The sequence below is a fragment of the Paenibacillus sp. GXUN7292 genome (genome assembly GCF_050864975.1).
Classification (GTDB): Bacteria; Bacillota; Bacilli; order Paenibacillales; family Paenibacillaceae; genus Pristimantibacillus.
This window is the reverse complement of record NZ_JBOZWO010000023.1, coordinates 1-57671: the sequence shown is the minus strand read 5'-3', so window position 1 is coordinate 57671 and position 57671 is coordinate 1. Positions and strand designations below refer to the sequence as shown.

49 protein-coding genes and 1 pseudogene (1 of these 50 running past the window's edge) are annotated in these 57671 nt (G+C 46.0%); 19 read left to right on the top strand and 31 right to left on the bottom strand.

The window, feature by feature from the left end; genetic code table 11:
• Nucleotides 1-1157 carry the 3' portion of an MATE family efflux transporter gene (locus ACRRU2_RS18225; RefSeq protein WP_432503833.1) on the top strand. 283 nt of this gene lie to the left of the window's left edge, so the window shows 1157 of its 1440 coding nt (coding positions 284-1440); the start codon falls outside the window, past its left edge; its stop codon occupies nucleotides 1155-1157.
• A 688-nt stretch (nucleotides 1158-1845) separates the two neighbouring features.
• On the opposite strand, the gene ACRRU2_RS18220 is transcribed toward ACRRU2_RS18225, so the two are convergent.
• Complete coding sequence (locus tag ACRRU2_RS18220; RefSeq protein WP_432503831.1) at nucleotides 1846-3606, bottom strand: extracellular solute-binding protein; 1761 nt, start codon at nucleotides 3604-3606, stop codon at nucleotides 1846-1848.
• Between the two features lie 282 nt (nucleotides 3607-3888).
• Here ACRRU2_RS18220 and ACRRU2_RS18215 point away from each other — a divergent pair, with 282 nt between their 5' ends.
• On the top strand, nucleotides 3889-4323 hold the full coding sequence (locus ACRRU2_RS18215; protein ID WP_331702188.1) for a Dps family protein: 435 nt from the start codon (nucleotides 3889-3891) through the stop codon (nucleotides 4321-4323).
• A 569-nt stretch (nucleotides 4324-4892) separates the two neighbouring features.
• Here the strand turns inward: ACRRU2_RS18215 and ACRRU2_RS18210 are convergent.
• Together ACRRU2_RS18210 and ACRRU2_RS18205 are read right to left on the bottom strand one after the other, a co-directional pair.
• On the bottom strand, nucleotides 4893-5531 hold the full coding sequence (locus ACRRU2_RS18210; RefSeq protein WP_432503829.1) for a fumarylacetoacetate hydrolase family protein: 639 nt from the start codon (nucleotides 5529-5531) through the stop codon (nucleotides 4893-4895).
• A gap of 191 nt (nucleotides 5532-5722) precedes the next feature.
• Nucleotides 5723-7711, bottom strand: coding sequence for an ABC-F family ATP-binding cassette domain-containing protein (locus ACRRU2_RS18205; protein WP_432503888.1), 1989 nt, complete (start codon nucleotides 7709-7711; stop codon nucleotides 5723-5725).
• 226 nt (nucleotides 7712-7937) lie between these two features.
• Between ACRRU2_RS18205 and ACRRU2_RS18200 the strand changes: the two genes are divergently transcribed.
• From ACRRU2_RS18200 to ACRRU2_RS18180, 5 genes are all read left to right on the top strand, one after another.
• Nucleotides 7938-9350, top strand: a complete 1413-nt coding sequence (locus tag ACRRU2_RS18200) for a right-handed parallel beta-helix repeat-containing protein (protein ID WP_432503827.1) — start codon at nucleotides 7938-7940, stop codon at nucleotides 9348-9350.
• Nucleotides 9347-10009: a nitrous oxide reductase accessory protein NosL gene (locus tag ACRRU2_RS18195; RefSeq protein ID WP_432503825.1), complete on the top strand. Its 663-nt coding sequence runs from the start codon at nucleotides 9347-9349 to the stop codon at nucleotides 10007-10009. The genes ACRRU2_RS18200 and ACRRU2_RS18195 overlap by 4 nt, the downstream gene beginning before the upstream one ends.
• A 148-nt stretch (nucleotides 10010-10157) precedes the next feature.
• Entirely contained in the window at nucleotides 10158-10976 is an 819-nt protein-coding gene (locus tag ACRRU2_RS18190) for an ABC transporter permease (protein WP_432503823.1), read from the top strand.
• Nucleotides 10969-11700 carry an ABC transporter ATP-binding protein gene (locus ACRRU2_RS18185; RefSeq protein WP_331702194.1) on the top strand — a complete coding sequence of 244 codons (732 nt, stop codon included), beginning with the start codon at nucleotides 10969-10971 and terminating at the stop codon, nucleotides 11698-11700. Before ACRRU2_RS18190 ends, ACRRU2_RS18185 begins: the two co-directional genes overlap by 8 nt.
• A 26-nt stretch (nucleotides 11701-11726) precedes the next feature.
• Nucleotides 11727-12134 (top strand): hypothetical protein, encoded by a 408-nt coding sequence (locus ACRRU2_RS18180; RefSeq protein ID WP_432503820.1) that lies wholly within the window; start codon nucleotides 11727-11729, stop codon nucleotides 12132-12134.
• Nucleotides 12135-12153: 19 nt separating this feature from the next.
• Here ACRRU2_RS18180 and cydC read toward each other — a convergent pair whose 3' ends face one another.
• From cydC to ACRRU2_RS18150, 6 genes are all read right to left on the bottom strand, one after another.
• Nucleotides 12154-13923 carry a thiol reductant ABC exporter subunit CydC gene (cydC, locus tag ACRRU2_RS18175; RefSeq protein ID WP_432503818.1) on the bottom strand — a complete coding sequence of 590 codons (1770 nt, stop codon included), beginning with the start codon at nucleotides 13921-13923 and terminating at the stop codon, nucleotides 12154-12156.
• Nucleotides 13923-15731: a thiol reductant ABC exporter subunit CydD gene (gene cydD, locus ACRRU2_RS18170; protein WP_432503816.1), complete on the bottom strand. Its 1809-nt coding sequence runs from the start codon at nucleotides 15729-15731 to the stop codon at nucleotides 13923-13925. Before cydD ends, cydC begins: the two co-directional genes overlap by 1 nt.
• Nucleotides 15732-15739: 8 nt before the next feature.
• Nucleotides 15740-16753, bottom strand: a complete 1014-nt coding sequence (cydB, locus tag ACRRU2_RS18165; RefSeq protein ID WP_331702198.1) for a cytochrome d ubiquinol oxidase subunit II — start codon at nucleotides 16751-16753, stop codon at nucleotides 15740-15742.
• On the bottom strand, nucleotides 16740-18152 hold the full coding sequence (locus tag ACRRU2_RS18160) for a cytochrome ubiquinol oxidase subunit I (protein WP_331702199.1): 1413 nt from the start codon (nucleotides 18150-18152) through the stop codon (nucleotides 16740-16742). The genes cydB and ACRRU2_RS18160 overlap by 14 nt, the downstream gene beginning before the upstream one ends.
• A gap of 1138 nt (nucleotides 18153-19290) precedes the next feature.
• On the bottom strand, nucleotides 19291-20676 hold the full coding sequence (gene fumC / locus ACRRU2_RS18155) for a class II fumarate hydratase (RefSeq protein ID WP_432503813.1): 1386 nt from the start codon (nucleotides 20674-20676) through the stop codon (nucleotides 19291-19293).
• Between the two features lie 298 nt (nucleotides 20677-20974).
• On the bottom strand, nucleotides 20975-21643 hold the full coding sequence (locus ACRRU2_RS18150; RefSeq protein ID WP_331702201.1) for a bifunctional 2-keto-4-hydroxyglutarate aldolase/2-keto-3-deoxy-6-phosphogluconate aldolase: 669 nt from the start codon (nucleotides 21641-21643) through the stop codon (nucleotides 20975-20977).
• Nucleotides 21644-22255: 612 nt separating this feature from the next.
• On the opposite strand from ACRRU2_RS18150, the gene ACRRU2_RS18145 reads away from it, so the two are divergent.
• Nucleotides 22256-22930 carry a class I SAM-dependent methyltransferase gene (locus ACRRU2_RS18145; protein WP_331702203.1) on the top strand — a complete coding sequence of 225 codons (675 nt, stop codon included), beginning with the start codon at nucleotides 22256-22258 and terminating at the stop codon, nucleotides 22928-22930.
• Nucleotide 22931: 1 nt separating this feature from the next.
• On the opposite strand, the gene ACRRU2_RS18140 is transcribed toward ACRRU2_RS18145, so the two are convergent.
• Both ACRRU2_RS18140 and ACRRU2_RS18135 read right to left on the bottom strand, forming a co-directional pair.
• Complete coding sequence (locus ACRRU2_RS18140) at nucleotides 22932-24158, bottom strand: multidrug effflux MFS transporter (protein WP_432503810.1); 1227 nt, start codon at nucleotides 24156-24158, stop codon at nucleotides 22932-22934.
• 140 nt (nucleotides 24159-24298) lie between these two features.
• Nucleotides 24299-25111 (bottom strand): undecaprenyl-diphosphate phosphatase, encoded by an 813-nt coding sequence (locus tag ACRRU2_RS18135; protein WP_331702205.1) that lies wholly within the window; start codon nucleotides 25109-25111, stop codon nucleotides 24299-24301.
• Between the two features lie 249 nt (nucleotides 25112-25360).
• On the opposite strand from ACRRU2_RS18135, the gene ACRRU2_RS18130 reads away from it, so the two are divergent.
• The gene (locus ACRRU2_RS18130; protein ID WP_432503808.1) at nucleotides 25361-26203 is read left to right on the top strand and encodes an exonuclease domain-containing protein; all 843 of its coding nucleotides are present in this window, start codon (nucleotides 25361-25363) and stop codon (nucleotides 26201-26203) included.
• Nucleotides 26190-27089, top strand: a complete 900-nt coding sequence (locus ACRRU2_RS18125; RefSeq protein ID WP_432503805.1) for a DMT family transporter — start codon at nucleotides 26190-26192, stop codon at nucleotides 27087-27089. The genes ACRRU2_RS18130 and ACRRU2_RS18125 overlap by 14 nt, the downstream gene beginning before the upstream one ends.
• On the opposite strand, the gene ACRRU2_RS18120 is transcribed toward ACRRU2_RS18125, so the two are convergent.
• Both ACRRU2_RS18120 and ACRRU2_RS18115 read right to left on the bottom strand, forming a co-directional pair.
• Nucleotides 27086-28111 carry an NADH:flavin oxidoreductase/NADH oxidase gene (locus ACRRU2_RS18120; protein WP_432503803.1) on the bottom strand — a complete coding sequence of 342 codons (1026 nt, stop codon included), beginning with the start codon at nucleotides 28109-28111 and terminating at the stop codon, nucleotides 27086-27088. The genes ACRRU2_RS18125 and ACRRU2_RS18120 overlap by 4 nt on opposite strands.
• 432 nt (nucleotides 28112-28543) lie before the next feature.
• Nucleotides 28544-30400 carry an LTA synthase family protein gene (locus ACRRU2_RS18115; RefSeq protein ID WP_432503801.1) on the bottom strand — a complete coding sequence of 619 codons (1857 nt, stop codon included), beginning with the start codon at nucleotides 30398-30400 and terminating at the stop codon, nucleotides 28544-28546.
• A gap of 203 nt (nucleotides 30401-30603) precedes the next feature.
• On the opposite strand from ACRRU2_RS18115, the gene ACRRU2_RS18110 reads away from it, so the two are divergent.
• The 4 genes from ACRRU2_RS18110 to ACRRU2_RS18095 all read left to right on the top strand — a co-directional run bounded on the left by ACRRU2_RS18110 (nucleotide 30604) and on the right by ACRRU2_RS18095 (nucleotide 35689).
• On the top strand, nucleotides 30604-31284 hold the full coding sequence (locus ACRRU2_RS18110) for a response regulator transcription factor (RefSeq protein WP_432503799.1): 681 nt from the start codon (nucleotides 30604-30606) through the stop codon (nucleotides 31282-31284).
• The gene (locus tag ACRRU2_RS18105) at nucleotides 31281-32657 is read left to right on the top strand and encodes a sensor histidine kinase (protein WP_432503797.1); all 1377 of its coding nucleotides are present in this window, start codon (nucleotides 31281-31283) and stop codon (nucleotides 32655-32657) included. Before ACRRU2_RS18110 ends, ACRRU2_RS18105 begins: the two co-directional genes overlap by 4 nt.
• Nucleotides 32658-32868: 211 nt before the next feature.
• Nucleotides 32869-35046, top strand: coding sequence for an MMPL family transporter (locus ACRRU2_RS18100; RefSeq protein ID WP_432503795.1), 2178 nt, complete (start codon nucleotides 32869-32871; stop codon nucleotides 35044-35046).
• A gap of 232 nt (nucleotides 35047-35278) precedes the next feature.
• Nucleotides 35279-35689 carry a DUF4190 domain-containing protein gene (locus tag ACRRU2_RS18095; protein WP_331702214.1) on the top strand — a complete coding sequence of 137 codons (411 nt, stop codon included), beginning with the start codon at nucleotides 35279-35281 and terminating at the stop codon, nucleotides 35687-35689.
• Nucleotides 35690-35746: 57 nt separating this feature from the next.
• Here ACRRU2_RS18095 and ACRRU2_RS18090 read toward each other — a convergent pair whose 3' ends face one another.
• The 6 genes from ACRRU2_RS18090 to ACRRU2_RS18065 form a co-directional block, all read right to left on the bottom strand.
• A complete protein-coding gene (locus ACRRU2_RS18090) occupies nucleotides 35747-36703 on the bottom strand; it encodes an acetylxylan esterase (protein ID WP_432503793.1) in 957 nt (318 codons plus the stop codon).
• Between the two features lie 390 nt (nucleotides 36704-37093).
• Complete coding sequence (locus ACRRU2_RS18085; protein WP_432503791.1) at nucleotides 37094-37978, bottom strand: hypothetical protein; 885 nt, start codon at nucleotides 37976-37978, stop codon at nucleotides 37094-37096.
• 52 nt (nucleotides 37979-38030) lie between these two features.
• Nucleotides 38031-38645 (bottom strand): hypothetical protein, encoded by a 615-nt coding sequence (locus ACRRU2_RS18080; RefSeq protein WP_432503788.1) that lies wholly within the window; start codon nucleotides 38643-38645, stop codon nucleotides 38031-38033.
• A gap of 119 nt (nucleotides 38646-38764) precedes the next feature.
• A complete protein-coding gene (locus ACRRU2_RS18075; RefSeq protein ID WP_432503885.1) occupies nucleotides 38765-39178 on the bottom strand; it encodes an NUDIX hydrolase in 414 nt (137 codons plus the stop codon).
• A 250-nt stretch (nucleotides 39179-39428) separates the two neighbouring features.
• A complete protein-coding gene (locus ACRRU2_RS18070) occupies nucleotides 39429-40166 on the bottom strand; it encodes an SIS domain-containing protein (protein WP_432503786.1) in 738 nt (245 codons plus the stop codon).
• A gap of 244 nt (nucleotides 40167-40410) precedes the next feature.
• Nucleotides 40411-41142: a sugar isomerase domain-containing protein gene (locus tag ACRRU2_RS18065; protein WP_432503784.1), complete on the bottom strand. Its 732-nt coding sequence runs from the start codon at nucleotides 41140-41142 to the stop codon at nucleotides 40411-40413.
• Nucleotides 41143-41337: 195 nt separating this feature from the next.
• Between ACRRU2_RS18065 and ACRRU2_RS18060 the strand changes: the two genes are divergently transcribed.
• Entirely contained in the window at nucleotides 41338-42114 is a 777-nt protein-coding gene (locus ACRRU2_RS18060; RefSeq protein ID WP_432503782.1) for a DeoR/GlpR family DNA-binding transcription regulator, read from the top strand.
• Nucleotides 42115-42156: 42 nt separating this feature from the next.
• Nucleotides 42157-43134: an N-acetylglucosamine kinase gene (locus ACRRU2_RS18055; RefSeq protein ID WP_432503780.1), complete on the top strand. Its 978-nt coding sequence runs from the start codon at nucleotides 42157-42159 to the stop codon at nucleotides 43132-43134.
• On the opposite strand, the gene ACRRU2_RS18050 is transcribed toward ACRRU2_RS18055, so the two are convergent.
• The 3 genes from ACRRU2_RS18050 to ACRRU2_RS18040 all read right to left on the bottom strand — a co-directional run bounded on the left by ACRRU2_RS18050 (nucleotide 43091) and on the right by ACRRU2_RS18040 (nucleotide 44481).
• Nucleotides 43091-43624 carry an NUDIX hydrolase gene (locus ACRRU2_RS18050; protein WP_432503778.1) on the bottom strand — a complete coding sequence of 178 codons (534 nt, stop codon included), beginning with the start codon at nucleotides 43622-43624 and terminating at the stop codon, nucleotides 43091-43093. The two genes, ACRRU2_RS18055 and ACRRU2_RS18050, sit on opposite strands and share 44 nt — an antisense overlap.
• Before the next feature lie 229 nt (nucleotides 43625-43853).
• Complete coding sequence (locus ACRRU2_RS18045; protein ID WP_432503776.1) at nucleotides 43854-44240, bottom strand: DUF6220 domain-containing protein; 387 nt, start codon at nucleotides 44238-44240, stop codon at nucleotides 43854-43856.
• A gap of 40 nt (nucleotides 44241-44280) precedes the next feature.
• On the bottom strand, nucleotides 44281-44481 hold the full coding sequence (locus ACRRU2_RS18040) for a DUF5957 family protein (RefSeq protein ID WP_432503774.1): 201 nt from the start codon (nucleotides 44479-44481) through the stop codon (nucleotides 44281-44283).
• A gap of 167 nt (nucleotides 44482-44648) precedes the next feature.
• On the opposite strand from ACRRU2_RS18040, the gene ACRRU2_RS18035 reads away from it, so the two are divergent.
• Together ACRRU2_RS18035 and ACRRU2_RS18030 are read left to right on the top strand one after the other, a co-directional pair.
• Nucleotides 44649-45335 carry a response regulator gene (locus ACRRU2_RS18035; RefSeq protein ID WP_432503772.1) on the top strand — a complete coding sequence of 229 codons (687 nt, stop codon included), beginning with the start codon at nucleotides 44649-44651 and terminating at the stop codon, nucleotides 45333-45335.
• On the top strand, nucleotides 45332-46690 hold the full coding sequence (locus ACRRU2_RS18030; protein ID WP_432503769.1) for an ATP-binding protein: 1359 nt from the start codon (nucleotides 45332-45334) through the stop codon (nucleotides 46688-46690). Before ACRRU2_RS18035 ends, ACRRU2_RS18030 begins: the two co-directional genes overlap by 4 nt.
• A 95-nt stretch (nucleotides 46691-46785) precedes the next feature.
• Here the strand turns inward: ACRRU2_RS18030 and ACRRU2_RS18025 are convergent, their stop codons facing one another.
• From ACRRU2_RS18025 to ACRRU2_RS18005, 5 genes are all read right to left on the bottom strand, one after another.
• Nucleotides 46786-48360 (bottom strand): response regulator transcription factor, encoded by a 1575-nt coding sequence (locus ACRRU2_RS18025; RefSeq protein WP_432503767.1) that lies wholly within the window; start codon nucleotides 48358-48360, stop codon nucleotides 46786-46788.
• Nucleotides 48338-50059: a sensor histidine kinase gene (locus ACRRU2_RS18020; RefSeq protein ID WP_432503765.1), complete on the bottom strand. Its 1722-nt coding sequence runs from the start codon at nucleotides 50057-50059 to the stop codon at nucleotides 48338-48340. The genes ACRRU2_RS18025 and ACRRU2_RS18020 overlap by 23 nt, the downstream gene beginning before the upstream one ends.
• Before the next feature lie 510 nt (nucleotides 50060-50569).
• Entirely contained in the window at nucleotides 50570-51457 is an 888-nt protein-coding gene (locus tag ACRRU2_RS18015; protein ID WP_331701230.1) for a carbohydrate ABC transporter permease, read from the bottom strand.
• A gap of 18 nt (nucleotides 51458-51475) precedes the next feature.
• Nucleotides 51476-52417 (bottom strand): ABC transporter permease, encoded by a 942-nt coding sequence (locus tag ACRRU2_RS18010; protein ID WP_432503762.1) that lies wholly within the window; start codon nucleotides 52415-52417, stop codon nucleotides 51476-51478.
• Between the two features lie 145 nt (nucleotides 52418-52562).
• A complete protein-coding gene (locus ACRRU2_RS18005) occupies nucleotides 52563-54092 on the bottom strand; it encodes an ABC transporter substrate-binding protein (protein ID WP_432503759.1) in 1530 nt (509 codons plus the stop codon).
• Between the two features lie 187 nt (nucleotides 54093-54279).
• Between ACRRU2_RS18005 and ACRRU2_RS18000 the strand changes: the two genes are divergently transcribed.
• Nucleotides 54280-55026: a sugar phosphate isomerase/epimerase family protein gene (locus ACRRU2_RS18000; protein ID WP_432503757.1), complete on the top strand. Its 747-nt coding sequence runs from the start codon at nucleotides 54280-54282 to the stop codon at nucleotides 55024-55026.
• A gap of 557 nt (nucleotides 55027-55583) precedes the next feature.
• On the opposite strand, the gene ACRRU2_RS17995 is transcribed toward ACRRU2_RS18000, so the two are convergent.
• The 4 genes and pseudogenes from ACRRU2_RS17995 to ACRRU2_RS17980 form a co-directional block, all read right to left on the bottom strand.
• Nucleotides 55584-55913 carry a hypothetical protein gene (locus ACRRU2_RS17995; RefSeq protein ID WP_432503754.1) on the bottom strand — a complete coding sequence of 110 codons (330 nt, stop codon included), beginning with the start codon at nucleotides 55911-55913 and terminating at the stop codon, nucleotides 55584-55586.
• Nucleotides 55873-56136 (bottom strand): hypothetical protein, encoded by a 264-nt coding sequence (locus ACRRU2_RS17990; protein WP_432503752.1) that lies wholly within the window; start codon nucleotides 56134-56136, stop codon nucleotides 55873-55875. The genes ACRRU2_RS17995 and ACRRU2_RS17990 overlap by 41 nt, the downstream gene beginning before the upstream one ends.
• Nucleotides 56137-56156: 20 nt before the next feature.
• Nucleotides 56157-56558, bottom strand: a complete 402-nt coding sequence (locus ACRRU2_RS17985) for a hypothetical protein (RefSeq protein ID WP_432503750.1) — start codon at nucleotides 56556-56558, stop codon at nucleotides 56157-56159.
• 623 nt (nucleotides 56559-57181) lie between these two features.
• Nucleotides 57182-57671, bottom strand: a pseudogene (locus ACRRU2_RS17980) (hypothetical protein); the annotation flags it as partial.

The window sequence follows — 57671 nt, the reverse complement described above, 5'->3', positions numbered from 1 at the left end:
CTTCCAAAATTGCCGCGCTTGCGATCACACTCAATTTATTAGTCGGATTACTGATTAGCTTGTTATTTTTCCTTTGTAACGGAATTTTACTGCAGGCAATTAACCTGCAAGGTGAAGTGCTCATACATGCGAAAAGCTATTTGACAATAGTAGGCAGCTTTATATTTTTGCAGGCGATCATTAATTCGATTTCAGCAATTATTCGCGTTTATGGCTATACGAAGCAAGCGATGTTTGTGTCGCTGGGCATGAACATTATTCATATTATCGGAAACTACCTGCTTATTTTTGGCAAGCTCGGATTTCCGCAGCTTGGCGTTGAAGGGGCAGCCATCTCCTCAGCCGCAAGCCGGCTGCTTGCTCTGATTGTGTTCATCTGGCTGCTGTACAAAGTGCTGCCTGTACGTATCCATCTGCACTATTACTGGACGCTGTCCAAGGAGTATGTAGGCAAAATATTAAAGATAGGCATTCCGGCCGCGCTTGAGCAGGTTCTCTATCATACCTGCCAGCTCGTGTTCTTGTTCTACATTACGTATCTTGGCGAGACAGCGCTGGCTGCCAAAAACTATGTCAGCAATATCGCTATGATTACAATCAATGCGTCGCTCGCGATCGGTATGGGCACATCCATCATTATAGGCAGACTTATCGGCGCAGGCGAACAGACGAAGGCGTATTATCGCGTTTGGAAAAGCACCATTTGGGCGGTCGCCGTCTCGCTTGTCTTAATTAGCGGCATTGTCTTGTTCAGATATCCGTTAATGAATGTTTTTACCGAGAATAGAGAAATTATCGAGCTGGGGGCTCAAATTCTGCTCTTGTGCTTCATTCTGGACACGGGACGTTCAGTTAATATCGTTTTAGTCAATTCCTTGCGCGCTGCCGGAGATGCTAAATTTCCGCTGTATATGGGATTGATATCGATGGCTTGCATGAGCCTGCCTCTTGGCTGGCTGCTTGCTTTCCATTACAATCTCGGACTTGCCGGCATATGGCTGGCAATTGCTGCAGATGAGTGGCTGCGGGCTGTCATTATGTTTTTCCGCTGGCGCAGCCGCGCTTGGGAAAAGCATCGCTTAGTCGATCAAGCGCCATTAAAACAGAAGGAAAAACGGGTTCGCCGGCAAAACGTCCCCTATAATCAGCTGCCATAATTGCCTAATGGTTGCCATAGAGGCTATTTCGATTAATTTAGCTCATTTGAGCTTTTAACGGTTGTCACGAGCGTTATTGTACCCTTTCTCGTGCAAAATCAGTGCTTTTTGGGAAATTAAGCGCAACAGCAACCGTCAAGGATAAACGGCTCCGCCGTCCTTTAGATCGGCGCGTTTACCGATGAAATATAGGAACAAGTATAAGGTGAAAACATATACTTTCCTATATTTTAGAAAATTTAAACCATCAATTTTGCACGAATAGCGTTTGTGGCAACCCTTAGAAAATTTAAACCATCAATTTTGCACGAATAGCGTTTGTGGCAACCCTTAGAAAATTTAAACCATCATTTTTTCACCAATAGCGTCTGTGGCACCCTTAGAAAATTCAAACCATCATTTTTGCACCAATAGCGTCTGTGGCAACCCTTAGAAAATTTAAACCATCATTTTTGCACCAATAGCATCTGTGGCAACCCTTAGAAAATTCAAACCATCATTTTTGCACCAATAGCGTCTGTGGCACCCTTAGAAAATTTAAACCATCATTTTTTCACCAATAGCGTCTGTGGCACCCTTAGAAGTTCATCATTGCTTAGTAATTTTTAAAAAAAGCAGCGATACCGCTTTAAAAGCGGCTCACTGCTTTTTCGTATTTGCTATTTTCACCATTCCGTTTAGTCTTGCTTTATTTTTTAGAAAAAGCGTCCATAATGGAAACATAATCGTTATTCTTTTGCAAATTGCTGATGTACTGGTCCCACTGATCTATCGTTGCTGCCCCCATAATAACCTTTACCTTCAACTGCAGCATTTCTTCGTCCAGCTGATACTTAAGGGAACGCTGTTGATTATCGAGCTTAGCATACAATTGCGTTTCAAGCAGCGGCTTAGCTGCAATCAACTCTCTCGCTTCAGCTATTTGATTGTAGCGTTCTTTTATAGCTTTCGACGCGTTATCTAGCTTCACTTCAGATGTGCCCGTAATCTCCTTGGCGAAATGGCGAAGCTGGTCATCTTGCTTCTGATCATTTGCAATCGTGTGGAGAGCATTCATCATTTCTAAAGCGCCGTCCAGCTTCTCTTTTTTTGACAGGCTGCTGACAATGTAAGCCCCTTGATAAGCAGATTGCGCGCCTGTTACGGCTTGCGCGGAATCGGAGCTTTTAAGCGATATTAACGGCTTGAATTGCTGCTTGCTGTCCATCTCTGCCTCTGCAGCTTCAGCAAGCTTCATGGCAAGGAAGCCTGCTTTGCCATCCTTAAAGCCTTTAGTGGCAGCTGCTTTTGTCAAAACAAAAACTTCCGGATCAATTAAGCCTTCTGCGTAAGCTTTAGTTAACCATTGCAAAGCTTTTCTTGTTCCTTCCGATGCGGCAAGATCAACCAGCTTGCCGTCCTTCAGCTCATAACGCGAAGCATTTTCATTAAAGACGTGCTCTACCCATGCCAGTGTACCGAGACTATTCTTATCAATATAGCCCGTCAGCCCATACGTGTCTTTTTTGCCATTGGCATCAGGATCATATGAAGCAAACATTTCCATGACTGTATATAATTCGTCCATCGTCTTCGGAGCAACCAGTCCTAGCCGATCCAGCCAATGTTCATTTGCAACCGGAAAGCTAGCATCAATTGAAGAAGCTATTTTAGGAATAGCATACAGGTCATTATAAACAGCTCTAACTTCCTCGACAGCTTGTTCTGAAAGCTTATTTAAAGCTGAATACTTTGTTATATGGCTATCAAGCTTCCATGTTATAGAAGACAGCAGATCAAGCGGAAAAATGGTAATGTCAGGGGTATAGGATAAATCGGCCATATCTCCCGCTGCGATCATGAGATTCAACTTCTCCTGATAATAATCAGCAGGAATATGCTCCCATTGTACAGAAATCTTATTATTTTCCTCCAAATGCTTGCTAAGCTGCTTTACTAATTCCATGGTATCAGTCTCTGACTGCGCCTCAGACATCCGCAGGGCAATCCTGATATTTTTCATTTCTTTAGTGGTGATTTCTACAGTTTCCTCACTGGCTTGCCAGCTTACTGAACGACCATCAGCTTCAGCCGTAAATCTAAGCGGTATATACACTTCACCATCAAGCATATGTACTGGCTTTGGCAATTGATAGGCAGCATTATTGATCGTGGCAATCTTTTGGTCTAACGAAAATCGCAGCTCCGTACCATACTTGAAGCCTGCAAGCTGCTTCGTTTCTTCATTCCAGCCCACATTAAAACCAAGGCTTTCAAGCAGTGTCCTGGCAGGTGCCATCGTAATGCCATCCTTCACATATGGCTCTTGATTAAAAGCTATTGCTTCGCCATTCAACAGCACCTTCGGCCGCTTGCTATTCGCTATGTCCTCAGTCGTATCAGCAAATACAGCCGCCGGGAACATCGCCAGCATACATAAAGTAATAATAATTCCAAACGCCTTCCTCATCTTATCCCGCCTTTCCTAAGACATGAAATGATAGTTACCCTTTTAACCTTACCAAATGTTAACAATATTGCCAATGTGTTTTCCATATCTTGTTCTAAAAGAGTTTTAAACGAATAGCACGAAGCTTAAACAACTGTCATTCTGATAAAGAGAATAGGTCTTGACTTCTTCACTCTTATTTGTAATAATTATAAATAAGGAATTAATATAAATAATATTTCTGTTTCAGAATAAATTTATTGGTTTAGATAAATTCTATAGGAAAAGGAAGGATGAGAAATAATGACTTTACACAATGAACTAAACAAACAAATTGCCAACTGGAGCACGCTATACATTAAACTGCACAATTACCACTGGTATGTGAAGGGCTCGCAGTTCTTTACACTACATGAGAAATTTCAAGAATTGTATGAGGAAGCTGCCCTGCATGTCGATGAAATTGCTGAACGTTTGCTTGCCGTCAAAGGTAAGCCTATTGCAACGATGAGCGATTATTTGAAAACTTCCAGCATAAAAGAAGCAAATAATATCGAAACTGCGGAGCAGATGGTCGATCAGCTTATCGCTGACTTTACGACAATTATTCAAGAGCTGAAAACGGCCATGAATATCGCGCAGCAAGAAAATGATGAAACGACTGCGGATATGCTGCTTGCTATTCATACTTCACTTGAAAAGCATGTTTGGATGCTTAGCGCGTTCAACGGCAGATAATCGATTTTCCTTAACCTAATGAGACATACTGCGAAAAGCTGTTCTCCAGCAGGCAAGCCTGCCAGGGAACAGCTTTCTTCTTTTCGCCCAAAATCCGTATTCACCTCATTATTTTTTGGAAAAGTATACAATGAAGAATAGACAGGTGCTCGTGGAAACTAAGTACATTTTGTGTACCAACCTATAATGTAGTTTTTCAGAGGCAGCACTGCATCAAGTTTGGGCTTACGACCGCTGTTGTAGTCCAATTTTTGACTCCTATAAAATCTGTAATGGTTAAAACGCGAGAAGCTGATTGGATTGGAGCACTTACTTTGCAAAATTGTAACGGTCACAAATGACCGTAGGAGCCTTGTTTTCCGCCATTTGAATTGTAAACGGACAAAAATGTCCTTTAGATAGCTTTTTCCCTTTAAAATAGCTGATTTGGTCGTATAAAGGTCACCAGTGTCCGTTACAATTATTTTTACGCCATTTTTGCCAGCTAAGGGTCACTTATGTCCGTTAGAGTTCCTCATAAATAAAAAAGTCATCCTGAACCCGTCAAGATGACTTTTCATTATGACCAATTAGCCACCAAGCTTTATAACGCAGCCGCCCAGCTTTTGCCCGCCCCAGTATGCTTCGAACTTATCCTTATCACACAGGGCTCCAACTCCTGCAGGAGTTCCTGTAAAAATAATATCGCCAGGACCAAGGCCATACTGCTCCTCTATATATTGAACGAGTTGTCCGATGCTTAGCAGCATATCCTTCGTGCAGCCGCGCTGCACCTCCTGCCCGTTGCGCAACAATGTAAATTCCTGCTCGGCAAGCGCAGCTTCGCCCGGATATTCTATCCATCTGCCAAGCGGTGCAGATTGCTTGAAGCCTTTGGCAGGCAACCACGGCAAACCTTTCGCTTTCAGTCCGCTTTGAATATCGCGCAGCGTCAAATCCAATCCCAGCGTCATCGCCTCGATATACCTGTCAGGCTGCAAACCCGGCGCATACCGGTCACCGACTCTAATCACGATTTCCAGCTCGTAATGAATCTCGCCCTTATCATCCGGCAGCTGCAGCTCGCTATCGTCTAGCAGGGCCGCAGCGTGAGATGGCTTCATGAAAATTAGCGGCTCGCTTGGCACCTCGTTGCCAAGCTCCAGCGCATGCAAGCGGAAGTTACGGCCTACGCAATAAATATTCCCAATCTTCAGGCTGTCGGTCATCGATTACTTTCCTCTCTATATCCAAATTCACCGCGGCACACAGCTTCCACTAGCTCTGCTTCTGTGCTGTTGATTGCTATGCAAAGCTTCCGCGAACCCAATGTTGTTTTCTAAGCAAGCTTATTTAAGCCGATGCTGTTTGCTAAGCTTAGTCCTGCTTGTGCACCGCTTTTCTCAGTTAACAGTTTCTACTAGCCCTGCTTCTGTGCTGCTATTTGCTCAGCCAGCTCATTCAGCTCCGTCCAGCGATCCATTAGCTGCTCCAGCTTCTCTTCCAGCTGCTGCTGCTCCAGCATAAGCTCCTGCAATCGGCCTGCATCGCTGCTCGCTCCATCCATTTGCTCTCCTACTGCTGCCAGCTGCTGCTCGGCCTCTGCAATCCAGTCATCAATCTGCTCAAAGTCCCTTTGCTCCTTGTAGGACATCTTAAGCGCCCGACCTTTTGCTGCGCTGCTGGTTGCTTCATTCGCATCCAGGGAAGCAGCACCCTCAGCAGAGACTGAAGCTGCTTTGCTGCTATTATCTGCCCGATTGCCCTTTGCGGCTGCGGAGTCGGAACCAGCTTGTCCCGAAAGCGCCTCTTTTTTCTGCACAGCCTCAAAGTATTCCGAGTAGTTGCCTTCATGCTCTTCAACTATGCCATCGCCTTCAAACGAAAAGATCGTATCTACTGTCCGGTCCAGGAAATAGCGATCATGGGAGACGATAAATACAACGCCCGGAAATTCATCCAAATATTGCTCCAATACCGTTAAAGTTGCAATATCCAAATCATTGGTAGGCTCGTCCAGCAGCAGCACATTCGGCGCATTCATCAATACGCGCAGCAGCTGCAGACGGCGCTTCTCGCCGCCGGACAGCTTGCTGATCGGCGTCCACTGCATCGTTGGGGAGAATAAAAAGCGCTCTAGCATTTGAGCGGCTGATATCGTCGTACCATCAGCTGTCCGCACCTGCTCCGCATCCTGCCGTATATATTCAATTACACGCATGTTGTCATCCATCTCGTCATGCTCTTGCGCGAATACGCCCAGCTTGACCGTCATGCCCAGCTCTATCGTGCCTTCGTCCGGCTCCAGCTGGCCTGCAATCAGCTTAAGCAGCGTAGATTTGCCCATTCCGTTGCGTCCTACAATGCCGACCCGATCCTCAGGAACGGCGATAAAGCTAAAATCGCGTATAAGCTCTTGTCCGCCCAGCGATTTGCTGACATGCTCAAGCTCCACAATTTTGCGGCCGAGACGAGCCGAGGCAACGGATACGTCGAGCTTTCCGCCGCTCGCCTTTGGCGCATCTGCCTTCAAAGCCTCAAAGCGGTCGATCCTCGCTTTCTGCTTCGTCGTACGCGCCTTCGCACCGCGCCTTATCCAGGCAAGCTCTCGGCGAAGCAAGTTTTGGCGCTTAGCCTCCGAGGCTGCCTCACGCTCCTCGCGCTCCAGCTTCAGCTCCAAAAAGCGGCTATAGTTAGCTTGATAGAAATAAGCCGTGCCTTGATCCAGCTCGATTACGCGATTGCTTACCCGATCCAGAAAATAGCGGTCATGCGTAATCATAATAAGCGCGCCGCGCCGCTTTTGAAGCATCCCTTCGAGCCAAGCTACCGATTCATTATCGATATGGTTCGTCGGCTCATCCAAAATCAGCACATCTGACGGCAGCAGCAATGCAGCCGCCATCGCTACCCGCTTGCGCTGCCCGCCCGACATCGCATCGACAGGCTTGTCGAACTCGGCAATGCCGAGACGGGACAGCACATTCTTTGCCTCGCTCTCCAGCGTCCACGCATCAAGCTCATCCATCGTCTGATTCGCTTTAATAAGCTCCTTTTGGAGCGCTTCATCTGAAGGGTTAAGCTCCAGGCCCTGCATAATGCGGGCATACGCCTGCACAGCGCGCAGCTGTGCCGAATCTCCTCCAAGCACATGCTCAAGCGCCGTTTCACCCGGCTGGAATACAGGGTCCTGCGCCAGCATCCGTACCGCAACCTGTCTGCCGATCGTCACCTTGCCCGAATCCGGCTGCTCCAGCCCGGCTATTACTTTCAACAGCGTTGATTTGCCTGTTCCGTTGACTCCGATAATACCAATTTTGTCACCCTCCTCCACGCCGAAGGTCACATTTTCAAACAATATTTTTTCGCCATAGCTCTTTGTAATTTGCTCAGCTGATAATAAATGCATCATTAAAACCTACTTTATCAAGAGTAATTGTCTTTATTATATCGACACTCGTATCATATCACATTCCATATAAGCTCTGCATATTCGATTGCTATCAGCATGCAGTCACGTTTTGTTCACAAATCGGTTGCACCGCGCAAAAATGTAGCCCGTTTGAGTTATAGCGATTCGCGAGCCGGAAAGGCAAACTAATAGTAACATCACTTGGAAGGAGCGGTTCAATGACATGCAGCATAAGTATATGAAGCTGATGGCCGTATTTATGTTATGTCTGCTCGGCGCTGCCAGCCCCCCACTTGCTGCAGCCAGCCCAGAGGCATCAGGCATTTCTGTACTGCAAGCTCCAATGGCGATGCTCGACGATGCTCAGGCTGCCTCCCCTTTGCAGTCCATCGTCGATAATGCCAACCCCGGAGACACTATTATTTTGCCAAGCGGTAAATATGAAGGTCCCGTTACAATAAATAAACAGCTTACTATTGCAGGTGCCCATAAAGATGAAGTCATCCTTACAAGCAGCACTGATCAACCAGTAGTTACTATTTTAGCTGATAACGTAAGCTTACAGGACATAACAATCAAGGATGAAAGGATGCTTCCATTGACTGCAGCAATTGAAGTATCCAGCAGCGACAATACCCTTGAAAATCTAATCATACTTACACGAGGCACGGGTATTCAGTTAATAGAAGCTAGCCGCAACAAACTGGAGCACTTGTTGATTGAAGGCTTGCGCAAGCAAAGCATATATGGAACGCATGACGAGCATTCCTCCCGTAAAGGCAACGGAATAGACCTGCAGCTCTCGCATCATAATCTGCTTGCCAATAATTCGATCAGCCATATGTTCGACGGCATTTATATTGAGGAGAGCAACAACAATACGGTCACGGGCAATGAGGTTACCTCCTCCCGATATGGCTATCACTTTATGTTCAGCGATGACAATGAGCTTTTGCGCAATGTTGGGATGCATAATGTGACTGGCGCCATGATTATGGGCGTTAAACGTACAATCGTACAAGAGAACGTCTTCTACAAGCAAGCGGAAAGCGTTACAGCTCAAGGGCTGTTGTTATTCGATGCCTACGACTCCGTTATCGAGCGCAATCGCATTCAAGGCAATCGAGTCGGCATTTATGTGGAGCATGCGCAAAATAACCAGCTTCGCTTTAATGATATTTCCCGTAATTTTATTGGCCTTCAGCTGCTGGATGCCAGCAGCAACAACATTGCAAGCAATACGTTTATCGCCAACGTCATACAAGCTCAAGCGCATAAAAGTGACGGAAATAACGTCGAGCGCAACTATTGGGATGACGCGCAGAACATTGATCTGACTGGCAGCGGCTACAGCTCCCTGCCCTATCAGGTTGATCCCTTTTTTCTAACCTTGACAGAGGCGATACCGCCTTATCAGCTATTTTTCGGCTCGCCGGGCATGCAGTTTTTCGAAAGCTTGTTTGCCGGAGCCGGCAAAGAGCAGCTGCAGGATATAAAGCCGCTCATGAAGCTGGCCGAGCTGACAGATGACCAGGAAGCGGCTGCGCCATCAGCCGTTGCCGGGGCTGCCAGCGCCTTTGTTACAGCAGGCTGTTTATTATTTATATTTTTTGCAGGAGGAAGAAATAAAAGATGAAAAAACCATTTGTACTAATATTAATGCTGTCCTTAATAGTCGCTGCAGCTGCAGGCTGCGGTGCAAAAAAGAAATTTGAGCCTTCTCCTATTCAAGAGGGCGTCGATACTTGCGCAGTATGCAAAATGATGATCACGGACGATCATAATGCGACTCAAATTATTTTGAATAATGGCAAAGCTTATAAATTCGATGATATTGGCGACCTGTTCGTATGGCTTGACGACAATAAAGATGCGGATATTAACGTCAAGTACGTGAGGGATTATCATACCAAGGAATGGATTGAGCTGGAGGACGCCTTCTACACTTATGATGAATCCTTCAAAACGCCGATGAGCTTCGGGGTATACTCCTTCAAAAATAAATCCGAGGCTGAGGCGTACATCAAGGAGCAGGGCAAAGGTGTACTGATGACTGCAACCGAGCTTAATAATCATAGCTGGAAAAGCACAATGAGCCACGATGGACATGACCATCATGGCGAGCAGCACGATCAGGAGCAAGGCGAGCATAGCCATAGCGATGAGCATGGTCAGGAGCAAGGCGAGCATAGCCATAGCGATGAGCATGGTCAGGAGCAAGGCGAGCATAGCCATAGCGATGAGCATGGTCAGGAGCAAGGCGAGCATAGTCACAGCGATGATAAAATTTCGTGAAGACAACAGCGGCCGTAAGGGATACCCTGCTAGCGGGAAACTAAATGGTCTCCATTCATAGCTTTCTCCAACACATTGAAGAACTAGCGACTGCTAGTTCTCTCTGCCGTTAGTATCAACAATAATGAAATAGAGGATGTGTTCGCGAATGATCGTCTGGCATATCGCATGGCGAGAAATTCGACTCGGATTTCGCAATCCATGGGCATACAGCTTCCTTGCGCTGTTTTCATTTTTCAGCCTGGCTCTGCTGCTCGTGCAATCTCAAAATACTTTGCAAGGTTACACGCATACAACAGGCTCGATGATTAACCTGGTACTATACTTGCTGCCGTTGATGACGATGCTGCTGGGCTCCTTCTCTTTAACCTCGGAAAAAGAAGATGGTGGCTGGGAGCTGCTGTCCACTTATCCGCTGTCTGCTTTCCAGCTGCTGCTGGGCAAATATATCGGGCTGGTAATTGTCCTCAGCACGATTGTCTGCTTTGGCTATGGGCTGTCTGGCGTGTTCGGCTGGCTGCTCGGCAATTCTTTTACAGGTGCGTCGCTCGTCTTTTTCATGCTGCTGTCGCTTCTTCTCGTGCTGCTTTTTCTTGGCATAGCGCTGCTGGCAGGTACAATTGCCGCTAATCGCTGGCAGGCGCTTACGATCGGAGTCGGCATTTGGTTTGTATTTATTATAGGCTGGAGCACGCTGCTGATTGCTGTGTTAGGCTGGCTTCCCTATTTATGGATTAAGCCTGCAATCGTTTTTTTAACGTTTTTCAACCCAGCGGAGCTGATTCGGATCTTTATGGTTGTCAAAATAGGCGGAGGCTCTATACTCGGACCTGAATATGCACAGTGGATTGACTGGATTCGCGGTTCATGGGGCTCGCCGATATTTATCGGCGTATGCATGTTATGGATAACAATCTCCTTGCTGCTTGCGATCGCCCTTTGGGAGAGGAGGAGAAAAATTGACTAATCCCTTTATTCAAATTGAGCAGGTCAGCAAAAAGATCGGCAAACAGCAGATCGTCCATCCTTTCAGCTTGAAGCTGGAGGCTGGGCAAACCTTGGCGCTTTGCGGCGGCAATGGCGCGGGAAAAAGCACCTTGCTGCGCATGATTGCAGGCATTATGCAGCCTTCTGAAGGACAAATCATGCTGGACGGCTTGCAATGGAAAAATAACCGCAAAGCCTATGCGGAGCTTATCGGCTTTATGCCCGATGATTTTCGTTTTGGCACAGCGCTGTCTGCCTGGGAGACGATCACTTTCTATGCTTCGCTGCGCGGCATCGGCAAGCAGCGCGCCGCTGAAGTGCTGCGCCTTGTAGATTTGTATGAGGCCCGCCATAAATCCGTCGCTGCCTTCTCCAAAGGAATGCGGCAAAGGCTGATGTTCGGCCAAGCTGTTCTGGCAAAGCCCAAACTGTTAATGATGGATGAGCCTACTAACGGCTTGGACCCTTATTGGACAGATATGTTTTCTCAGCTTGTTCTTGAGCTGAAAGCAGCCGGCACAACGATTATATTTTCTACGCACCATTTGCAAATTGCCGAGACTGTTGCGGATGAAGCGTTATTTTTGCATGAAGGCCGCATCATGAGCCACCGCACAATCGCCGAATACAGAGAAAGCTACGGATCAGCCGGATTGGCTGCCGTATTCACTGAATCCTCGCAGCAAAGTATAGCTTCAAAATAAATTGCTTCAGAAAGGAGCCGTATTCAATGATTCATACCGCTCAGCCTGGCTTAAGAAAGCTAGCTGCGATTGCTTTCATTCCGGTTTTTGCCTTGCTCCTTAGCGCCTGCAATACAATAACGCCTCAAGGTGGAACCGAGGAAGAGGTGACCGCCGAGTTGACCGTCTCGCCAGCTGCTGCCAAAGCGGGCAAGCCAGTATCATTAATTTCTAAAATTAAAGGCTTAAAAAAATTAAATGATGTGGAGCTATATTATGAGTTAAAAAAAGACGGCACCGGCAAGCCCAAGCTTATAAAAGTGGAAGGACAAATAGAAGGCCGATTTATCGGCAAATGGGAGCCCGAGGAGCCAGGCATGTATGATGTCATCATCCATATTATTAATCCCGATATCCATGTCATCGTAAGAAAAGAAATGACCGTCGAAGCCTAAAGCTTTAACGGTCATTTTTTTATAACTGATCCAGTTCATACAAGCGTCTGTACTTCGGCTCACGCTCCAGCAGCTCCTCATGGCTTCCGCGCATGACGATGCGCCCCTGCTCCATAAATACGATTTCGTCCATTTGCTCCATCCCGATCAAATGATGGGTAAACCATATTAAGGTTTTCCCTTTTAACGTTGCAAAAATGGTATTTACAAGCTTGCGCTCCGTAATGGAGTCGAGTCCGACTGTCGGCTCATCAAGCAATACAATCGGCCTGTTCTGAAGCAAGATGCGGGCGAGCGCAATTCTTTGTCTTTCACCGCCAGAAAAGCGCTGTCCCATCTCCTCCATCCTCGTGTTATAGCCGTTTGGGAGTGAGGCGATGAAAGAGCCGAGTCCAACCTGCTCCGTCACCTGCTGCACCTCTTCGTCAGAAGCGTCTGGCTTGCCGAGCCTTATATTATTAGCGACAGATGTATCGAATAAGTATGGCTTCTGGTTAAGAACCGAGAAATCTGCAGCATCCAGTTCGCCAGCAGTAATACCGTTTAATGTGACCTCGCCAGACGATGGCTTCAGCTCGCCAAGCATCAGATTGAGCAAGGTGGACTTGCCGGCGCCGCTTCTGCCCAGCACAGCCATATTCAAGCCTTGCGGAATATTCAAATCAATTTGCTTTAATGTCAATTGATGCGAGCCTTCATATTGAAAGCTGACCTGCTGTAAAGCTATATCGATCGATTGCCGGTTGACGGACTTAGGCAGCGCAGCCCGAATGGCCTCTTCAGCCGCTTTTTCATCTCGGGCGCTAGCATCATCCCAACGGGATTGTCCCGATTGCTCCAGCTTATTCAATCTATTCAAAGAGTCCTTATAATCCGGTATTCGGTATACAGAGTCGCCTACTTTTACAAAGGCATCCATGAGCGGAAGCGCAACAAGCGCCATAGCCGCTATAAAGCTTGGCAGCAGCAAGCCCTGCTCAACCATGCCTGCTGCCCATATCGCCATCATAATGACTGCTGCAGCGGCGCTGCTGCGCGTAATAAGCTGCCAGCGCCATTCAGAGCGCCTAAGCTGCTGCTCCAGCTTGTTCATGGCGGAGCTCTGCTTCTCATAATCGTCCAAGAACTGCCCTGCGCGCCCGCTCAGCTGCCAGTCGCTCATGCCATAAATCGCATCAGTGAGCTGTGTATACAAGCGGTTGCGCTGCTGCTTGTATTGCTTCCTTCTTCTAACGGACAACCATAATGCAGCAAGCGGAGCAATAAACAGCCAAATGCCGCTATAGAGCGCCATCAGCAATGCAAACCAAAGATCAAATCTGCCGAGCAGCGCAATGACTGCTCCGTATACAATTAAAGATGACAGTGCTGGCAGAACTATTCGCAAAAAAATGTTTTGCAGCTGCTCGATATCCTCCGCCAGCAAGCCAAGCAAATCGCCGGATTTATATTTGCTTCGCATGCGAAGCGCCTGCGGTTCGACAATGCGATATAAGCGGGTTCTCATACTGGCTAGAATACGCAGTGCCGCACTGTGACCAGCTAACCGTTCCAAGTATTGAAAAATCGCTTTACTGAATCCAAACGTCCGGACAAGCACGATTGGCACATAGACCATAAGAATGTTTTCTGGCTGCAGGGAGGAACGCGATATCAAATACCCGGATGTAAACAGCAAGGCTGCTGCGGAAAGTATGGCAATAGCGCCAAGTACAGCTGCCGCTGCAAACTGCCAGCGGTATTGAGACATGTAGTAGGTAATCCAGCCGCGTCTTTTTGCCGCTTGCATTACAATTCCTCCCCTCTGCCTGCAGCGAGCAGTTTCGCATATACGCCATTCTGCTCAGCCAGCTGGGCATGCGTGCCCTTCTCTGCCAATTTGCCTTTCTTGATGACCCATACCTCATCCATATCCTTCATCCAATGCAAGCGATGCGTCGCCAGAAATACCGTTTTCCCGCTGAAAATACGCAGCATCGTCTGCTTTAGCTCCCATTCTGTCTCTACGTCCAAATGGGCAGTGGGCTCATCGAGAAGCAGCATAGGACGATTGCCAAGCCACGCTCTTGCCAGCGCAATACGCTGCGCTTGGCCGCCGCTCACAGCGCGCCCGCCCTCGCCTATGCGCTCATGTATACCGAGCGGCAGCTGCTCAACGAGCGAGCGCAGCTCAGCTGCGTCGATTGCCCGTTCGATTTCCTCATCGCTGGCATCCGGCTCATAAAAGGCAATATTTTCTTTTAACGTCATGCTGAATATATAAGGGTGCTGTGGGATATAAGCAAGCTGCTGCTGCCACTGAGCGAGCTTCTCGCCAGCAAGCGGCTCCCCATCCGCTTGAACCATTCCTGCGGATGGCTGCAAAAAGCCGCCAAGCACATGAAGCAGGGTCGATTTGCCTGCTCCGCTCTCACCGACAATTCCGATTTTCCGTGTGCCGCCAGCTACTTCTGCCTGCACACCGCCAAGCAGCTCACGGCCTTCTGAGCTGAGCACCGTTACATCCGATAAGCGAAGCATAGCGGTTGAGTTATGCTGGCTATCCATTGACTTGACGTTATTTGGCGCAGCATTATGGCTCTCTGAAGCAACTTGTCTGCCAGATGCAGCACTACTTTCGATTGCATATTGACTGCTGGCCGTGCCCTCACTCTCTGTATCCTTTTCCGTAATCGCTCTAATTGAAGCCCATGCTTCCTTGCCGTCTAACGTTGCATGATAGTCGGTGCCAAGCATTCGAATCGGCATAAAATATTCAGGAGCAAGCAGCAAAATTGCCAAAGCCGCCTCCAGCTGTATGCCGCCGTCGATAAGCCGCACGCCTAATCCAACCGCTACAAAGGCAATTGAAAGCATACTAAAGAAATCAAGCGAAAACGAAGATAGAAATGCAACCCGCAGCGTCCGCATTGTTGCTTTGCGATATTGCCCCGCTACACGCTCTACTGTACCTGCATGCGCTTTGCTTCTTCCTAAAAAGCGCAGCGTCTCAAGGCCTCGAAGCGTATCCGAAAAATGCTGCGACAATATTCGATAGCTTCTCCACTGCTTATCCGCTAGAGAACGGGCCGCCAGCCCTAATATAATAAAAAAGATAATGAGCACCGGCTGTGCCACAAGTAAAATAATGCCTGAAATCAAATCCAATCGGATGACAGCAAGCCATATTGCACCGGTAATGATGAGCATATCGATCATACGGGGAATCGACAGCTCCAAATAAGTTCTAACCCGCACAATTCCTTCCAGAGCAAGATTAACAATCTTGCCGCTGCCCTCGCTGGCAGCAAACCTTGAGCCAAGCTTAAAAAGCTTGCTCAGCAGCTGTTTGCCAAGCGCTTCGGTAGTTTTCTCTGCAAACCTTCCGGCAAAGCGCTGCTGCAGCCATACAAAAGTATGCCGCAGCACAAACATAGCCGCAAATAATAAAATAGGCTGAACTGCATCAGATACGGCAGCCCCATTAAATAACTGTGTGAGCGCATGCGACAGAAGCAGCGCTTGCGCTATAATTGCCAATCCCTGTAGGAAGGAAAACACCGATAACAGCAGCATTATCGGTGTAATTCCTGAAAGGCGAAGCCATTGTTTGTCCATACAAGCTCCTAGTATTCTAAATGATCTTTATTCGTAATGCGTTTGTGGAAGACGAAGTAGCTCCAAGCCTGATAAGCCAGTACGAATGGCAAGAGCACTGCTGTTACAATCGTCATCGCTTTCAGCGTATAGCCTCCTGATGCAGCATTGTAAACCGTAAGATCATAAGCGCTGTCGATAGAGCTTACCATCAGCCTTGGGAACAAGCCTGCAAATAAAGCTATAAATGTTAAACCGATCAGTAAACCGGTCATGCCAAATGCAAGCCCTTCTCTTCCTTTTCTAATAAACACATAAGCTAATACCGCAGCCACTGCAGTTAAAGCAACTAAAATATACATGATAACTCCGCGTTTCTCAAACAGATCCGTAGAAGCAAAGGTTTGAACAGCCAGCAGTCCGAGCAGCGCTACTGCGACAGGCCATACAACCGCAGCTGCCTTGCGTGCTTTGCCGCGAACGTCGCCTGTAGTACGTATCGAAATAAAGGTTAGGCCATGCAGCAGGCACAGTGCAACCACTGCCACGCCTCCTGTTACTGAGTATAGATTAACTATATCAGAGAATCCAGCTGTCATTTCCATATTTTGTCCAATCGGCACACCCTTAATCATGCTGGCAAACAGCATTCCGAAAAACAGCGGCGGGAAAAAGCTGCCAATAAATATCGCTGCATCCCAAACCTTTCTCCAGGCAGCGCCCTCTATTTTGCCGCGGAATTCAAAAGCAACACCCCGGCCTATTAGCGCCAGCAAAATCAACGTGAGGAGCATATAGTACCCGCTGAACATCGTGGAATACCAATGCGGAAAAGCTGCGAACATCGCGCCTGCCGCCGTTATAAGCCATACTTCATTCGCGTCCCAGAACGGTCCGATCGTATTGATAAGCACGCGGCGTTCCTTATCGCTTTTCGGCAAAATTTGAGTTGCCATGCCTACACCAAAATCAAAGCCTTCAAGAAAGAAAAATCCTGTGAACAAAACGGCAATTAGTAAAAACCATAACTCATTGAGTGACATTGCTGCCGCCCCCTTCCTGTGCAAACGGATCTACATCAGCAACTTGCTCACTCTCTTCACTAGCAGGGCCTTTGCGTGCTACCCGAGTAAACAAATAGATCGTAATGCCAAGCAAAATCAAGTATATCGACGAGAATGAAATAAGTGAGAAGAGCACTTGACCTGACGATACGTTCGGCGATACAGAATCCTCCGTACGCAGCAGCCCAAATACGGTCCAAGGCTGACGGCCAATCTCAGTCATAATCCAGCCAGCCGTATTTCCGATAAACGGAAGTGAAATGGCAAACAGCATTAATTTAAAGTATAGATTATTTTTCGGCTGATCCAGCTTTTTCCGCCATGTGAGATATGCGCCATACATAGCCAGAAGAATCATGGCCATACCGCTGCCTACCATAACGCGGAAGCTCCAAAAAGTCGTTTTGACCGGCGGGATATAGTTTCCAGGGCCATAGGTTTGTTCATATTGCTCCTGCAGCTCAAGCATGCCCGGAACAGAGCCGGAAAATTTGCTATAGTACAAAAAGCTGAGTATATACGGAATTTTAATCTCAAAGCCATTTTCTTGCTTATCAGTGTCGATAAATGAAATAACTGTCCAAGGAGCAGGGTCAGTGCTTCTCTCCCACATCCCTTCGCTCGCAGCCATTTTCATTGGCTGAGTCTCAACCAAATATTGCGCCTGGCTATGACCGAATTGTGCAATGGCAATAGAAGAAATGAGAGCAATGATAATACTGATTTTGAATGATTGTTTAAAGAAATTAATTTCTTGCTTGCGCATAAGCTTCCAGCCGCTAATACCGGCAACCAGAAAAGCACCGGTCGCGAACGCAGCGAATATCGTATGCGGAAACTCCCACAACAGCTGACCATTCGTTAATAGCGCGAATATATCCGTTAATTCTGCACGGCCGTCTACTACCTCAAAGCCGACAGGGCGCTGCATAAATGAGTTTGCCGCCAAAATCCAAAGCGCGGATAAAATGGTACCAATCGAAACGAGCCACATGCTCGCCAAGTGAACGCCTTTTGACAAGCGGTCCCAGCCAAACACCCACAAGCCGATAAACGTTGACTCAAGGAAAAAGGCAAGCAGCGCTTCAATCGCAAGCGGCGTTCCAAATATATCACCTATAAATCTTGAAAAATCAGACCAGTTCATTCCGAACTGAAACTCTTGCAAAATACCTGTAACAATACCGACGGCGAAGTTAATGAGCAGGAATGTCCCCCAAAACTTTGCCATTCGCTTATATAATTCATCCTTCTTGACCACATATATCGTTTCCATTATCGCTACGATGAGAGATAATCCAATTGATATTGGTACAAAAAAGTAGTGAAAAATTGTTGTAGATGCAAATTGCAAACGTGCTAAATCGACGACATCCATAGCTGCACTCCACCTTTTCTAAATGTATTAATCCTTTTAAATTACTTTGAAACAAACCCCGTCAAATGCTTACTTTCTAATTTAAGCATACGTCGCGATTGATTAATGTGAAAAAAATCACAACAATTTGTGAATTTATTCACAAATTCTTCAAAAGTTGAAGGAGAACAATTCGCAAGCTACATTATTCTCAATCAGTTACTCCTATTATACAAAATTATATGCAGATAAATATGGCTCTTTAGTGTCGTTAGTGACCGTTTCGTGGCACGAAATTGACAAACATGTGAAGTGTTAATATTTTACTAAATGGAATGGTTACTGGGGATGCGAATGATCACAAGAACGCGTTAATTTACTTTAACTCCGTTTTTGTGACTAAGATCATCTCTAAGGGTATCGCTTTATTGTGGATAGGGCAACAAGCAATCGAAAGGGATACTACTACGATCAAGTTTGGGATTCCGACCGCTGTTGTAGTCCAATTTTTTTGATTACATAACCCCTGTAAAGGATAATATTGGCCTACAAAGGCGGGCGCTGCCGCTTCTCCATTCCCAATCTTGCTCTTCGTTCCCCTTTTTTATTGCTTATTATTAGTTGCTTACAATTAATCGACACCCTCTCATTTGGAGATATACGCATTTTCAGCCTCATTTTTATTTTCAACCTGTGGCCAGGCGTTCCGTTATTCGCCCATTTTCGATCATTTTTCTACTTCGCGGACAGTGGTTCCGTTATTTGCCCATTTTCGACCATTTTTCTACTTTCGCGGACAGTGGTTCCGTTATTCGCCCATTTTCGATCATTTTTCTACTATGCGGACAGTGGTTCCGTTATTCGCCCGTTTTCGATCATTTTTCTGCTTTCGCGGACAGTGGTTCCGTTATTCGCCCATTTTCGACTGTTTTCCACTACATTTTTGTAGAATAGCGGAACGTGTGTCACTTTAATACTCCTAATTCGGCGTTTTTAGCAAAATAACGGATTTGCTGTCCAGTTGATTAGGCGATACAGGTATAGTGGGTGTAGCGGCGGAGATGGGGCAGTAATGGGGACAGACATGGCAGGGGTGGACATAAAAAAGCTTGATTAAGGTCCCCAATTGGAGCCTCAATCAAGCTGGGTTATTTATAACTTATTTGCTTCCAATCATGTTCTCTGGACGGACATATTGGTCAAATTGCTCCTCAGTTAGCAGGCCGCTTGCTACAGCGGATTCTTTCAAGGTTAGACCTTTTTTATGAGCATTTTTAGCAATGGCTGCCGCATTCTCATAACCGATATGTGGATTCAATGCCGTTACAAGCATCAGTGATTGTTCCAGGTTTCTTTGGATAACAGGCAAATTCGGCTCGATGCCAACCGCACAGTTATCGTTGAAGGAAACCATTGCATCCGCCATAAGCGCAACAGATTGCAGGAAGTTGTACATAATAACCGGCTTGAATACGTTAAGCTCAAAATTACCTTGGCTCGCTGCAAAACCGATCGTAGCGTCGTTACCAATAACTTGACATACAGCCATCGTCATCGCTTCGCTTTGAGTAGGATTGACTTTACCTGGCATAATCGAGCTGCCCGGCTCGTTCTCTGGTATGATCAGCTCGCCAATGCCGCAGCGTGGTCCGCTTGCAAGCCATCTGACATCATTGGCAATTTTCATTAAATCTGCTGCCAAAGCTTTAATAGCTCCATGTGTGTATACGATTTGATCATGGCTAGTCAGAGCATGGAATTTATTTGGCGCTGTAATAAACAATGTGCCTGTCAGCTCAGTCATTTCTTCAGCAACCTGAACCGCGAACTTCGGATGAGCGTTCAAGCCTGTACCTACTGCAGTTCCGCCGAGCGCCAATTCACGCATGGATTCAACGCTTTGCACTAGCATAGCTCTTGTTTTCTCAAGCATGGCATACCAGCCGCTTACCTCTTGGCCAAGCGTCAACGGAGTAGCATCCTGCAAATGAGTACGTCCGATTTTAACTATATCTTTAAAAGCTTCTACTTTTTCTTTCAAAGTAGCCGCTAAAATATCCAATGAAGGAACCAGCTGCTTTTCTACAGCCATAACTCCAGCAATATGCATCGCAGCAGGGAAGGTATCGTTCGAGCTTTGTGAGCGATTTACATCGTCGTTCGGGTGAATTCTAATATCCAAGCCGCGTTCTGCGAGCAAGGCGTTAGCGCGATTAGCTATAACCTCGTTAACATTCATATTTGTTTGCGTCCCACTGCCTGTTTGCCAAACTACTAATGGGAAATGCTCGTCCCATTTGCCAGAAATAATTTCGTCTGCAACCTCGCCAATAATTGCTGCTTTCTGCTCATCCAAAACACCAAGCTTCAAATTCGCTTGAGCTACTGCTTTCTTGACGTATGCCATTGCATAAACAACGTCCAAAGGCATTTTCTCAGTACTGATTTTGAAATTTTGCAAGCTGCGCTGAGTTTGGGCGCCCCACAACTTATCTGCCGGGACTTTAATTTCCCCCATCGTGTCCTTCTCGATTCTGAATTCCATTCCCTCAAACACTCCTTTAAGCTGATAATCTAATCTGCTAGCCTGTCTATTATCGCTACTTATCTGTTATAACTCGAATTTAGTGAAGAAGCAAGGATAAGAAATAGTCGGAAAATAGCTTCTCCCTCTTTCAACTTTTACATACTATATTTATCATACAAAAACATACATAACGAGAAATGCTGCCCATATCATTATACCAAAACATATACCAAAACACATTGCAAAAAGCGCCTCTAGAGAGTAGATGCTCCAAGGGCGCCAAATGCGTGTAGCAAGCTGACGCGACGCCAAGGAGCTATTGTCCTTTTGCCTCGCGATAGGCTGCCATATAATCAGCTGCTTTTTTCTCGATTAAAGAGAAATCACCAGTTTTTACTGCTTCTTTCGTTAAGTCGGAACCGATGCCGACAGCTACTGCACCTGCTTTGATCCAATCCTTCAAATTATCCAAGGATACCCCGCCAGTCGGCATAATATTGGCTTGCGGAAGCGGTCCTTTAATAGAAGGTATAACGCTTGGAGAATACAGATTGCCCGGGAACAGCTTCACGACATCGACGCCTAGCTCCATCGCCGTTTGAATTTCTGCTACCGTCATTGTGCCTGGCAATACAGGAATAGCATATCGATTGCACAATCTGACAGTGTCCGGATTAAGTGCCGGGGATACCACATACTCAGCGCCCGCCATAATAGCTGCGCGAGCCGTCTCAGGATCCAATACAGTTCCTACACCGATAATCGCATAGTTGTCTGCATCCGGAGAAACTGAGCTGGAATATTGTTTAGACAATTCCTCAATTGCGCGCAGCGCAAAAGGTACGGTCATCGTAATTTCAATCGCTTTAATGCCGCCTTTAATCGCTCGGCGTGACATTTCAACCACTTCTTCTGGAGAATCTGCACGTAGAACTGCTACTACCCCTGCTTCCGAAAGCTGCTGCAAAATTTTTAGCTTTTTCATTCCGGCCCCTCTTCCTGAAAAGTTCATTTTAGTGCGATATTGTTCACTATTTATTATAGCTTCTTTAAACGAACTTCTCAATGCTGCACTAGCGACAATACTTTGAATTTTAACGCGTTTCCAAGCGGGACAGTGTTGTTCTCACTAGATGGGACAGTCATAGATACTCCATAGCTGAGACAGTTGTTGTTCTTCCTAGTTGGACAGTCGCGAATCTCCCTAGCTGGACAGTGGTTCCGCTAATTCGCCAAAATTCGCATTTTTGAGGGGGCAAAGTGACAGACGTTCCGTTATTGCTCCATAAATCGCAGAAAAAGCCCACTTTTGAACCCAATAGCGGAATGTGTGACCGCCAAATTAAAAAAAAGGCCGTTTTAAGGCAAATATCGGAACGTGTGACCACGTCGATACGTTTCATCGCTATCGTAGCAGCCACCCGCCCAACCTTCATTGCAGCAGCGTACCTTTCCATACTCTTTCCGTACTCTCTCCATACCCTTTCCACACTTATAGTTTAAGCCTATAAATAATATAATCTTTATATATTTCACAATATAACAATTCGTTTTTACAATGAGAATAGAAAATAAGGAAAGCCGGGAGGGATTTACGATGAACGATGAAGTAAAGAAGCTTTTTGACAAGGCTGCCACTGATTACGATACGCAGAGAAGAGGACTTATACCATGCTATGACGATTTCTACGAGGCTGTTATACGATGGCTGCAGCTGCCATCGGCGTCTCCTTCGATTTTGGATTTAGGGGCCGGCACAGGACTGCTTACGAGCTATGTGCTGCAAAAATATCCTTCTGCTGCCATGACGCTGATTGATTTTAGCCAGGATATGCTTGCCAAGGCGGAGCAGCGTCTAGCTTCCTTTTCAAACATAAACTATATCGCAAGTGATTATCTCAGCTACCGCTTTGATACCAAATTTGATGCGGTCGTATCCTCACTATCGATTCATCACCTGACCGATCAAGAGAAGAAACAGCTCTTCTTCTCCATATATGATCAGCTTGAGGAGGGCGGATACTTTATTAATGCGGATCAGGCCTCCAGCCGTTCCTCCCTGTTCAATCAGCAATATGAACAACAATGGGAGGAGGCTGTTCTAGCCAGCGGACTGCCGCAAAGCGCGCTGGATGCCTCCAAAGAAAGAAAGCGAGAGGATCGCAATGCACCGATGGAAGAGCAACTGCTTTGGCTGCGGGAAGCTGGCTTCAAGGATGTAGATTGCGTATATAAATACAATGAGTTCACTGTTTTTGTCGCTCGCAAATAGCCTATTGCGCTTGACTGCGTTGTCTCGACTTGGTCAACAGCATGAAGCAAATAAATGCGCTGGCGACTAATGACGCCATTACGATTGCAAGCGGAAGCGCCGTATCCTTGCCGCCAAGCCCAACAAGCGGCGCTGCTGTTCCGCCTACGATAAAGGAAAGCATACCGAGCATCGCCGATGCACTTCCGGCAGAATTCCCCTGACTTTGCAGCGCAAGCGAAGTTGTAGTCGTCGAGATAATCCCAACGCTTGAAACAACCATAAAGAATGCCGCTATAACCGCAGCTAGGCCTAAATGCAGAGTCACCGCAAGAATCAGCAAGAATGCGCCGGAAGATGCCAATAACAGGCCGCTGCGAAGCAGCTTGCGCGGCTCCACCTTGTCTGCCAATCTGCCGGCGACTTGTGTAGCCAAAATAATTCCAACGCCATTCAGTCCAAAAATAAGACTGTACTGCCGCGCAGTGACATGGAAAATTTCTTGCAGTACAAAGGAAGATCCCGATATATAAGCGAACATCGAAGCGGATACGAGCCCTTGTGTCAAAGCGTAGCCCATGAACAATGAGTCACGGCTCAGCCTTTTGAAGGTGCGCAGTGTATTGCCGATCCCGCCTCTCATTCTACGCTCCTCTGGCAATGTTTCTCTAAGCCCGATTAATACCGCCAAGAGCATCGCCATTCCCAGCGCGCTCAGTACGAAAAACACGCCTCGCCACGAAGTATGCTGCAGCACCTCAGCGCCAAATATCGGCGCAAGTATAGGCGCAGCTCCATTCACAAGCATAAGCAAAGCGTAAAACTTAGTCAGCTCCGGTCCAGAATACAAATCGCGCACGCTTGCTCTCGCTATGACGATCCCTGCCGCGCCGGCAAAGCCCTGTAAGAAACGCATGGCAATAAATATTGTAATGCTTGGCGAAAAAGCGCATAGCGCCGAAACAACCGCATAGGCAGCTATGCCGATAATAAGCGGGACTCTGCGCCCTCTTACATCACTGATCGGTCCGACAAGCAGCTGGCCTGTAGCGAGCCCCAGCAGACAGGCTGTAAGGCTTAATTGTGCGATTGACGCAGAAGCTCCCAAATCCTCCGCCAATGTCGGAAGAGCCGGCAAATACATATCAATGGATAACGGTCCAATGCCGGACAGAAAACCGAGTATAAGTGCTAATTTTAAACGACTTTGTTGATTCACAGACGTCATTAACGAAACCGCCGGCTTCATAACGCCACTCTCCTTCCTCAAATGATTCCATTGGAAAGCTGTTCAGTTCAGCATAAAGGAGATGAATCTGAAGTCACATATTTTATAAAATGAATGCGGCTTTAAAACAGCTTCTGCAAAGAATTTGCAACTCTAAAATGTTACATAAACAATACGATGGCGATACCTGCAACAAAGCAGTAATAAGCGAAATATTTCAAATTGCCGTTGCGCATAATATTCATAAACCAGCGCATAGAAATATAGGTCAAAATAAGAGTGCTAATAAACGCTATTATATATGGGATAGCCATTGTGGACAGCGTCGGATCGCCTGCAGCATCCTTCACGCCAAGCACCAGTCCGCCTAAGCTGATTGGGATGTACAGCATGAACGAAAACCGCAAAGCAGTGTCTTGTTTCATGCCGAGTGCAATGGATGAAATAACGGTTGATCCGGAACGGCTAATGCCAGGAATTAGAGCTACAGCCTGTGCAAGACCGACCAGCAGCGCGTCCTTCATGCTCAAATCTCCATCGCGCTTAACTCCGCGCAAATTGCGAATGAGCCACAAAGCGACACCTGTCACAAGCAATGAGAAGCCGACCGTTTTAATGGAAGCCAAATGCTGCTCTATTGCATCCTTGAACAATAGTCCCAATACAACGGCTGGAATTGTGCCGACAACGATATAAATAATGAACATGAAGTCTGACTTATATTCCTTATCCCGTGTACGTATAAATTTAATACCATTAACAATTAATCGGCTGATCATTTCTCTAAAAATAAACATAATGGCAATTAAAGAAGCCGTATTTGTTAAAATTTCAAAAAACAGTCCGTTCTGCTCAACTCCAAGCAGCTTTTGGGCAATAATAAGATGGCCGCTGGACGAGATTGGTATCGGCTCCGTAAAACCCTGCACCATACCAAGCAGCAAAAACTTTAGCCAAACTATGAGATCATCCATTCCTTAAAATCCTCCTACCTTCTATACAATTAGCATATCTAGTAGTATAAACGATAGAAAGCAGGATTCAAGAAGAAACTCTTAATGATTCCCATAAATCGGTAAATGCGACTTCTCATTGAATTATAAGAACAGCGTTAGGTAAACACTAACCATTTCTTATATTTTGAAATAGTTTGCAAATACAGCGGCCCTCATGCTCTAATAGTACTAGTGCAAATTTTTAAGCAAACTTCGGAGGTAGTTGGATTGGATTATATTGTTTTAGATATTGAATTTAATGGACGAAAATTTGCCAGCGAGCTGCCTATGGAGGTTATTGAAATCGGCGCCGTCCGCCTTGACTCTTCCTTGCAGCCTATAGATGAATTTTCTGCCTTGATCAAACCCGTATACTTCGCAAAGCTTAATAGCTTTATTCAGAAAAAAACAGGCATTCCTCAAGAGGATATTGATATAGCTAAGCGCTTCCCTTCTGTCATCGCCGATTTTCTGAGCTGGCTCGGAAAAAGCGACAGCTGCATGTTTATAACATGGGGCGGAGAAGATATGAAACGCATCGTGCTGGACACAAGAATGCATAAGCTTGATGATGCTTATTGGCTGGCGGCTGATTATTTTGATCTGCTAAAAGGCTTTACTCGCCATAAAGGTCTCACCAATGATATTAGCGTTGAAGGCGCTCTTGCTGAGCTAGCCATCGATGCGGAGGGCAGCGCTCACCGCGCACTTGACGATGCTCGAATGACGAGCCATATATTCCGCGCCATATTTGAGCATTTGGACTTTGACTATAAGCAGAAATATGTCGATACCTACACCAATGCCAAGGAGCGAAGACTTGTCAAAAATGCCGTTCGCCTGCTGCGCGCGCAAAAGCTGGAGCCTACCTGGGAAGCGTTTGAGGAACATTTTCTAAAAGAAAAGGTTAAAATGGACGATCCCCGCAAGGCTGCTGAGCTGAAGCGGTATTTTGATGAAGCTATCATTAAACAAAAAGAAAAACAGGCGAAACGACCCGCTGAAGCTAAACCGTTAAAAGCTGCCGAGCTCGAAACGCAAAGCGGCGGTGAACAGCATGATGAAGGCTAGCAAGCGTCTGCCTCCCTATTTACTGTTATACGCAGTTGGTATTATCGCAATATCCTTTTCATCCATTTTTGTTCGGTGGTCCGAGGCCGATGTCGCAGTTATAGCCATGTACCGCCTGCTGCTCACGAATGTGCTTATGCTACCTTTTGTATGGAAATACAGACAGCCGCTGCTGAAGCTTGATCGCTCGCAGTGGCTGCTTCTTATGTTGTCCGGAGCTATGCTCGGCTTGCATTTTCTGCTATGGATGGGCTCGCTGCGCTATACAACCGTTGCCAGCTCGACTGTGCTGCTTTCGCTTGAACCGCTTCTAGTCATGATTGCATCCTACTTCTTATTCAAGGCAGCTATCAATAAAGCAATGGTTATCGGCATTGGAATCGCCATGATCGGCTCCATTATGATCGGAGCAGGCGACTTTTCCCTCTCGGACGAAGCGCTGTATGGCGATCTGCTTTCTTTTCTCGGGGCGGTCGTTGTAGCGGTTCATATGCTTATTGGCAAACACTTATTGAAACGAACCCAAGTGTTTGCCTATAACTTCTGGGCTTTCTTTTTTGCTGCATGCCTGCTGGCAATCTACAATGTCATCAATCGCAACCCGTTCACTGGCTACAGCACGAAAGAATGGGGGCTTTTTTTGCTGCTCGCCATAGTGCCGACGCTGCTCGGACATTATGTCTTTAATTTTCTTATGAAAAGAATGGCCGCTGCCACCGTATCCATGTCCGTGCTTGGAGAGCCGATTTTTGCCTCTTTGCTGGCACTGGCGCTGCTCAAAGAGAAGATTACTTTATACAGCATGGCTGCAGGAATGCTGATGCTTTACGGCGTTTGGGTATTCATCCGGTATGGCAAGGATAATCAGCTGGTGAAAAATAGTTAAATACCGCGTATATAAGGAGCTGGAGGAACGACGGATCCGCTTAGCTCCTTAATAGCATGCAGCGCCCAGTAAGGGTCATTAAGCATGCCTCTGCCGACAGCAACTAGATCGGCATCGCCATTCGCGACCGCTTCTTCTGCCGCCTTGGCTTCCTCAAGCCTGCCTACCGCTATTGTCGGAAGCTGCAGCGCCTCCTTGAAGGCACGGGCCAACGGTACTTGATACGCTGCATGATTCGGCACTCGACCTGGAGGGGGCGGCGCTTCTCCGCCACTCGAGACATGAATCATATCGACGCCTGCCTCCTTATAACGTTTGCCCAGCTCAAGGGAATGCTCAAGACCGTATCCCCCATCGATATATTCAACGGCCGAAATTCGCATCAAAAGCGGCATATCCGCTGGCATCACACTTCGAACAGCTTGAATAACCTCTACACCAAACAAAGCATAATCCTGCCCATACTGATCCTCACGATTATTAATGGACGGCGAATGGAATTGGTGAATCAAATAACCATGGGCGCCATGCAGCTCAATCGTATCAAAGCCGGCTGCAATTGCACGTACTGCCGCTTCCTTGAATTTCACAATCATAGCCTGCGCTTCTTCTGTTGTAAGCGCACGCGGCTGATTCGGGTTTCTGCTGCCCTCCAGCGGGATATTAGAAGCTCCTACCGGATTTGGAGCATCCTCTGCCTTACGGCCTGCATGGGCAATCTGTATGCCGATTTTTGCCCCATATTTGTGGACCTCGTCTACAATGCGCTTGAATGCTGGAATTGCGTCATCCGACCATAATCCCAGGTCGCGGTTTGTAATTCGACCATCAGGATGGACATCCGTCATTTCCACAATAATAAGCCCGGCACCGCCAATCGCTCTTGATACGTAATGGACATAATGCCACTCGTTTGGAATGCCGTCCTCCAGCTCGACACTGTATTGGCACATTGGCGGCATTACAATTCTATTTTTCAAGCTTAAGCCTTTACACTCAAAAGTTGTATCGAGATGAGCCATAGTTCTCTCTCCTTTGTTTTTGACTATATTTTTCACTATATATAGTATAGTAACACTAAAGTTATTACTGTGCTAATTTTGATTACAGAAGAATGTCGAGCACGAGCAAACAGAGAGAGTTGATTAATTGTTAAAAGGCAACAAGCAATAGAATAAGACGGCGCTACGATCAAGATTGGACTTACGACCGCTGTTGTATTCCAATTTTTCTCTATTTTGTAAGCCATTAATGGATAAAATTGTAATACAAAGGCAGCCACTACCGTTTCTCCAGTTCCAATCTTGCTCTTCCGCTTGTCCATTCTTTGCCCACTAATGTTGCCGACAAAAAACCCGCCTGTCAGTGAAGCGGCGTCAGCGCAAGCCAGCATAGCTGCTGCAACTGTCAGCCGCATTCACTTCGAAGCGGGTAAATTACTTCTATAATAGCTGTTAACGTTTTGGCAATGATTTCATATAGTCATCAGAAAGCTTCATCAGCTCAAGAACGTAATCATAATCCTTGCGATACTTGCTGAAGTCTTCAACTTTCTCAAATGTCTTCAAATCAATCGCTGTGCCGTCTTCAAAGCTCTTTCCAGGCACAAACATAATTTCATTGTTGAAGAAGGAGCCAGTCGGCATATAATAACGCATGCCAACAACATGATCCGTTACATTGAGCAAATCTTTGCCGAATACCGTATAGCCTTCATCCTTCAAGGAAACACCTAACAAATTAGCAACGGTAGGCATAATATCTGCCTGTCCGCCGACTTGATCCAATGTCTTGCCTTCAACGCCAGGCACATGAACGATAAACGGTATGTTGAAACGGCTAATTCTTTCCTCGTATTTTACACCCAGTTGTTCCTCCACCCACGCTGGATCGTTATCTTTGGTCTGCATACCAAAGTGATCCCCATAAATGACAAGAACGGTATCCTCCCACATGCCTTCCTTCTTCAAGTCGGCAATCAAATTGCCGATCTGCTCATCTGTATAGCGCAGCGCTTGAAGATAGTTGCCAAGCTGTGTTCCTTGTAAGCCTTCCGGCACATCCAAGGTTTGCAGCATTTTAGGAATTTTGAAAGGATGATGGCTGGCAGTTGTAACAAACTGTGCGTAAAATGGCTGGTTTTTCTTATGCAATGCACTTAGCTTTTCCATTCCAACCCGGTATAATTCCTGGTCGGAAGCGCCAAAGCCATTAAATTTATCATCTACAAAATCAGCTTTTTCGTAGTACTTTGTAAATCCAAGCGCAGGATACATTTTGTCCCGATCCCAAAACGTCACATCATTGACATGAAATGTATTAGAAACATAGTTATACTTATCCAGAAGGCGCGGCATGCTCGGAATTTCGCGATCGCCGAAGCCTTTGGACATGGCGACAGAGCCTGTCGGATAAATACCTGTATTAGACAAAAATTCTGCGTCAGAAGTATTTCCCTGACCAATCTGCTGGAAGAAATGCGGGAAGTAAAAGCTATCCTTAATTAACTCATTTAGAACTGGCGTCACTTCCTGCCCATCTACCTTTAGGCCGATTGCAATGTTTTGAAAAGCTTCAAGCTGCAGCACAATAACATTTTTCCCTTTGGCAGCTCCAAAATAATTCGGTCCGCCGGCCTGCTCCTTGTTAGCCTGCTCCTGCTCAAGGGCAGCTACTGCGTCATTAACCTCTTCGCCCGTTGGTGCTCCGTAGCTGCTTTCATTCATTGCGGTTGCAAACTGGTAGTTCAATAAGCCTAGCCGCTCAGCTTGGACAAGCTCATTATTAATGCCCCGGTTGGACTGGACATATCCAAAAGAAACACCCAAGCAAACGATTAGAGCGATCGCCACATAAAGCGGTCTTGCAATCGCACTGCTTGAAGCCAGCCTGTCTCTGGAACGCAAGCAAAAAACTTTAAGCAGCAGCAATATTACGATATCGGCAAATAATAAATAGTTTTTCAATTGAATCGAAGATTGCACGCTATCCTTAACCTGCCCAACCTGCCCAATGTTAAGAAAAGCGTGGTAGGTCGGCACGTTGCTGAAATAACTGAAGTAGACGACCGCGGCAAATAATAAAAATGAGACAATTGTATTTATGATGCCGAACACTGTTGTTTTCCATCTTGCAGATGTAACAAGCTCAATTATGAACAATATGACCAGTACAGCTGCAGCGTCCGATACTAGACGGCTGATGTGTACCTCTTGGAATATAAATTGACGAAAAAGCGCCATTTTGAGCATAATGAAAATGAATGTCACTAAAAGCGGAGCTTTTCGGTATTGATTCAATAAGAATTCCAAGCTATTTCACTTCCTTTCTTTAAAAAAGTCAAAAAGAAAAACCGTCCATAGACGGTTAATCGTGCGAATTGTTAACTTAATATTAACGCATGCCAATCAAGAAATAAACAGGAAACAGTAGACAATGGGAAAACTTTAATTTTTTCGCCCAGCATTTTACAGATTGTTAAATCTATATTAAATATTTTAAGAAGGTGATTTTTTTGAGATTACATATCCTGATTGCTGATGACGATCCAAACATTCGCGAGCTGCTTCGCTACAACCTGCATAAGGAAGGGTATATCGCGGTCGAAGCTGAGGATGGGCTGGCAGCATCTGATATTTTGGAAAAGCAGACGATTCATCTGGCCGTAGTTGACGTGATGATGCCCCATAAGAACGGCTGGGATTTATGCGAGGAAATTCGCAAGTATTACGATATTCCCGTCATTTTGCTTACGGCAAAAGGCGAGCTGAAGGATAAGGAAAAAGGATTTACTTTAGGCACTGATGATTATTTGGTCAAGCCCTTCGAGCCAGAGGAGCTTCTGTTCCGCATTAAAGCCTTATTGCGCCGCTACCAAATTGTATCGTCCGAGCAGATTAAGCTGAATAATACGATTATTGATCGGCGCAGCTATGAGGTCAAAAGCAATAATGAGACTATGACGATGCCTTTAAAAGAATTTGAGCTGCTTTCCCAGCTTGCTACTCAGCCGGGACAAATATTTACGCGCGAGCAGCTGCTTCAGCAAATATGGGGCAGCGATTATGAAGGAGACAGCCGTACGATTGATGTGCATATTAAACGGCTGAGGGAACGCTTTGCTTCTGCAGAGCAGGATTTTTCTATCGTAACTGTCCGCGGCATCGGCTATAAGCTTGAGGTGCACGAACAATGAGGACATTATACGTCCGCATCGTTGTCATATTTATTATTATTACCATATTCAGCACCGTCGTATCGCTTTTTATTGCCAATGCTTACTATGCCAACAAAATGCGTCATTACAATGAAGAAGAGATTATGCATATCGGGCTCGAAATACGCGAGCTGTATGAGCTGTCGCCTCATTTGGAGCTTGGCCAATATTTAAATAAAATTGCAGCGATGGGCTTTCAAATCTACGCAGTAGATGAGCAGCTTCAAACCGCTATGTACGGCTCTCCCTTCCGTCATACGCAATTTGAGGAGGAGCAAATACGCCATGTGCTGGAGGGCGGCAGCTACAAAGGCATGCTTGAACAGAAGCAGCTTCTTCCCATCATGGGCTACTTCGAAAATAGCTTGCGCAATACGATAGGGTTGCCTATAAAAGCAGAAGGCAAGCAATACGCCTTATTCATCCGTGCCAATCTGGAGCAGCAAATCGGCGAGGTGCGCATACTGCTTGGCCTGTTGATGGGCTTTGCCTTTTTGCTCAGCCTGATTCTGATCGTTATCTTGACTCGTTATATAGTGAAGCCCCTGCAAGTGCTCAAAGCCGCCACTCATAAAATTGTCGACGGTGATTACAACCTGCAATTGGATATTCGCCGCAAGGATGAATTTGGCGACCTGGCCAAGCATTTCTCCCACATGGCAGAATCCATTAAGCGATTGGACGATATGAGACAAGAATTTGTCGCCAATGTATCGCATGAATTCCAAACGCCGATTACCTCTATCCAGGGCTTTTCGGAAACGATGATGAACAACGAAATGTCGGAGGACGAAAAGCAGCGCTATTTGCAAATTATTCAGGACGAAAGCAAGCGCCTGTCCTCGCTTAGCAAGCAGCTGTTAATGCTGGCCGCCCTTGATAAAAACATGCAGCTTACGAAGCGCACGGCCTTTCGGCTTGACGAGCAAATTAGGCAGATCTTCATCACCTTGGAACGGCAGTGGACTGGCAAGCAGCTGGAAATTGAGCTCGAGCTGCCCGAAATCGTAATCCAGGCCGATGAGCAGCTGCTTTATCAAGTATGGTTTAATCTTATTTCGAATAGCATAAAGTTCTGCTCGCCTCAAGATACGATTGCAGTGCGTATTGACGTTGGTAAAGAAGTAACTGTAGAAATTCAAGATACGGGTATTGGAATTGCGCCAGATGAGCTGCCGTATATATTTGACCGCTTCTACAAATCGGATAAAGCCCGCGAGCGAGCCAAAACCGGCAGTGGGCTTGGTCTTTCCATATGCCGCAAAATTATTGACCTGCACCATGGCTCGATTCATGTGACGAGCGAGCTCAATAAAGGCACCTCCTTCCGCATAAAGCTTCCTCACTGGTAGAAGCCTGGCAGGAAAGAAAAACCCTTTGACCTCCTCTCCAAAAGACGTACACCGTTTCTCGTCGCCCACGCAAATAGTATGATCAATCGCGGCAGCTTCGTTCATTTGATGTTCAAATCTAGTTCATTTACCGTTCATTTACCGTTCATCTGTTGTTCACACTCCTGCACTACAATGCTCGTAGACGAAGTATTGAGGAGTGTGAAGCAGAATGAATTCTTTTTCAAATAAGCTTGCAAGCGTCGTAAGCAGCCGCAAAGGCAGCATCACGATTATAGTTATTTGGCTTGCCGCTATTATTGCTCTAACATTAATTGCCCCATCAGCCAAGCAGACGGCACAAAGCAGTCAGGAAGCAAGTATATACAATAATACTCCTTCAGCAACAGCTAAAATGCTGGCGGAAAAAGGCTTTCCGTCTGATGACGGACTAACGGCTTTGCTCGTTTTTCATAATGAAGCTGAAATTACAGATAAGCAGCTTGAAGCTATCCGTTCCATTAGCCAGTGGCTTGCGTCAGATGAGAAGCCGCAGCAAATTGCCAGCGCAGTGCCATTTCATCAATTCCCTCTCAACGTTCAAAAGCAATTTTATTCTGAAGACAATACGACGATTATGCTCAATGCGGCTCTCCAAAAGGATCTGGAGTCTGGTGACATCCACAACGCATTGGAAGAGCTGCGCAGTCATATTGAAGGCGGCGAGCTTGCCGGGTTGCAATTTGAGATTACGGGACCGGCAGGCATAGCGTCCGATACAATTGCTTTATTTTCAAATGCTGATCTTATTTTGTTATTCGCTACTATAGGTTTAATTCTTATTATTCTAATCGTTATCTATCGATCGCCGCTGCTCTCGGTTATTCCGCTTATTATCGCTGGAGCTGTCTATCAGGTAACTGACCGATTAATTGGTTTGGCTGCTCAAAACGGGCTTATCATTGTCGATAAGCAGGCATTATCGATTATGATGATTTTGCTCTTTGCCGTTCTTACCGACTACTGCTTGTTTATTTTATCCCGCTACCGGGAAGAGCTGCGCAAGCTCGGCTCCAAGCACGATGCCATGAATATAACGATGTCACGTTTAAGTGAACCGATCCTGTTCAGCGGCGCTACTATATTCGCTGCCGTTCTCGTATTATTTCTTGCCGTATTCCAAGCGTATCATTATTTCGCTCCAGTATTTTCAATTGCCGTTGCAGTTATATTACTGGGCGGATTAACATTAATTCCAGCTGTATTTACACTTGTCGGCCGCAAAGCGTTTTGGCCGTTCGTTCCTAAACTGGGCGCCCAAAAGAAGGAAAAGCTCGGCTACTGGAGCCGCATCGGCGCCTTTGTAACGAAACGTCCTGCTGTTGTGGCATCCGTTATGATCGTGCTGCTGCTTGGCGCCTCATGGAATGCTTCGCAAATTAAATTTTCCTTTAATTTATTGAAGTCGTTCCCCGAGGAGCTCTCATCCAGACAAGGCTTTGAGCTGATGGAGGAGCATTTTCCTAAGGGCAAGCTGGCGCCTGTCACCGTTATTTTAAAATCAAAAAATCCGATTGAGCTAAGCGAACCGTTTATCGACAAGCTGGACAAGCTGGCAGTACAGCTGCAGCAAACAGCCGGCATAAGCGAACTTTCGCCAGCCATTACACCGCAGCTTGCCAACGATGCTCAGCCGTTGCCTAGAAATTTCTTGTCCGAGCATGAGCCCATGCTTAAGCTGCAGCTGACGCTGAAGGATCATCCGTATGAGAAGGAAGCACTCGCAGTCGTCAAACAGCTACGGGAAGACAGCGCCAAGCTGCTGAAGGACAGCGGCTTTGATCCTGCCTTGTACTCGCTGAATTTTGCCGGCCAGACTGCAGAGCAGCTAGACGTCCGTGATATGAATCAGCGCGATACGCTTATCATTTTCTCGGTCATTACGCTGATCATTGCTATTATGCTCATCTTCCAGGCCAAATCAATAGCTGTTGCGCTGGCAATGATGGGTACGATGCTGCTCTCCTACGCAGCGGCGCTCGGCATCAGCTGGACTATATTCAGCACCTTTTTCAGCTATGATGCGGTCAGCTACCGACTGCCTGTTTACTCCTTTGTCTTTTTGATCGCGCTAGGCGTAGACTACAATATAATGCTTGTCTCGCGCGTGCTGGAGGAGTCGAAGCATCACAGCTGGAAGGAAGCTATCGCAAGCGCAGTAGCCAAAACAGGCGGGGTCATTTCCTCTGCCGGCACTATTTTAGCCGCAACGTTCTGTGTATTAATGACGCAGCCGCTGCAAGAGCTGTTTCTGTTCGGCTTTATTATGGCTGTCGGTATATTGCTGGACACCTTTGTCATCCGTGCTATGCTGCTGCCGTCGCTTCTGGCTTGGCTTATTAAAAGATAAGGTGACTAGGATAAACGGCTCCGACGTCCTTTGGACAGGCGCGTTTACCGATGAAATATAAGAACAGGTATCAAGATCCAAAAACTTATAATTATTTCTAATTAAACATCGCCTGACATAAGATAGGATCAGGCGATGTTTTTTCTATTGTTCAAGGTAAGGTTGTTTGGTATCATGTTATCAGCCGTACATACAATAATTACTAACCTTTGCTATATACAAGGAGGAAGCAATGAATTCCAATCAACACTCAAACGGGCACAACCCAAATCATCAACCGCCACCACCGCCGCCGCCGCCCTATCAGCAGCAGCAGTATCAGAACTACCAATATCCGCCGCCTCCACCGCCGCCATATAATTTGGCGCCGATGCCAAAAACAAATAATAAAGCTATTGTAGCGCTTGTACTTGGTATTCTTTCGATTATGATCCCTTATATCGGATTTTTTATCGGGATTGTAGCCATCATATATGCTTCTCTATCAATGAAGGAAATAAAACGAACGAATGATCAAGGAAAAGGACTTGCTGTGGCCGGACTCGTAACCGGTATTATCGGAACCGTACTCTATGGCATCATTTTATTGATCGTCGTTATCGTCATGATTGTGGCATTTAATGATTCTAGCATGTACTATTAGACTAAAAACTCCGTCTCCCTATTAATAAGGAAGGCGGAGTTTCTTTATGTGCTCCAGCTAGCAATTAGCTGTTTTATTTTTTACAAATTGAAGCACTTTGCGTGTATGCTGTACCGTAAGCTCATGTCCATTGAACGGGTAAATATGTATTTCCTTCGGCGCTTCGATTCGATTATAGGCTGCGAATATCGTCTCTGGCATACAAACGGTATCCTTGAGACCGACAGAAACCATAACCGGAACGGTCAAGCGGTCAGCCAGGTTCATCAGATCAAAATAACTCAGTGTTTTCAGCACACTGTCGAGTCTGTCAGGATTTCGCTTGATATAGGCTGCTACCTCCGTCAACGAGCCGGTAGAATGCAGCACGCCATAATCCATATGGCACAGATTCGGAATATCGGCCACGGAATAGGCTACCTTTTTATTCAAAATAGCTGTTAAGAGTGACAAGCCTCCGCCTTGACTGCCTCCGACAACTCCTATATTGGAAGTATCGATTTGCGGCTGCTCCGTCAGCCAGTCTACCGCACGCACAGCATCGATTGCAATTGCTTTATAGTAGCAATTGTCTTTATCCATAATATTCTGAGTCATCCAGCCGCCGACCTTGCCGCCCACCTGTGGCAGCTCGTTGCCGGTATCTCCATTCTGGCCGCGGACATCTACTGCCAAAACAGCAACGCCAAGCAGCAGCCATGATGAATATTGCTCCGGCATCAACTTATCGCCATGGTAGCCATGGTAAATGACGACAGCCGGATACTTGTCCTGTTTTTTAAATTCAGGTATCAAATACCAGCCGTAAATCGGTGTAGAATCAAAACCGCGATAAGCAATCCGATGTGCGGTCACTCCATCAAACGGCACTTCCACCCGTTCACTGCTAATCGGCAGCGGATGCTGGCCCGCTTCTTCCAGAGCGCGCTCCCAAAACTGATCGATATCCGGCTGCGCTGTAAGATCGGGGCGCAATTGATATAAATCTTGAATTCTTTTTTCAATAGCATTCATAAAAAGCTTTCCTCTCCTATGGGTAACGTTTTTATTGGTGCTAATTATTAGAATACGACAGGACGACTTCCATGTCCAAGCTAAAAACGATTTGCGGTCACATTTTTTCTGTGTCATGCTGTGCTGACCATTTAACGAAACTAGCGAGATTGTCGATTCAATGTGGATGATGCAACAAGCTTTAGAAAAAGGTGGCACTGCGATCAAGTTTGGGCTTCCGACCGCTGTTGTATGCCAATTTTTGGCACTTATCAAACATATAATGGTTAAAATTGGCCTACAAAGGCGGACGCTGCCGCTTCTCCAGTCCCAATCTTGCTCTCCGTTACCCGTTTCTTTTGCTTACCATAGGTTGCTTACAATGATCGACAGCCTCCTAGTGTATTTAGGTCAGCCCTCTCTTTGCCATTGCGTCAACAAATCAAGCAAATCCGCTTCCAGCAGCTCGATGCGATACTGCACTTTTTTCTTCTTCAGTTTTTGAGCCAATACACCTACCATTTCAAGAAGGTCCTGTGCGAACAGCTCCTTTTGCTCATTAAGCGGCAATTCACCTTCCGCTCGTGTATAATGGCGGGTTACTTCCAGCTTCAACTGGCCCTTCTTGCGGTCAAGCCTCCCAAAATGAAGCCTCGGACGAATATAATAGCCGGTTGTCAAATCTTCCGGCACATCCTCTTCGGCGTGAAAGTACTCATAGCGCATGGACGGTGACGGGTCATCATGATGGCTAAAGTTGCAATGGATGCCCAGGTAACCAAAATCATCCCCGTACTCCTCCTGGCGCATATGCTGGTCTAAACGCGTACGCAATACCTGTAAACAATCGACCAAAGGTTGTACGGATAACTGGTAATTACCCGAACGGATAAAACGAACCGGGTTTTTAGGCAGCGGATTGCGCTGTGAGGCCAGTGCCGCAATACCATAATCATGCCGATCGCTTCCTTCATCAAGAACAAAGGTATCGCCTTGTCTTGCCCATCGGCGTTCGCTCGCCGGTATCGCTGCAAAGGTCTTTGTCCGCAGCTGCGAATAATAGGAGCCATTGATCCATTTTTCACAAATGGCTTCTACCGGTTCCCGCTCTCCCCAACCTACAATACGCAGTGCTTCGCAAATTCGCACCAATTGGTTCCATTCCGCACTATTGGAATAGGTAAACAAACGGTCAAATTCCGTCAACAAGGTCTGTCGAAACTTATCTATATCCGGTTTGTTCAGCAGATAGGCGACTAGATCTTCGATTGTATCCCTACTATAAACGTTCTGCATATCGCATCTCCCCTGACTCAGAATAAACAACCCAAACTTACTATAAAACATCCTACTTGTTATTTATAACAAGCTTATATTTCTTAAAAATCCAAGAATTGCACATGTCATTTAGCGCATCTTTGCTTATGCGAACGGATGGTTTTTGCTCTTGCAAAGCATCTGCTACAGGTACTGAAAAGCGAAGCAGCTTCGTCATTTTTTTGATATCGTTCGCTACTTCATTAAAAAACGCATAGGTTAACGGCCGATGCTCCCGTATATCCTCATAAATATAATACTTTCCTTTTTCATCCTCTATATCAATCTGAAAACCTTTGGGGAATGAAAGCATCAAGCATGGCAATTCGTCATCCGCCCATTGTTGGTTATAAGGAAAACTGATACCTTCATTTCTTACAAAAAATCCAGAGCTTTCATTATCATTAGTAAGAGAAACAGAGTATACAAAGTGAGGGTAGTAATCAGGCTTTTCTTGCATTGTAAAATACTGATAAAATGCTTTATAAGCTTCTAACACCTGATCTTGATCATGCTTTGTCTGGGCATAATTAGTAAGATTAAATTGTGCTTGCTTCTGCTCAAATAGTTTCAAAATACTTTTAAATTCTTCCGGTGTTATGAAAAATTTAAGTTTATAAAATCCGCTGTGCTTCAATCTATCCATTTATCTCACCGCCAATCATAGTCTTGAAGAAAAGCACAAAGGCGGACGCTGCCGCTCCTTCAGTCCCAATCTTGCTCTCCGTTCCCCTTTCTTATTGCTTACGAATATAGTTCTCGTTTTTAGTTCAATGTTCTTTGTTCGATATACTGTAACAAGAACTCTTTATCTTCGGGAAAGGAAAAACAGAGGTCATTTAGCTGTTCAGAGGTCTTCCAAGCAATATCATAAATAAGTCCATCAGGGTCATGTATTGTTGGTTGTCCACCTAAAATTTCAACCTCGAAATATGTTACATGGTATTCAACTGGACCAAATGCCCCTGACTTGCCTTTTATTTCTTTGTTTATTTTACAGCGGTAACCTGTCTCCTCGTAAACTTCTCTAACACAGCATTCTTCTAGAGTTTCATCTTGTTCTTTCCCTCCGGAAGGCACCGACCATCGTTTCTCCTCTTCAGGTTTACCTTGTAGAACCATGAGTAACTGTCCATCAGAATTAATACAAATAGCTGCCGCGCCAACCCATTTGTTTATTGGAATTCCCCCCTGCCGCAATTGTGACTTACACACTACATTTTAACACATATTGGAAGGTATCCTGCCACACTATTCCACATGCTCACCAGCATCTCCTACCATACCCACAACGTTATTACAGCGCTGTCTAAAACAGCAAGTTTTGAAAAGAGGCCATCCGATAGAATTGACTTTAACTCATAAAAAAGCTAGACGCAAAAGAAGCCGCCGACAAGGTATTCCCTCGTTCGGCAGCTTTTGAATTAAGCTACATATAATGAATACGGTCCTTGTATTGCTCCAGCATCTGCCGATTTTTTTCGTCGGCGCCATCCAAATTCGCGGAAAGAAACACCGGCGGCTCGAAGCCCCGCTCAAGCAGCAGCTGTATCGTCTCGGATATAACCGCATGCAGCACGGTCACGCCGATTACGGTAGATGTAGGAGCCGTTCGAACAGGAAGCCCTGGAATATCCAGAGAGGCATCACCGGGCGGGGACATAACGTCAAGCACGCAGTCCGCAAGCTCCATTAAACGTTGTCCGCTTTTGTGGCGGCTTTGCACGCTTTGGGAATATACGACCGAGGTAAGCGCAACAACCTTCACACCGTGTTCGCGCGCCCATAGCGCTATTTCTACCGGGACGTCGTTTCTCCCCGATACCGATGCGACCACAATCGTGTCGCCCCGCTTCACCAGCGTTTCGGACATGATGATTTCAGCATAGCCCGAAAGCCGCTCCAGCTTAGTCGTACGCGTCACCGGAGGCGTTTCGAGCGTCATTCCGGGCAAAAAGATTGGATTCATCAGCATGAATCCGCCGGCGCGATAAAATACCTCCTGGGCAAAAATGCTGGAGTGGCTGCAGCCTGTTATATATATCGTGCCACCGGAAGCGACGGTGTCGGCGAACAGCTTGGCGGCTTGAACCATCGATTCCTTTCCGTTTCGCAGCACTTCCGTCAGCGTATCCTGTACGATCGAGAAGTAACGGTCGATTTGCATCGACACTCCTCCTTTCAACTGAATTGCGTCGCTTGCGATCCTTACGAACGCCTGCTGCATAACAAACCGCTTACTAGCAGACTTAGGTCTGCTTGCGCAAGCTGTAAGGCTTATATACATGCGACTGGATGCCACATGCCTTCATGGCATGGAGCGGATCGGTTATGCTTCCCGCCTTGCGGCTTGCAAGCACTTCGTTATGTACGTGCCGATCTGGACGTAAAGCGCTCGTCCGCAGCCCAGATCAGCAGCCCGTCTCTTCGTAGCTGCGGTATGCGTCTTCATTAAAGACGTCGCTGCCCGGATTGTTGATCGATTTCAAAATCGAAGGCTTTTTGTTCTTCTCGATCAGAAGCTCTACGACCTGCGCCTTCACCGCCCACATGATCGTAGCCGCCGATATTCCAGAGGCTGGACAAATCCCGATCTCCTGCCCGGGCACTTCGACCATCGCATCAAGCGGAGGAGCGCAGTTGTCCAGCACAAGATCCGCCGCCTCGAATAGCCTTTTGCCAGTCGGATGCTCGCTTTTCAGCTGGGAGGAATACTCGACGCTGGTCATGGCGATTATATATGCGCCGAATTCCTTGGCTGCAATAGCCAGGTCGACCGGGGAAACCGATTTGCCAGAAACGCTGCCGATAATCAGCACATCACCTGGATGAACATTACTTTGTTTCAGCGAAAAATGCATCAGCCCAGCCATGCTGCGATCCGCGCCGGGATCCCGCGGACGTTTGCGGACGTTATTCTCCACATGCAGACTAATATTAAGCGCTCTAAAAGCAGTAAGACCTCCGGCGCGATTAATCAGCTCGCTGTTGAGCATATGGCCGGTATCGTAAATATGCACGCACTTCCCGTCAGCCATTGCATCCGCAATAACTTGAGCGGCTTTCGTGATTCCGTCGTTCTGCTTCTCTTCGATCGTAACGATCAACTGCTTCAAGCTTTCAAAAAACTTTTCTTTAAGCAAGAAAAACACCAGCCCTTCGAAAGTAATCGAAAATTTTATCTTTCTTGTATTTTCATAATTATTATATTTCCAACATAATTTCGCTGTCAACGAAAATATTCGAAAGTATATTTCCAATAAAAAGGTTGTAAAGAAAAAGACAATCGTTTATATTAGAGGAAGATAGAAAGTTCAATTCGGAGGTCGCTCTAATACATGCTAGCTAAACAACGTCACGCTGAAATAACGAGATTAGTTGAAGAGAAAGGGTTTGTACAGGTAACCGAGCTGAGCCGGCTGTTCAACGTTTCGGAGGTTACAATTCGCACCGACTTGCGCGCATTGGAGCAGGCAGGTAAAATCGAACGAAATTTTGGAGGCGCCACTTCGAAAGTAATCGAAAGCAGTCCATTTCAATCGCTGGCCCTTATGCTTAGCGAAAATAAAACGGCGATCGCCAAAAAAGCCGTTTCTCTCATTAAAGAAGGCGAAAGCATATTCGTAGACGCAAGCTCTACCGCCTGGCATCTCGCCCTGCAAATCAAGGAGAGTCTGCGCGACGTGACGGTTATCAGCAACTCGATTCCCGTTTTCGAATTGTTTAAGACTTATGAGGAAGGCACGTTGATCGGCATACCCGGCACCCTGAATCCGCAGTCCCAATCGTTTGTCGGGCCTTTCGCCGAAGAAATCGTCGGCCGGCTGCGGGCGACCAAAGCTTTCATAACGCCGAAGGCGATTCATCCGGAAGGGCTGCGCGACGATCATATGATGAATGCGGCCATACGTAAAAAAATGATGAAGGCTTCTACGGAATCGATCATTCTTGCGGACCACAGCAAATTTTCAAATAGCCGCTGCCTTTTTGAAATTATCGGATTTGCCTCGATTAGCACGGTAATTACGGACCGGCTGCCCGATCCAGAATTTCTAGAAATATTCGATCAGAAGGGAATCCGTCTTTATATCGCAGATGACACAGAGCAATCCTGACAGCATGACATTAGTCGGATATCCCGCTTCCGGGAGGAAATCATGCATAAGATCATGTCGATTGACGGCGGAGGAACAAAGGTGCTGTGCCTGATCGCCGACGAAGAAGGAAATTTGCTCGGGACGGGAACGGGCGGCTCCGCCAATGGCTCGTTCAATACCCCCGAAGAAGTGAACGAATCGGTTTCCGCGGCCATCGTCCAGGCCTTGGACAGCACGAAGGGCTCCGTCGATGCGGACAGCATCGGAACCGTATATTGTGCGATGCCGGCGAATCCGCGTCCTGCCGTTTTCGGAAAGCTGGGCGGGCGGGTCGACCTGAGGGATGTCGGCGAATTCACTTTATCTTTGTATGGCGCCATCCAGGAGGAATACGGGGCTTTGGCGCTTGCCGGCACCGGTTCGTTCGTACACCTAAAGACCAGGACGGCTTCGAAGCGGGTCGGCGGACACGGCTCCCTGTTCGGAGACGAAGGCTCCGGCTACGATATCGGCCGGCAAGCCTTAATGGCGTATACCCGCGTTCTGGACGGCACCGAGCCCTCTACCCCGCTCTTTGAGAGCATAAATGTAAGCTTAGGGGAATGGAAGCTTTCGCATTTTTATGAAATTATTTCACTGCCCCGCGGCAGACAAAGATCGTTCATCTCCTCGTTGTGCCGGAGCGTCGGCCAGTGCGCCGCGGGCGGAGATTCGGTTGCGGAAGAAATTTTGCGGAAAGCGGGCGAAAGCCTCGCTTATCAAATGAACGGCCTTCTGAGGAAGCTAGGTGCCGAGCTTCCTAATCCTTTAAAAGCGAGCATTGCAGGCGGAGTATGGAAAGCGCATCCAATCGTATTCAGTACTTTCACCGAGCTAGTCGAGAAGGAACATCCCTCGGTGGATGTCGTCGCTCCACTGTTCGAGCCGGTTGTCGGCGGTATCCTGCTTGGCTTGACGCACCTCGGTTTCCCCGTTAAGGAAAAGATCGACCTGCTTAAGGAAAGGCTGTCTCCGTTTCTATATCGTTTGCCGGAATAACGAACGGGCATCTAGGAAATCCGTCATTTATCCCACTATCCGGGGGGGATATCTGGTTTCTCCTCTTCCCGGTGGCCGAAACAAATGGTGTGCGGAAGAAATTGGGGGAGATATATTCAGGAAGGCTACAGTCTAAGACCTTGTCCTTTGGAACCCAACGACAGTCGCTTGTTTCTTCAGAAGTAGTTAACTCTCCTCCCTCAGCTTTACAGACGAAATCAAACATGACCTTGGTCGGCACATCAGTTACGCCGTCATACCACTTATGTACCACTGTACTAGAAACTATGTTAATCAAATGGCTTACGGTCGCATCTATTCCACTTTCCTCTTTAATCTCTCGAATCACACCATCGATCAGATTTTCCCCAACTTCAGTAATTCCGCCAGGATATACCCAGCCATCGTCATGAGCTTTTACTAAAAGGATATTTCCTTTCCCATCCTCTACAATTCCGCCTGCAGATACGATATGTGTCGGGAATGCCATTTCATAACCTCCCATTTATCAGATATACTTTCTTTTCAACTTTGTTCCTGTATTTTCCTGCTCGACAAGGATAAACGGTTCCGCGTCAGGTGGAAACTTATACTTACCTATATTTTCAAAAAGCACATGTATTTTTGGGTACATATATCGTCATCGTGACCTAGTGCCAACTTAATGCCAAACGCCGGCTCCGCAGAGTCGGCGTTTGCAATGTTAATTCGGTGAATTTTTATAACTTTCCGTACGATACATGCGCACGCTTGGCGACATGCAAGGACAAAATGATAAGCGCTAACGCCATCACAGGATGAAGTGCGCCCGCAGCCCGCAAATTAGCCGTAAAATACTGGACATAGATGAGCGCAAACAGCGCGAGGCACAGCCATGCTGTTCCTTTTGGAAGCCGGCCGGCAAATGCGAAGATGATCATAAGAAGCGGAATAAATTCAAAGATGTGCACAAAGATGACGTGATGGCTCCAATGCTTCGGATCGTTGAACAGAGCCATGCCTGCAAGCAAGGTTTGCGCTACGATACAGGCGACCAATCCCCATGCGAGAATGATGAATGTGAGTCTCGACGTTCTTACGCGCCCGCTCAGTTTACTATTTTCCATAATAAAGTCCCTCCAAAATAAGTGATTTTGACTTCGGCCGTTATTTGCGCGGAGTCCATATGTTTACAAACAGCAGGGCGACGAGCACACATATGATCGGCAGAATGATTGGAAGGTATTTGATCCCGATTGGCCGATCGAGCAGCAGCATACCCGCGATCCCGATCAACCCGGAGAGCACGAAGCCTCCAACGATTCCGCCGACGACCGCTCCAAGCAGTATTGCACCTTTATTTTTCATTAAGGTATCCCCCATTCTCTTCCTGTTATTGATGGCTATGCCGTCATCTTATCAACAAAATGTTGCGAACTCTTGACAAAGCGTTACGGTTTCCGTGAAATTTCCCCCTTGGGCCGGATTAGCCGTTATACTATAGAAAATAATTCGTGAGAAAGAAGGTGCAAAACATGTCGCATACGTTACTGTTAGTCGACGATGAAGCTGGTGTGATCGACTTCATGGCGTCTTTCTTACGGCAGGAAGGCTACTGCATCGAAACAGCGATGTCAGGTCGTGATGCTCTGCTGAAGGCTAAGGAGACCAAACCTTCGCTTGTCGTGCTCGATTGGATGCTGCCGGGCATGAACGGAATCGAGGTGTGCCGGGAGCTTCGCAAGCTGGGTGGAATGGGCATTATCATGGTCACCGCGCGGACGGAGGAAAGCGACAAGATCATCGGGCTGGAGGTCGGAGCCGACGATTATTTGACGAAGCCCTTCTCGCTTCGTGAGCTGGCGGCGCGGATTCGTTCTGTACTAAGGCGTATCGATGGAATCGACAGCGCCACTCAAACGATCGAGCGCGGCGAGCTGTCTATCTCGGAGTCGCAATACCGGGTATGGAAGCGTGGAGAAGAGGTTCCCTTAACCCCAACGGAATTTAAACTCATGCTCACGCTGGCTGCAAAGCCGTCTATCGTCTACAGCAGGCTTCAGCTTCTGCAGGCGGCGCTCGAAGATGATATCCTGAACGACGAACGAACAGTCGATGCTCATATCAGCCGCATCCGCAAAAAAATCGAGGACGATCCCGCTAATCCGATCTATATCCAGACCGTCTACGGATTCGGCTATCGGTTCGGTAACAGCAAATGACGGTCAGCCGCAAGATTTTCGTTGCGATCGCCTCGTTCGTCGTGTCGCTTGCCGTCATCTTCGTTTTATTGACGCAGTTGATCATACAACAATCGTTTGAAGCGATGGCGGAGAAAAACCGGAGAGAAGCACTCGACGCAATATCCGAACAAGTTGTCCAGGCCTATGGCCAAAATGGTTCTTGGGAAGGGTTTCAGGGAATCGTTCAGGACGGTGCAAAGTGGAGGAATTATTCGGATGCGAGCTTGATCGTATTGTCCAATGATCGCGAGCAGGTGTACGCCGAAGGGCCGACTGTTTCCCGCATGGTTAAAAATCTGGGCCTGAAACGCAATCTCTACTGGGAAGGACAGAAAATTGGAAGATTGGTTTATTATGACGCCGAAATCGCCGACATGTCTAAATTAAGAATCGGCATCCCGACTTCGGTCGCGCTTCTCTTGTCATTCTGTGCAGTTTTGTTTGTGCTGATCTCGCTCCTCGCGGCTTACTGGATCGCAAAGCGAATCACAGCCCCCCTTCGCAGGCTGATTCCGGCCATTGACAGATTGGGGCGTGGAGAGCTGGGCGTACAGGCGCCCGTTCTGTCAAAAGACGAGTACGGCAAGGTGGCGCTCGCGTTCAACGCAATGTCCGACCAATTGCGCAGAACTGAAGAAACGCGGCGCCATCTCGTAGCCGACGTAGCCCATGAGCTAAGAACGCCGCTCACGATCGTTCGCGGAAAGCTGGACGGGCTGCAGCAGGCGGGCGCATCCATCCCGCCGGAGAGCTTGCTGCCGCTGCAAGACGAGCTGATCCGGCTCTCCCGGCTCGTGGACGACTTGCAGCTGCTTTCCCTGGCGGAATCTGGAAAGCTGCAGCTGGAGAAGAAGCCGATAAGCATGACCCATCTGGTTCGCCGGGTCATGGACCATGTCGAGCCGGACGCCGCGGAGAAGAACATTGCCCTGTCGCTCGAGATGGAAGCGGACGGGAAGCCGATCGCCGTCGACCCGAACCGGTTGACCCAAGTGCTGCTCAACTTGCTCGTCAACGCCATCCGTTATACGCCGCCGCTGGGTTCCGTGAAGGTGACCATTCGTGAATTGCCTTCGCCGGCCGGAGAAAATACGAAGCTGAGGATTACAATATCCGATTCGGGAGTCGGCATGACGCCCGAACAGCTGGCGAGAATCTTCGATCGATTCTATCGGACAGACGAGGCCCGATCGCGCGAAGGCGGCGGCACTGGACTGGGGCTGGCGATCACCAAGGAGCTCGTACTCGCGCATGGCGGCACGCTGGAAGCCGAAAGCGAACCCGGCCGAGGCAGCGTCTTCGTGGTGGAGCTGCCGTACGGACAAGAGCGCTAGGCGCAGTCAAACAAGCCAAAAAAACGGACATCGTCAAAAATGTCCGGTTTTTTGGGCTGCGCCCACTATATTAATCATCAGTTCGATCCTCCCCATCACTCCGCTGGGTCCGCAATGACTTTGCTGCGATACTCCAGCGGAGTCAGTCCACAGTACTTTTTGAATACCTGCGAGAAGTAGGAGAAATTGGAGTATCCTACCTTAGAGGCGATGAGATGAACGGGAATATTCGTATTCGTTAACAGCGATTTGGCAATTTCCATTTTTTGAGTTGAGATAAAATCATTCAAGGATATGCCCTTCACCCTTTTAAACAGTCGGGACAAATATTCCGGATTCAAATAAATGGCCTCGGCAATTTCCGCGCGGCTGAAGTTTTTCTCTATATTTTGGTTAATGTATGCAATCGCCCGTTCAATCGGCAATTGCGCCTGGCGGTCTTCTGCTGCATGCTCATCGACATAATCAAGCACGAAGTCGACCAAGTCAATCATCTGATCCAGTGATGTGTAGGCCTCAATATAATCGGTATAAGAGTATTTTTCAAAAAAGATTTCACTTATATCCAGCTTCATTTGCTTGGCTGCAGTAAGGAAAATCTGAATAAAGTCCTGATGGAATCTTGCCAAAAATTCAGCTGAGATAATGCCAAGCTGCTTTCGTTGAAGCAGATAGCTATGAATCTGGTCGCGTACAGTCTTGCTGCTGCCATGTGCAATGAGTATAGACCAGTTTTGCATATCCGGGTTAGAGTAAGAGCTTTCCTTCATATCGTTCATATGCTGCATTGTAAAAACCTTGCTATACAAAGCAACGTTATGCTGGCGCATATGGCTTAAAGTTTTATAATGCTTCTTCAATTTTTCGGGATGCCCTGTATCCGATATATAGCAAGCCGTCGAACAGCCAAGCTCCTTCTGAGCGTCTGCAATAAACTGCATCATCAAGCTCTCGAAATGAACCTCGAATATTCCTTCTGTATAAACAAGAGCCATATAATTGCCGCGATCCAGCTGTACGAATAAAAACGCAAGCTTGTGCGGCTCCATAACCTTGGATAATATAGTTCTCAGCTCTTGTTTGGCAGGCTCCTTGTTAGGATTGGTAAGCTGGATTAAAATGGAACGTAACCGCGTATCCTCTGAGATACAAATGTTTAAATTATTCAAGTCTCTAAGCAGCTGCTGATGGTGCTCTCCTGAATCTAGCATAAAGCTGCGTACGCAGTTTTCGAGCAAAACTTCTTCATTTTGCCGCCAATAAGCACCGTACTCATAAATCTGCTGCATTTCGGCATCCGTATGAATTTTATGGATGGCCCGCTCAACCGAGGCCTGAATATCTTCATATCTGGCGGGCTGAAGGATATAGTCAAAGCATCCAAGCTGGATCGCTTCTTGCGCATATTCGAATTCCGAATAGGAGGATAGGAAAATACACGCAATAGCAGGGTAATAAAGCTTCACCCACTTGAACAGTTCCAGGCCGTTTTCCAAGGGCATTTCAATATCGCACAGCATAATATGGATTTCGTGCGTTCGCAGCACTGTTCTTGCTTCATCTGCGCCATAAGCAGCATACGCCTGACTAATCTGAAGCGCCTGCCAGTCTACTCCGGCTATAACTCCCTGTACAACATCATATTGATCATCCACGATCAGAACGTTCATTGTTCTCCTCCCCTCCTTTTATTCTGGAATTGATCGGAAGTATAATTTCAGCAACAGCTCCCTCTTGTGTATTGAAAAAGGCAAGCATTGCTCTTTCGCCATACAGCATGGACAAGCGATGCCGCACATTGCTGATGCCGATATGAATATCGGTATAGATCGTATTGTCACCGCAATTAAGCTCATTCAGAATGGTCGGCTCGAACCCTTCCCCATTATCCTGAATCGTTATATCCGCATAGTCGCCATCATCACTTTCCAGCAAAATGGCTTTAATTCGAATATGAAGCTGTTCATTCGGCTTCGTTGCATACTTGACACAGTTCTCTACGAAAGCCTGGATAGATAAAGGCGGTATCGTGAAACCCTTAAGCGCGTTATCTATGCTAATTTCGCATACAGGCGGAATGTGATGCGCTATGTGCTGTATGTGAATATAGTTTTGTACATGCTCAACCTCTTGCTGAAGCGAGACCAGCTGCAAATTATCCTTGAAATTATAGCGCAAATGATTGGATATCGCCAAAATCATATGTTGAATGCGCTTATAGCTCTGCTGCTCCGCCATACCGTACAAACTCTTTAAGCAGTTGAGAAAAAAATGCGGGCGAATTTGCAAATGCAAATGCTGCAGCTCAGCCTTCTGCCGTTCAATTTCATGCTCATAGGCAACGATTTTCAATTGATTGATTTCGTTCGACATTTGCGTAAAAGCAGCGTCAACCTGCTTGAATTCTTCAATGCGGTATTCTTCTTTTTGCTCCTGTCCAGATCCTTTGCCTATATTGTTGACGAGGCGCTGCCATGGTGAAAGCAGCGAGCGATTTAAGAAAAACAGACTAATCAGAACGAGCGCTACTGTAAACAGCGATAAAGAAAACAAAACTGCAAAGCTCCCCTTGAATACACTCGGCTTCGGAACGGTAAATATTAATTGCAGATCGCTATTCTGAATCGGAGCTCCGACGGCGATATATTTATCATTTTTTTCAATCGCGTAACGGTCTTGAACTTGGCTAGGCAAGCTAAGCTTCTGCTTTGCAACAAATGCTTTATTCGTGAGCGGAATGCCTGCCTTGTCGGCATAAATCACTTCCGTGCCCTTCTGTACAAGCTCATTCATTTGAATATGATCAAAATCGACCATAACTGCAGCATAAGTGCCATCCTTTCCCAGCAGCCGGAAAAGATAGTATTTCTCATTCACTTCCAGGGAAATCCAACCCGTTTGATAGTAATTATCGTAAGTGTATGTCAAATCGCGCAATTTCTGCCGAATGTTTTCTTTCGTTTCATAGCTGTATCCGCTCGCAAATATATCGCGATAAACATCGTTAACGGTGCTGTAAATAAAAAAAGCATCCACGTTTTGATAAGAATTAAGTGCTGTTTTGAACTGAATCATGATTTCATGGGACGCAATATGAGCCTGCAACGAATTAACGGAGCTGTTTAGAGTGCGGAAATTATAATCGTTAACGGTAACATTGAACAAAAATGTATCTAATGCATTCAGGTCATTATGCATATTTTGAGCATAAAGTGAAAGGGATTGCTGATTGGATTCGATGAACTTATCATTGAACTCGTGATAAGAATAGAAGTTGTAAACGAGAAGCATCCCAATAAGCGGAAACGTAATAAGCAATAATGAACGTAATACATTCATTTTAAATGAAGTGCTATACTTTTTTATCATGTTTTATCCCTATTCTTCACCCTATAATCAACTGCCATAATTGCCTGACGGTTGCCATAGGGGCTATTTCGATTATTTTAGCTCATTTGAGCTTTTAACGGTTGCCACGAGCGCTATTGTACCCTTTCTCGAGCAAAATCAGTGCTTTTTGGGTAATTAAGCGCAACAGCAACCGTTAGAAAATTTAAACCGTCATTTTTGCACGAATAGCGTTTGTGGCAACCCTTAGAAATTCATCATTGCCCAGTATACTCTGCGACGAAGCAAGTCAACTCGGCTCCAGCAATGGATCGTCGGTTTCGTTGAGTCCCTATATTTTAAAAGAAGCTTTATACATTTATCAAGAAGAAAGAGCTAACGCTATCGTTGCCACTTACTGGAATCAGCCTTTCCCAACAGTAAAGTGTGCAAAACTTATACACTCTTATATTTAAAAAACGGACAAGATGCCTGCAAGGAATTCTCTTCCACGCTGGATTTTTTTGTCCTATCATTTATATGGTTGGCTAGCTATCCTTTGACTGCCCCTACCGTAATGCCTTTGACGAAATATTTCTGGAAAAACGGATAAATGACCATAATCGGCACAGCGCCAACTACAGCAATTGCCATTTTAATGCCTACGCTCGGCATATTGGCGGCAATTTCGCTAGCATTGCTTCCTGCCCCGCCGCTTGCAAGAAATCTGACATCCTGCAGCATCGTATTCAACATATTTTGTATACTGAACAAGCTCGGGTCGGTCAGGTAGTATAGGCCGTTTCTCCAATCATTCCAATAGTTAAGTCCGATCAGCAGCGATAGTGTAGCAACCATCGGCAGCGACATCGGCATTACGATACCGAACAAAATACGGTATTCTCCCGCTCCGTCCACTCTGCCCGCCTCAATAACTTCTTCGGGTATATTGGTCGCGAAATACGTACGCATCATAATGACATAGAAGGCGTTAACGAGCAGCGCCGGAACAATCAAAGCCCAAATCGTATTGTCGAGGTTGAGGTAACGGGTATACATAATATAGGTAGGTACAAGCCCGCCATTGAACAGCATGGTGAAAAAGACGAAAAAAGCGAATTTTCCGCGATGCGGCAAGTCCCTCCTCGAAAGAGGATACGAGAGCAATACAGTAAGCAGCAAGCTGGTAACCGTACCTACAACCGTTACAATAATTGTAATGCTGTAAGCTCGCGCAATCGTAGACAGTCTTTGAAACATATAAGTGTAGCTTTCTAAGCTGAGCTTATCAGGGAATAGCGAGTAGCCGTTGCGAATGAGCGTGCCCTCCTCTGTAAAGGAAGACACGACCAGAAGCAAGAACGGAAACAAGCAAAATATCATCAACAAAAACATGATGGCATTCGCAAACAATTGAAACATTCTATCGTTCTGAACCATTGCCGATTCTCCTTTACTTTAGAATAGAGCATTCTCTTTGCTGTATTTGGTAACGATCCGGTTAGCGATATAGACGAGCGTAAAGCCAACCAGAGACTGATACACGCCTGCCGCCGAAGACATGCCTACGTCATTCAGCTTAATTAATCCGCGATAAACATACGTATCGATCGTATTCGTCACATCATATAACGGACCGGAATCCATCGGCACCTGATAGAATAAGCCGAAGTCGGAATAGAAGATCGTACCGATTTGCAGCAGCACGAGTGTAATCATCGTCGGCTTCAAAGCTGGCAGCGTAATATTAACCATTTGCTTCCAACGATTTGCTCCATCGATTACAGCAGCTTCATAATAGCCGCGGTCGATGCCAACCACTGTCGCATAGTAGATAATACAGCTGTATCCGATCGTCTTCCAAAGATGCACAACCGTTAAAATATACGGCCAATATTTCGGTTCCGTATACCACGACACATCTTCAAGTCCAAGCTGCTCCAATATGCTGTGATTCATGAACCCGGACTCTGCGCTGAACATTGCGAATACGAGATAGCTCACCACAACCATAGAAATCAAATAAGGAAGCAGGATAATCGTTTGATAGCTCTTCTTCCAAAACTTTGACCGGATTTCATTCAATAAAATAGCGATGGCTATTGCAAATACCGTCCCTAAAATAATGAATACAATATTATATCCGAGCGTATTGCGGGTAATAATCCACGCTTCTTTCGTTTTGAAAAGATATTCAAAATTGCTAAACCCCGCAAATGGACTGTCAAAAATTCCTTTGTTCCAGTTAATATGCTTAAAAGCAATAATCATACCAGACATAGGTATGTAGTTATTGATGAGCAAGTATAGCAAACCTGGGATCATCATGACATATAAAGGAAGGAAACGTTTGTAATTGTGTTTTCGTCCAGCTCTTTTAGCTTTAAGAGCAGTCATCATTGTCGCCCTCCTTTTATTGAAAAATCAATAAAGCATAAGCGACAGCTTCAAGAAAGAGTGAAACTTTCTGCTGCTGTCGCTCATCCATTTCCTACTCTTTCTTTTCGCTGTTTCTTAGCTCCGTTATATGAACTGTAATATCAAATTACTTCTTGCTTGCCGCCCACTTGTCGAGTTGAGCTTGCTTTTCCTTGATAATGTCATCAATGCCAGCAGCTTTCAGCTCTTTCTGGAAGATCGGAAGCGTTTCTTCCGGGTTAAGCATGCCTGTCATCAAGGCATCATGGTACTTCGCAACGACGTTGGTGCAAGCTGTCATCTGATTCCGAACAGTACTTGAATCAAAGGTGAAGCCATAGGCCGAAGAACGGACAGCTGTATCGTTGAATTTCGTTTGAGCTTCCCAGTAATCCGCAGGGTTTCCGTTCCAAACGTGACCGATCGTCTGGTTAGGCCACATCCAGCCGCCATTTGGCCTGTAACCGGTATTGGAACCATCCAATCCTTCCGGATAGTCGATAATAGCTTGTCCGTTAGATGCATCGCCTACTTTAACGTAGTGCTTGCCTTCAATACCATAGATCATCAAATTAACAATTTCCGGATCCGTATACATCAAATTAAGAACCTTCATTGCCGCTTCAGGTTTTTTGGAACCGTTGCTGATCGCCCAAGTCGTCATTTGCACATCGGATGTAGTCGAGTAAGCTGGGACGATTTCTGATACTACGATATCTAAACCGTAGTTTCTTGATTCCTGAACATCAAAGCCAGGCTTCAAGTTGGCGAAGCCGCCGAACGCAGTGCCTGCTTTCAATAACGTACCGGTAATTTCTGTATTGTTAATGGCATCCTTCATAATCAGACCATTTTTATACCATCTGTTCATGCGGGTAACAAAGTCTTTGTAAAATTCTGTTTCATACAGGTTAACAACCTCCAGCTCTTTACCAAAGTTCATTAATACGCCAAGGTTTGTCATATCGTCGCCAAGCGTATCCCAGCCCCAGTTGCGAACAAGCTCGCCGTTAGGCGGAACGACAGGGATAATGTTCGGCTCATTTTTATGAATCGTCATCAGCGCTTCTTCCAGCTGATCCAACGTTTTAATGTTTGCATAGTCAATGTCGTATTTGTCCGCCAGATCTTTTCTCATTTGAAAGCCGTAAGCTTTAGCCAGGTCGCGTCCTGTTGTAATACCATAAATATCATCGCCAACACGGCCGCTCTCAAGATAATCAGGCCCGATTGCCTTGACTAAATCTTGACCATACTTATCGAGTAATTTCGTAAGCGGAATTATCTGTCCATTGTTCGCAACAGTAGCCAGCGGCGTCATGTAAACAGGTAATATATCAACGCCTTTTCCTGATGAAAGCATCATCGTAGTTTGCTGCACGTAGTTGCCGTAAGCGATAAACGTAATATCAACTTCAATATTCAATTTTTCTCTAGTAATTTTATTTATAGCTTTAATAACCTCGTCCTTGTCATCCTTATTCGTGCTCATCATTACAATGTTCAGCTTGACAAGATCTTTTTCTCTCAAATCTCCAGCAGCCGCTTCTTTATTATTGTCTTCGCTGCCAGAATTATTTTTGTTTGCGCTTCCACAAGCAGTAATCAAAGAAAGCACCATAACCATAAGCAGCATACTTGCCAACAATCGTTTCATAATTTATTGTAGCCTCCCATTTTGAACTAGATCTATCTTAGCAAATAGAGGCATGCATATCTGTAAAAATAATGTCTTAAATAATCAGAAAAATGACTTATTCTATCTGAAGACTCCATAGAAGAGCCTGCCGGTGCTATGATAGGGCTACAATTTTTACTATTAACAGGAATGAGGCGAACTAAGCATGACAAATTTAAAAGTTGCTCTACAGCTGTATACACTGCGCGATTATGACAAGGAAGATTTCGCACTGAAGCTTAAGAAGGTAAGCGAGGCTGGCTATGACGGAGTGGAATTTGCAGGCTTTGAAAATATTCCGGCAGAAGAAATGAAGGCTATGCTCGCAGAAAACAATTTGACGGCGATGGGCAGCCATACGCGGATTGAGGAATTGCTGGATAACCTGGATGAAGTCATTGCATACAATCAAGTTGTCGGCACCTCATATATCGTAATCCCTTACTATAAGATGGAATCGATGGAAGACGTTCAAGCCTTGCTTGCCCTCGTGAAACGAATCGGACCTCAAATCAAGGCGGCCGGCATGGAGCTTCTTTATCATAATCATTATCACGAATTCAACAATGAGTTTGGCGATAGACCAATATTGGAGATGCTGAAGGAAGAAACAACTGAAGAGGAGTTCAACTTTGAACTCGACATGTTCTGGACGACGCATGCGGGCCGTGAACCTGTTCAGATCATGGAGCAATTCGGCTCGCGCTGCAAAACCGTCCACTTGAAAGACATGGTCAATAAAGAGGACAAAGAAATGACCGAGCTTGGAACAGGCGTCCTCGACCTGAAAGGCATTCTGGCAAAAGCCCAAGCTTCAGGTTATGAATGGGTCGTCGTAGAGCAGGACAGAATTAAAATAGATGGATATGAAAGTGTGAAAAGGTCACTGGAGAATGTAAAAGCGCTACTGTAGAAGTTTCGGCTGCTAGGAATGAGCACTGCGATCAAGTTTGGGTGGAGGGCCGTTTCTCTAGTCCCAAACTTGCTTATTTTATTATATTGAACAGCAGAAAGAAACGGTTCATCTTAACTAAGGGCGAACCGCTTGTCGTTAAAAAAATAAGAGATTAGCTAGGTTAGACTCGCCTGCGCCTATGAATCTATTTACAGTTTTGATATAATGCAGATGTACAACAGACTTGGGTGGAAAAGTATTGCCTCCAGAGCGGAGGTGGTGCTTATGTTATTTTCATTTCAGGATTTAATGGTGTTCGGTTTGTTTCTAATCGCGCTCCTTACTTATCTGAAAACACGAAAATAACCCGCCCAGGTTGTCGCCAAGGGAACGGGTTATTTTGCTCTAGATACATTCTGGAGGTTTCCCACCCAAAATGTTGTGCTGGGAGTCGGATGGCATTCCGGCTCCTTATTTCTATCCTAATCATATCATGGAGCTTTTATTCCTGCAACGTATCCCATAGATACGTTGCAACTCTTCTTTCACGTTCTACATTAAATTTAATAACGTTTTTATTGGTGCTGAAATTCTGCTTCCAATTCAGTATATAGATAAGCAAGATCATCATGAAATCCCCATCCGATTCCGGAAGTTTTGGTCACAATACGTTCAAGTCTTTTCTTTAATTTTAAAAATAACAATTCGTTCCCGTTAATCATCCTCAAGACATTCGCATACATTGAAACCATACTATTATAAAATGGCTCAGATATGTCTCCATACGCATTAGTGAAATCAACGCCCTGCTCAACATAACATATCATTAAATCAATGGTTAAAATTTCATCATTACTTAATTTTTTAAAATCTGATATTGCTTTCTTGGCACGTGCTAATCGCAATTTCGCATATCCTCGCTCGGGAAAACTCTTCTTCAATTATTTGCTTCGACTCATCATATAACGCCGCAATAGCTTCTTCAGGCTTTAATAAAACATGTATATAATTTTTGGTTTCTTTGCTCGTTTTGTAACAATCCAGGATAATCGAAATTAAAGTTTCAGGATCGTAGCTCTTCAATGCTTTCTTAATTTCGGGTACTGACATCTTCATTGAATCTTTCATGACGACTCCTTTTATTCGTATTAATATTCCTCTTCCTTTATTTTCTCATATTCTTCCCAGGTAATGCCACAAGCAAATCCGTTAGGAGTGTACCCAGCAATGAAGTAATAACGGCTGTCCTGCTCAAAAGGAAGATCGTAATCCAGATCCTCTTTTCTTTTGCGTTTTTCCTTCATTTTTATATGTGCTTTCTGTTGATTTTTTAATTGCTCGATATATTTTTTCTCCGTTTTGACGCCTAATATCTCCAGTTCCTTCACAGCACACAGCAGATCAACGCCATATCTTTTACTATAACCTCTTACAATATTTTTTCCCGTATATGAATTAATCCAAGTTCTAGCCGATTGTACCCTCCCTTGCCTGTTCATTCTTTTTTGCCTTGGGGTATTTGGTTTCATTTTTCTCGTCAATCCAATCATTCGAAAATACTAATCTTGCTCTACGATCTCTTTTCTATTACTTCAGGTTACTTACCGCTAATCAACATTCTTAACTCAACTTTTGCAGATCGAAATAGACAAGTCTGCCTTACGCGGCTGACTATTTCATTGCCAAAACCTAAAAATGATGTAAAAATACATCATTTTCCCCAATTTTATTGCTATTTTTGAAAAATCCTGCGATTATGCAGGATTTATGATCAGTAGTCCCTTTTTTAAGCCGAAAAGTTTGAAAATCCTGTATATTTGCAGGATTCCCCTTCAAACTGTACGAAATCCCCAAAAAATGATGTACTTTTGCAGGAATAGGCTATAAAAGGTCTCAGCATGTTACAATTTCCCTTATGCCCCCACTTTTCTTTACGTACCCGTTAATAAGAAAATCAAGCTTCTAGTGTTGAGTTCCTATCGATTTATATTGTAATGCATCTGCTTATTTATTACGATACAAAAATGGGCCAAACCTAGAGGCTGTCTACTAATAAAATTTAACCAAGGAGGATCTCGTTCATCGTCCAGAACAAGCGATTGCGTGGTTCCGTATAAACAACAACACAGCGCCATGGACCATCCACTGCGCTGTGTTTGTTTATTTCACGTCGTTACTTTTGTTTAAAAAAGTTCCAACTGCCAATCCGCTTCGGATTACCTGTGTCGCCGTCCAGCAATTCTTTGTAGTTTTCAATAACCTTGCGGAAAGCCTCCACATATTGATCAATAATATCTGGCTTATACTGTTTAAACCAGGGAACGGTGTAGACGCGCGACGCAATATTTTCAGATATAGGCAAGCTGCCTGCTGGTTGGCGAATATCACGCCCGGCATTCGCTATCACCGTCGGTCTGCCGTGGCCATACACATCGACCACATGCTGCAACGGGTGCAGATGAAGAGGCAGATTGCAGCCTGCATCAATAGGGACTCCTTCGGCGCGGACTGCTTCGCAGAACCGAGTGACAGATAGTCCGTCAAGCTCTTCAGGGATATAATGGCCGCGAACCGCATACCAGCCTCCCATCGTGCTATCCGAGTCTTTGGCAGGCCGATGCGCCTTGATCCCCGGAACTCCCTCCAAGCAATCCCAGAAATAG

Bases quoted from the DNA above. Each gene is read 5' to 3' on its own strand.
- ACRRU2_RS18220 (WP_432503831.1), bottom strand. From the start codon at position 3,606: ATGAGGAAGGCGTTTGGAATTATTATTACTTTATGTATGCTGGCGATG.
- ACRRU2_RS18090 (WP_432503793.1), bottom strand. From the start codon at position 36,703: ATGAATGCTATTGAAAAAAGAATTCAAGATTTATATCAATTGCGCCCC.
- ACRRU2_RS18105 (WP_432503797.1), top strand. From the start codon at position 31,281: ATGAGGACATTATACGTCCGCATCGTTGTCATATTTATTATTATTACC.
- ACRRU2_RS18095 (WP_331702214.1), top strand. From the start codon at position 35,279: ATGAATTCCAATCAACACTCAAACGGGCACAACCCAAATCATCAACCG.
- ACRRU2_RS17985 (WP_432503750.1), bottom strand. From the start codon at position 56,558: ATGATTGGATTGACGAGAAAAATGAAACCAAATACCCCAAGGCAAAAA.
- ACRRU2_RS18045 (WP_432503776.1), bottom strand. From the start codon at position 44,240: ATGGAAAATAGTAAACTGAGCGGGCGCGTAAGAACGTCGAGACTCACA.
- ACRRU2_RS18150 (WP_331702201.1), bottom strand. From the start codon at position 21,643: ATGAAAAAGCTAAAAATTTTGCAGCAGCTTTCGGAAGCAGGGGTAGTA.
- ACRRU2_RS18135 (WP_331702205.1), bottom strand. From the start codon at position 25,111: ATGGATGATCTCATAGTTTGGCTAAAGTTTTTGCTGCTTGGTATGGTG.
- cydC (WP_432503818.1), bottom strand. From the start codon at position 13,923: ATGCAAGCGGCAAAAAGACGCGGCTGGATTACCTACTACATGTCTCAA.
- ACRRU2_RS18015 (WP_331701230.1), bottom strand. From the start codon at position 51,457: ATGGTTCAGAACGATAGAATGTTTCAATTGTTTGCGAATGCCATCATG.
- cydD (WP_432503816.1), bottom strand. From the start codon at position 15,731: ATGGACAAACAATGGCTTCGCCTTTCAGGAATTACACCGATAATGCTG.
- ACRRU2_RS18215 (WP_331702188.1), top strand. From the start codon at position 3,889: ATGACTTTACACAATGAACTAAACAAACAAATTGCCAACTGGAGCACG.
- ACRRU2_RS18080 (WP_432503788.1), bottom strand. From the start codon at position 38,645: ATGGATAGATTGAAGCACAGCGGATTTTATAAACTTAAATTTTTCATA.
- cydB (WP_331702198.1), bottom strand. From the start codon at position 16,753: ATGTCACTCAATGAGTTATGGTTTTTACTAATTGCCGTTTTGTTCACA.
- ACRRU2_RS18025 (WP_432503767.1), bottom strand. From the start codon at position 48,360: ATGAACGTTCTGATCGTGGATGATCAATATGATGTTGTACAGGGAGTT.
- ACRRU2_RS18200 (WP_432503827.1), top strand. From the start codon at position 7,938: ATGCAGCATAAGTATATGAAGCTGATGGCCGTATTTATGTTATGTCTG.
- ACRRU2_RS18040 (WP_432503774.1), bottom strand. From the start codon at position 44,481: ATGAAAAATAAAGGTGCAATACTGCTTGGAGCGGTCGTCGGCGGAATC.
- ACRRU2_RS18085 (WP_432503791.1), bottom strand. From the start codon at position 37,978: ATGCAGAACGTTTATAGTAGGGATACAATCGAAGATCTAGTCGCCTAT.
- ACRRU2_RS18140 (WP_432503810.1), bottom strand. From the start codon at position 24,158: ATGAAGCCGGCGGTTTCGTTAATGACGTCTGTGAATCAACAAAGTCGT.
- ACRRU2_RS18160 (WP_331702199.1), bottom strand. From the start codon at position 18,152: ATGGATGTCGTCGATTTAGCACGTTTGCAATTTGCATCTACAACAATT.
- ACRRU2_RS18010 (WP_432503762.1), bottom strand. From the start codon at position 52,417: ATGATGACTGCTCTTAAAGCTAAAAGAGCTGGACGAAAACACAATTAC.
- ACRRU2_RS18050 (WP_432503778.1), bottom strand. From the start codon at position 43,624: ATGGCATTCCCGACACATATCGTATCTGCAGGCGGAATTGTAGAGGAT.
- fumC (WP_432503813.1), bottom strand. From the start codon at position 20,676: ATGGAATTCAGAATCGAGAAGGACACGATGGGGGAAATTAAAGTCCCG.
- ACRRU2_RS18205 (WP_432503888.1), bottom strand. From the start codon at position 7,711: ATGCATTTATTATCAGCTGAGCAAATTACAAAGAGCTATGGCGAAAAA.
- ACRRU2_RS18020 (WP_432503765.1), bottom strand. From the start codon at position 50,059: ATGATAAAAAAGTATAGCACTTCATTTAAAATGAATGTATTACGTTCA.
- ACRRU2_RS18030 (WP_432503769.1), top strand. From the start codon at position 45,332: ATGACGGTCAGCCGCAAGATTTTCGTTGCGATCGCCTCGTTCGTCGTG.
- ACRRU2_RS18125 (WP_432503805.1), top strand. From the start codon at position 26,190: ATGATGAAGGCTAGCAAGCGTCTGCCTCCCTATTTACTGTTATACGCA.
- ACRRU2_RS18035 (WP_432503772.1), top strand. From the start codon at position 44,649: ATGTCGCATACGTTACTGTTAGTCGACGATGAAGCTGGTGTGATCGAC.
- ACRRU2_RS18120 (WP_432503803.1), bottom strand. From the start codon at position 28,111: ATGGCTCATCTCGATACAACTTTTGAGTGTAAAGGCTTAAGCTTGAAA.
- ACRRU2_RS18005 (WP_432503759.1), bottom strand. From the start codon at position 54,092: ATGAAACGATTGTTGGCAAGTATGCTGCTTATGGTTATGGTGCTTTCT.
- ACRRU2_RS18070 (WP_432503786.1), bottom strand. From the start codon at position 40,166: ATGCAAATCGACCGTTACTTCTCGATCGTACAGGATACGCTGACGGAA.
- ACRRU2_RS18210 (WP_432503829.1), bottom strand. From the start codon at position 5,531: ATGACCGACAGCCTGAAGATTGGGAATATTTATTGCGTAGGCCGTAAC.
- ACRRU2_RS18055 (WP_432503780.1), top strand. From the start codon at position 42,157: ATGCATAAGATCATGTCGATTGACGGCGGAGGAACAAAGGTGCTGTGC.
- ACRRU2_RS18000 (WP_432503757.1), top strand. From the start codon at position 54,280: ATGACAAATTTAAAAGTTGCTCTACAGCTGTATACACTGCGCGATTAT.
- ACRRU2_RS17990 (WP_432503752.1), bottom strand. From the start codon at position 56,136: ATGAAAGATTCAATGAAGATGTCAGTACCCGAAATTAAGAAAGCATTG.
- ACRRU2_RS18195 (WP_432503825.1), top strand. From the start codon at position 9,347: ATGAAAAAACCATTTGTACTAATATTAATGCTGTCCTTAATAGTCGCT.
- ACRRU2_RS18060 (WP_432503782.1), top strand. From the start codon at position 41,338: ATGCTAGCTAAACAACGTCACGCTGAAATAACGAGATTAGTTGAAGAG.
- ACRRU2_RS18100 (WP_432503795.1), top strand. From the start codon at position 32,869: ATGAATTCTTTTTCAAATAAGCTTGCAAGCGTCGTAAGCAGCCGCAAA.
- ACRRU2_RS18190 (WP_432503823.1), top strand. From the start codon at position 10,158: ATGATCGTCTGGCATATCGCATGGCGAGAAATTCGACTCGGATTTCGC.
- ACRRU2_RS18145 (WP_331702203.1), top strand. From the start codon at position 22,256: ATGAACGATGAAGTAAAGAAGCTTTTTGACAAGGCTGCCACTGATTAC.
- ACRRU2_RS18180 (WP_432503820.1), top strand. From the start codon at position 11,727: ATGATTCATACCGCTCAGCCTGGCTTAAGAAAGCTAGCTGCGATTGCT.